Here is a 57,475-nt window from a genome sequence, read left to right on the forward strand (position 1 = left end):
CTGCTGCACCCCGCGCCGGGGGCGCCGAGGAGCACGATCCCGCCCTCCGCTGCGGCCGGTGCCGCGGGGACCGGGGCGCCGGCCGCAGCGCTGTCAGGACCGGCCGGGCCGCCGGGCTCCGCTGGGCTGAGCGTGCTCACGGCTCCTGCCGCCCCTCGCCGGTGACGGCCGCGTGCGCGGCCCGCAGGAGCGCCTCGTCCGGCTCGACGCCCCGCACGGGCCGGGCGAGGCCGTCGAGCAGGACCATGCGGATGCGCCCGGAGCGGACCTTCTTGTCCGAGAGCATGACCTGCGCCAGCTCCTCGTAGCGGCCGGCGCCCTCGGGGAAGGAGACCGGCAGGCCCGCCGCGGCCAGGGCCCGGCGGTGGGTCTCGAGCAGGTCGGCGCCGATGCGTCCGCCGCGGTGCGCGACCTCGGCGGCGAAGACGCAGCCGACGGCCACCGCCTCACCGTGGCGCCAGGCGTAGCCGGTGACGGTCTCGACGGCGTGGGCGTAGGTGTGCCCGTAGTTGAGGACCTCCCGCAGCCCCGCCTCGGTGAGGTCCTCGCCGACGACCCTCGCCTTGACGGACACAGAGCGCGCGACGAGCTCGGCCAGCACGGCGGAGCCCGGGCTCAGGAGGTCGGCGCCCGGCGAGCCGAGCACGAGATCGAGGATCGCGGGGTCGGCGATGAGACCGCACTTGACGACCTCGCCGAGCCCCGCGCGCAGGTCCTCGGTGCCCAGGGTGGCCAGGGCCTCCAGGTCGCACACGACGGCGGCGGGCGGGTGGAAGGCGCCCACGAGGTTCTTCCCAGCGGCCGTGTCGATGCCCGTCTTGCCGCCGACGGCGGCGTCCACCATGGCCAGCAGCGTCGTGGGGACCTGGACGACGCTCACGCCCCGCAGCCAGGTGGCGGCCGCGAAGCCGGCGAGGTCCGTGGTGGCGCCGCCTCCCAGGGCGACGACGCAGCCGTCGCGCCCCATGCGGAAGGCCCCCAGGGCCTGCCACACCCGGTCGAGGACGGCGGTGCGCTTGGCGGCCTCCCCCCCGGGCACCGTGACGCGGGTGACCCGTGTCCCGTCGGCCGCCAGGGCCGCCTCGAGGGCGCGGGCCCGCTCGTCCAGCACGTCGGCGTGGACGATCGCGACCCCTCCGGCGCCGTGCCCGGGTGAGGCGTCCACGGCCCGGGTGACGCAGCGGGCCAGGTCCCGGCCGATGACGACGTCGTAGGGGCGCGCGCCGCCCACGCTCACGGTGACGAGGCCGTCGGGACCGGCCGCGGGGGCGGTCGGGGCGTCTGCGGGGGCGGTCGGGTGCCCCAGCCGGCGCAGGACCTCCTCGGCCACAGCCTCGGGCGTGAGGTCGTCGGCGACGACGGTGAGGGTGGCGACCTGCTCGTACAGGGCCGAGCGCTCGGCGGCCAGCCGCTCCATCCGGCTGAGCACGGCCCCGGCGCGGTCACCGCCGTCCTGCGGCCCGGGTGCCTGCGGACCCGCCATGAGGGGACGGCCGCTGCCGTCACCGACCCGGGCGGCCGCGGTGGCGGGCGTGACGGACAGGTGCACGACCGTGCGGCCGGAGAGCATGTCCCGGTTGGCCCGGCGCAGCACGGCCCCTCCGCCCAGGGCGATGACGCTGGCCGTCGTGGCCGCCCCGCCCAGCAGTGAGCGCAGGGCCGCCGTCTCCCGGTCGCGGAAGCCCTCCTCCCCCTCGGCCTCGAAGATCTCGGGCACGCTCATGCGCGAGCGGCGGCGGACCTCGGCGTCGAGGTCCACCGAGGCGGCCCGCAGGGCGCGGGCGAGCAGGCGGGAGACGGTGGTCTTGCCCGCGCCGGGCAGGCCGATGAGGACGAGCGGCAGGTGCTCTCGCAGCGCGGTCGCGGGTGCGGTGGTGCTCATGCTCGTGCCCCTCTCACCAGCGGGTCCGCTCGGCCACGCGGGCGAGGTAGGCGTCGAGGTTGCGGCGGCACTCGGCGACGCTGTCGCCCCCGGTCTTCTCCAGCAGGGCGTCGGCGAGCACGAGTGCCACCATCGCCTGGGCGATGACGGCCGCGGGCACGACGGCCGTCGTGTCGGAGCGCTGGTGCAGGCCGGTGGCCTCCTGGCCCGTGGCGAGGTCCACGGTGCGCAGGGCGCGCGGGACAGTCGAGATGGGCTTGAGGGCAGCGCGCACGACGACGGCCGAGCCGTTGGAGATGCCGCCCTCGATGCCGCCGGCGCGGTTGGTGGCGCGCTCGACCCGCCCGCTGCTGACGGACAGGATCTCGTCGTGCGCCTGGGAGCCCCGGCGGGCCGCCTCGGCGAAGCCGTCCCCGATCTCGACTCCCTTGACGGACTGGATGCCCATGACGGCGGCGGCCAGACGGGCGTCGAGGCGGCGCGAGGAGTCCACGTGGGTCCCCAGGCCGATGGGCACCCCGGTGGCGATGACCTCGACGACGCCGCCGAGGGTGTCACCGGCCTTGCGGGCGGCGTCGATCTCGGCGACCATGGCGGCGCTCACGGCGGGGTCGGCGCAGCGCACGGGGTCGGCGCTCAGGCGCTGCTCGTCCTGGGGGCCCGGCCGGGGGGCGTCGTCGGGCAGGGCGACGGAGCCGACGCGCAGGACGTGGCTGACCAGGCGGGTGCCGGCGACCTGCTCGAGCAGGGCCTCGGCCACCGCGCCGAGGGCGACCCTGGCGGCGGTCTCGCGGGCGGAGGCGCGCTCGAGGACGGGACGCGCGTCGGCCAGGTCGTACTTGAGCAGGCCCGGCAGGTCCGCGTGGCCCGGCCGGGGGCGGGTGAGCGGCCGGTTGCGGGCGACCTCCCGCTCGTCACCGGTGCCGGCGTCGATGAGCAGGGCGGCCGGGTCGACGGGGTCCGCGCTCATGACGGTGGACCACTTGGGCCACTCGGAGTTGCCGATCCTCATGGCGATGGGGCTACCGATGGTGCGCCCGTGGCGCACACCGCCCAGGAGGGTGAGCTCGTCGCGCTCGAAGACCTGGCGCGCTCCGCGCCCGTGGCCCAGGCGACGTCGGGCGAGGGCGGCGCTGACGTCCTCGCTGGTGATCTCCACGCCCGCGGGCACCCCCTCGATGAGGGCGGTCAGGGCCTCGCCGTGCGACTCGCCGGCGGTCATCCATCGAAGCATGGCGCCGATCATCCCACACGGCCGTGGGCCTGGCCCGTGGCGCTCCGGCCCGTGAGAGGGTGCCTGGGGCTCAGCGGCGGGCCAGGGCCCGGAGCAGGGCGGTGCGCATGGCGTCGACATCGGGCGTCATGCCTGTCATGAGGCGCACCTGCGGCACGGCCTGGTGCAGGAGCATGAGCCAGCCGGGGACGATGAGGCCACCGGCCTCCTGCCAGGCGGCGGCCAGGGCCGTCGGCCAGGGCTCGTAGGTGACGTCGAGCAGGGGCGCGCCGGGACGCACCCGGCGGACCAGGGGTGCGAGGAGGTCGGGGCCGTGCGCGGGCAGTGTCGAGACCGCGAGGTCGGCCCCGCTCATGGCTCCGGCCACGGCGGCGTCGGAGGCGGGGTCCCCGGGGCGCCAGGTGACGGCCTCGACCTCCAGCCCCATGCGGTGGGCGGCGGCCAGTGCCCGTCCCGGCCCGGCGTGGCTGCGCGCGGCGACGACGATGCGTCCGGCGCCGAGCTCGGTGAGCGCGGCCAGCGCCGAGCAGGCGGTCGCGCCCGAGCCCAGGACGAGCGCCGTGGCGTCGGCGAGGTCGGCGGGGTCCGGGAGCCGGTACCTGCCGGCCTCGCGCAGGGCGCCGACGATCCCGGCGACGTCGGTGTTGAAGCCGGTGAGCAGGGCGGGGCCGCGGCCGGAGCGCTGGGCGACGACGGTGTTGGCGGCGCCGACGGTCTGCGCGAGCGGATCGAGTGCGTCGAGGCGGGTGAGCAGCGCCTGCTTGTGCGGCATGGTGACGCTCAGTCCCGCCCAGACGGGACCGGGCCCGGCGGGTGCGGCGAGCTCGGCCAGCAGGGGGCCCAGCTGCTCGGGGCGCGTCTCACGGCGCTCGTACTGCCAGCCGTCCAGGCCGAGCGCGCTGTAGGCAGCACGGTGCAGGACCGGGGAGAGCGAGTGGGCGACGGGAAGGCCGATGACGGCGGCCCTCTGGCGGGCGCTCATGACCCGGACCCCGTGGAGCACATGGCCTCGTGCTCCTCGCAGTAGGCCATGAGCCGCTCGGTGTTGGCCTGCTGCTCCTCGGGGGTGGAGGCGAAGAGCGTCTCGCCCGTCTCGGGGTTGACGGTGACGAAGTAGAGCCACTGTCCCTGGGGCGGGTCGACGACGGCGGCGAGAGCCGCCTCGCCGGGGCTGGAGATGGGGGTCGGGGGCAGGCCCGCGTGCTCGTAGGTGTTGTACGGGTTGCTCTTGTCCAGCATCTCGTCGCTCGTGAGGATGCCTCCGGTGCGGCCCAGGCCGTACAGGGCGGTGGAGTCCATCTGGAGCCGGCCCGCGGTCTCGCCGTCGGTGTCCGCCAGGCGGTTCTCGATGACGCGGGCGACCTGCCCGTAGTAGGTGCTGGAGGCGACCTCGTGCTCGACGACCGAGGCCTTGGTGAGGACCTGCTGGTAGTCGGCCGGCTCCACGCCCAGGCGGGTCAGACGGCTCAGGGTGAGCGAGACCATGGTGGCGACGACGTCGGTGGCGGTGGCGTCCTCGGCGATGTCGTAGGTGGAGGGGGCGAGCCAGCCCTCGACCTGGCCGCCGGCGGTCTCGGGCAGGCCGATGGCCTGGGCGTCGGCGAAGGCGGTCTCGACCTCGGCCTCGCTGAAGCCGCCCACGCTCATGAGGCGCTCCTTGACCTGGTCGCGTGTGCTGCCCTCGGGGATGGTGAGGGTGTGGTCGGCGCGGGAGGCCGGGTCGAGCAGGGCGGCGACGGCGTTGGCGGCGGACATGCCCAGGCGCAGCGTGTAGGTGCCGGCCTGGATGCTGGAGGCGTTGACGTTGGCCGCGTAGGCCTGTGTGAAGGCGTCCGCGGTGGCGACGACGCCGGCCTGCGTGAGGATCCGGGCGATCTCGTCGCCGGAGGCGTCCTCCGGGATGGTGACGACGACGCTGCCGTGGCCGGTGCCGCTGTAGTCGGAGACGGCCGTCTGCCCGGGGCGGGCGTCCTGCGCGCTGCGCAGGGCCTTGACGCTGAGCAGGCCGGCGGCGGCGAGCACGATGATGAGCAGGGCGGCGAGCACGGCCCGGCGCAGGCGGCGGCGTCGGGTGCCGGAGGGCGGCGGCGCCGACGGGCCGATGATCTCGGTGTAGAAGTCGTCGCGGCTCATGGGCGTCCTGCCCGGGTCGGCACGACGAGCTCGCCCGCGGGTGAGCCGGTGCGGCGCTCGGTCTCGAGCGCGTGCTCGAGGATGACGACGGCGGCGGCCTGGTCGACGACGGCGCGGAAGTCCTTCGCGTGGCGTCCTGAGGCGTGCAGCGCCTGCTGCGCGGTGACGGTGGTCATCCGCTCGTCCACGAGCCGCACGGGCACGGGGGTGATGAGCGAGGCGAGCCGGCGGGCCCAGCGGCGCGCGTCCCTGGTGGAGGAGGAGGAGCCTCCGGCCAGCTGCCGGGGCAGGCCGACGACGGCCTCGACGGCCGCGTGCTCCTCGACGAGGTCGGCGGCCTCGTCGAGGTCGGCGCCGTAGCGGTCCCGGCTCAGGGTGCTGACAGGGACGGCGAGGATCGCGTCGGCGTCGCAGCGGGCGACGCCGACGCGGGCCGTGCCGACGTCGAAGGCGAGCCTCGCGCCGGAGCGCATGGTGGGCTGTCGGCTCACGCGCCCAGCGCGCGGGTGACGGCGGCCATCGCCTCGGGCAGGCGGGTGGCGTCCTGGCCACCGCCCTGGGCGAGGTCGGGCCGGCCTCCTCCGCCGCCGCCAAGGGCCGTGGCGGCGGCCTTGACGAGGTCCCCGGCCCTGGCGCCGGCGTCGCGGGCGGCCTGGTTGGTGGCGATAACGACGAGCGGGCGCTCGCCGACGACCCCCATGGCGGCGACGACGACGGGCTCGGCCTCGCCCAGGCGCTCGCGCACGTCGAGGACGAGGCTGCGCAGGGCGTCGCCGGAGCCGACGGTGCCGAGGTTCGCGGCGGCGAGGCGGTACTGCCCGACCTTCGCGACACCGCCGAGGACCTCGGCGGCCTTGGCGACCATGGCGGCCTGCTCGGCCTGGGCGAGCCTCTTCTCGGCGTCCTTCAGGCGGCTCATGAGGGACTCGATGCGCTCGGGCAGGTCCTCGGCGCGGCTGCCGACGAGGGTGGACAGGCGCGAGACGAGGGCGTGCTCCTTGGCCTGGTAGCCGTAGGCGCCGTCGCCGACGAGGGCGTCGATGCGCCGCACGCCGGAGCCGATGGAGGACTCGCCCAGCAGGGCGACACGGCCAATGCGTCCGGTGGTGGCCACGTGGGTGCCACCGCACAGCTCGCGGTCGAAGCCGTCTCCGATGGTGACCACGCGCACCAGCTGGCCGTACTTCTCGCCGAAGAGGGCGATGGCGCCCTGGGCGCGGGCCTCGTCGAGGCTCATGACGTCGGTGCGGACCTCGAGGTCCTGGGCGAGCGTGGTGTTGACCAGCTCCTCGATGTCGTTGAGCTGGGCGCTGGACAGGGCCGCCCCGTGGCGGAAGTCGAAGCGCAGGCGCGAGGGCGAGTTCTCGCTGCCGGCCTGGTCGGCGTGCTCGTTGACGACGCGGCGCAGTCCCGCGTAGACCATGTGGGTGGCGGTGTGGGCGCGGGCGATGGCGAGGCGGCGGGCGGTGTCGATCTCGGCGTAGGCCTTCTCCCCGACGGCGAGGGTGCCCTCGGTGAGGGTGCCGCGGTGCACCGTCAGGCCCTTGATGGGGGCCTGGACGTCGGTGACCTCGACGACGCCGCCGTCGGCCAGGCGGATGGCGCCGTGGTCGGCGAGCTGGCCACCCATCTCGGCGTAGAAGGGGGTGCGGTCGAGAATGACCTCGACCTCGGCGGGGGCGGTGGCGGCGGGCTGGGGCACGCCGTCGACAAGCAGGCCGGTGACGACGGCGTCGGCCGCGGACTCGGTGTAGCCCAGGAAGGTGGAGCCGCCCCCCATGGCCTTCTCGATGTCCTGGAAGGCGCGGATGTCGGCGTGCCCGGTCTTCTTGGCGCGGGCGTCGGCGCGGGCGCGCTCCTTCTGCTCGGTCATGAGGGCGCGGAAGGCGTCCTCGTCGACGGCGACGCCCTGCTCGGCGGCCATCTCGAGGGTGAGGTCGATGGGGAAGCCGGAGGTGTCGTGCAGCTCGAAGGCGACCGATCCGGGCACGACGGCCCTGCCCCCCGTGGTGGAGGCGGCGGCCTTGGCCCGGGCGACCGCGGTGTCGAGGATGGTGGTGCCGGCGGCCAGGGTGCGGCGGAAGGCGTCCTCCTCGGCGTAGGCGACCTCGGAGATCTGCGACCAGCGCTCCTCGAGCTCGGGGTAGGACAGCCGCATGACGTCCTTGGAGGCGGTCAGGAGGGTCGGCATGGCGGCCTCCTCCACACCGAGCAGGCGCATGGAGCGCACAGCCCGGCGGATGAGGCGGCGCAGGACGTAGCCGCGCCCGTCGTTGCCGGGGCGCACGCCGTCGCCGATGAGCATGAGGGCGCTGCGCACGTGGTCGGCGACGACGCGCATGCGCACGTCGTTCTCGTAGTCGGCGCCGGCGCTGGGGCCCGCGGCCCCGCGGCCGTAGGTCTTGGCGCTCATGACCTCGGCGGCCGCGATGACGGGGTGGACCTCGTCGATCTCGTACATGTTGGGCTTGTCCTGCAGGACGAAGGCCAGGCGCTCAAGACCGGCGCCGGTGTCGATGGCGGTCTGGTCGAGCTTGCCGACGAGCTCGAAGTCGTGGCCCTGGCCCTCGCCGCGGATGAACTCGTCGAAGACGAGGTTCCAGATCTCGAGGAAGCGGTCGCCCTGGGTGTCGGCCAGGGGCCCGCCGTCGGGCCCGTACTGGGGGCCGCGGTCGTAGTGGATCTCGCAGCAGGCGCCGGCGGGGCCGGGCTGGCCGGTGGACCAGGAGATCTCCTCGAAGGGGAGCTTCTGGACGTGGGCGGGGTCCACGCCGAGGGTGCGGGTGAGGTAGTCCCAGGAGACGTCGTCCTTCTCCCAGATGGTCATCCACAGGCGGTCGCCGTCGAGGCCGTAGCGGCCCTCGCCCACGGGGCCGGTCAGCAGGTCCCAGGCGTGCTGGATGGCCCCCTCCTTGAAGTAGTCCCCGAAGGAGAAGTTGCCGTTCATCTGGAAGAACGTGCCGTGGCGGGTGGTGCGGCCGACGTTGTCGATGTCGTTGGTGCGGATGCACTTCTGCACGCTGGCGGCTGTGGGCCAGGGGGCCGGCTCGGTGCCGAGGATGTAGGGGATGAAGGGGACCATCCCGGCGACGGTGAACAGGATGGAGGGCTCCGGGGAGACGAGGGAGACCGAGGGGCGGATCTCGTGACCGTTCGCCGCGAAGTAGTCGAGCCAGCGGGAGCGGATCTCTGAGGTGCGCATGTGCTGTTCTTGCTCCTGAGTCGGGTGCGTGGGTGAGTGCGCGGGCAGGGCGGTGCCCGCACGGGCCGCGTCGCTGGCGCCCACGCGGCAGGACCGGGGCGAGACTACCCCGCTCGGCCTGGTAAGCGGGACGCCCCCCACCGGCGTGCGGTGCGGGGCGTCCCGGCGGCTGTCTCCTGGGAGGGTCAGCGCGAGTAGTACTCGACGACCATCTGGACGTCGCAGGTCACGGGGACCTCGTCGCGCTTGGGACGGCGCACCAGGGTGGCGGTGAGCTTCTCGATCTCGACGGTGAGGTAGTCCGGCACGGGCGGCAGGACGTCGCGGTGGGCGCCGGTGGCGGCGATCTGGAAGGGGACCATCACCTGGGAGCGCGGGCGGACCTGGATGGTCTGGCCGGGCCTCACACGGTAGGAGGGGCGGTCGACGACCTTGCCGTCCACGAGGATGTGGCGGTGGACGACGTCCTGACGGGCCTGGGCGATGGTGCGGGCGAAGCCGGAGCGCAGGACGAGGGCGTCCAGGCGCATCTCGAGCAGCTCGACCAGGGACTCACCGGTCAGGCCCTTCTCGCGGCGGGCCTCCTCGAAGACGCGCTGGAGCTGGGCCTCGCGGATGCCGTACTGGGCGCGCAGGCGCTGCTTCTCCTTGAGGCGCACGGCGTAGTCGGACTCGGTGCGGCGGCGGGCGCGGCCGTGCTCGCCGGGGCCGTAGGGGCGCTTCTCGAAGTAGCGCACGGCCTTGGGGGTCAGCGGGATGCCGAGGGCGCGCGAGAGGCGCACCTGGCGGCGGGAGCGGGAGGAGCTCATGCTCGTCTCTTCTTCCTGTCGGAGTGATCGCACGCCCCGTGCGGGTGCCCGGGGCGCGGGGTCAGCCACGTGGACGGGCCAGGACCCCAGGGGTGCCGTGCACGGGTGGGTGCCCGCACGGCGGCAACTCGGGAACACTAGCGGCTGACCGCCCCGTCCGGCGAGCCGCGACCGGCCCGTGTGACCGGTTCCTCAGGCCCCGGTGGGGCCGTCGTCGAGGGCGTCGCGCACCTGCTGGCGCTGGCGGGCGCGCTCCGTGGCGAGCACGTTGAGCACGACGCACACGAGGAAGACGTTGAACAGCGCGTTGCCGGCGGCGGGGCTCAGGGCGGCGGCCGCCCGGGTGCCCAGCGGTGCGGCCACGACGGCGGCCGCGCCGACGAGCAGGCCGGCGCGCAGGTCCACGGCGCCGTGGCGCAGGTTGGACCAGGTACCGGCCGCCGCGGTGGGGATCATGACGAGCAGGGAGGTCCCGCGGGCCATGAGGTCGCCGACGCCGGTGACGACCTGCAGGCCGGGCACGACGACCAGCCCGGCCAGGACCCCCGCCACCACCCCGACGGCGACGAGGCCGGTGCCGCGCAGCGGGTCGAGGACGAGCCCGGTCTCGCGCACCGGCGCCTGCAGCTGCTGGGAGGCGATGACGACGAGGGTGAAGCCGACGAAGACCCACGGCAGGACCCGGTGAGGCAGGCTGCGCAGCAGCCAGGTCCCCAGTGGCGCCCCGGCGAGGGAGCCCGCGCAGACGATGGCGAAGGCCGCCGGGGACACCTGCCCGCGCTGGGCGTAGGAGACGGTGCCGACGGCGGCGGTGACGACGATGGCGGCCAATGAGGTGGCGGCGGCCCGCCGCTGGTCCATGCCGAGCACGCTCATGAGCGCGGGGACGATGACGAGGCCTCCGCCGACGCCGAACAGGCCGGCGAGGAGGCCGGCCGCCAGGCCCGTGGCGAGCACGAGCAGGGTGGTGCGCCCCGCTGGGCGCCCGGCGGGTGCTCGGGTGCTCATCGGGCGGGCCCGCCCTCCAGGATCCGGCGCACGGCCTCAAGGCGGGTGGCGACCTGCTTCTCGAAGCCGTTGGAGGTGGGCTCGTAGTAGCGCCGCCCGGCGAGCTCGTCGGGCAGGTACTGCTGGGCGACGACGCTGTGCGGGTGGTCGTGGGGGTAGCGGTAGCCGACGCCGTGCCCCAGGCGCTGGGCGCCGGCGTAGTGGGAGTCGCGCAGGTGCGCGGGCACCTGTCCCGCCCTGCCGGCGGCGACGTCGGCGGCGGCGCGTGAGATGCCGAGGGTCACCGCGTTGGACTTCGGTGCGGTGGCGACGGCGAGGGCCGCCTGGGCCAGGACGAGCTGGGCCTCGGGCATGCCGATGAGGGCGACGGCCTGCTGGGCGGCGACCGCGGTGGACAGGACGGTGGGGTCGGCCAGGCCCACGTCCTCGGCGGCGTGGATGGTGATGCGGCGGGCGATGTAGCGGGGGTCCTCCCCGGCGGCGAGCATCCGGGCGAGGTAGTGCAGGGTGGCGTCGGGGTCGGAGCCGCGCATGGACTTGATGAAGGCGCTGATGACGTCGTAGTGCTGGTCGCCCTGGCGGTCGTAGCGCACGGCGGCGACGTCGGCGGCCTGCTCGACGTCGACCAGGGTGATGGCCGGGGCCGGCGGCACGGCCGCGTCGGCCGGGCGGTCGGCGGCCTCCGCCCGGTGCGGGGCGGAGGCGAGGACGGCGCCGGCCGCGGCCTCCAGGACGGTGAGGGACTTGCGGGCGTCGGAGCCGGCCATGCGCACGATCTGCTCGCGGGCGTCGTCCTCGAGGCTCACGCGCCCTCCCAGCCCCCGCGGGTCGGCGACGGCCCGGTCGACCAGCGCGCGCACGTCGTCGGCCCCCAGCGGGTGGAGCGTGAGCAGCAGGGAGCGCGACAGCAGCGGGGAGACGACCGAGAAGCTGGGGTTCTCGGTCGTGGCGGCCATGAGCGTGACCCAGCGGTTCTCGACGCTGGGCAGCAGGGCGTCCTGCTGGGAGCGGGAGAAGCGGTGGACCTCGTCGACGAAGAGGACGGTCTCCTCCCCGGAGCCGGTCAGCCGCCGTCGTGCCTCCTCGACGACGGCGCGCACGTCCTTGACCCCGGCGGTGACCGCCGAGAGCTCGACGAAGCGCCGGCCGCTGCCGCGGGCGACGAGGTAGGCGAGGGTCGTCTTGCCGGTGCCGGGCGGCCCCCACAGGATGACGGAGGAGACCCCGGCGCCCTGCCCGGAGCCGGGGTCGCCGGGTGAGACGAGACGCTGGAGGGGGGAGCCCGGCGTGAGCAGGTGGTCCTGGCCCAGCACCTCGGAGAGGCTGCGTGGGCGCATGCGCACCGCCAGGGGCGCGTGCGCGTCCACGGGCAGGCCGACGTCATCCGTGCCGACGCTGTCGAAGAGGTCCACGCGCGGATCCTAGCGCGGCCGGGCACCCGGCCCACCGGCCCGGCGACGGCGCCCTGCCGCCCGCGCGCCGGGGCCGGGCGCCCACGGCGGGGTCTGCAACAATGGCCGGGTGCTCCACTGGCTCTCCCGACGCGTCGTCAAGGACGCCTCCGTCGTCGTCGCCTCGTGGGTGCTCGTCGCGCTCGTGGCGCTGGCGGTCGCCGCCTCGGGCCTGGGGGCCGGCTCGCTCACGAGCCGCCTGGTCGGCGGCACCGGCGCGCCGGGGTGGAGCGAGTCGAAGGAGGGTGAGGAGATCATCGCGGCCCTGTCGGGCGACGGCCGGACCGTGACCCTGCTCGTCACCGGGGTCGACATCTCCACGCCCGCGCGTCAGGAGGCGGTGGCCGCCGCCCTCGAGGACGCGCACAAGGACCTCGTGGCCGTCGCCGGCGAGACGAACGTGCTCGACCCCTTCGTCGTGCCCGGCATGCTCGAGGAGCCGGCCGCCCAGGTGCTGGCCTCCAAGGACCGCGACGGGTTCCTCATGGTGGTGACCGTGGACCCCAACGGCACCGAGGTGGCCGACGAGGACGACAAGGAGTACGCGCGGGACCTCGCCGAGGCGGTCGCGCGCGTCCAGGCCAGGCTCGAGCAGGTCCCCGGCGAGCTGGCCGCGGTGAGCCCGGGCGCCTCGGGCATCGTCTCCCACGAGGGGCTGCGCGAGCGGGCCGTCATCGACCAGGCCTGGCGGGACGTGCTCGTCGGCCTGCTCATCGCGCTGCCCCTCGTCCTGCTCCTCATGGTCCTCGTCTTCGGGGCCGTCCTGCCGGCGCTGGTGCCCGTGGCCACGGCGGTGACGACCCTCATGGTGAGCCTGGGCGCCCTGTGGGTGCTGAGCCTGCTCGTCGAGCTGCCGGCCTTCGTCCTGTCGGTGACGGCGATCATCGCCCTGGCGCTGGCCACGGACTACGGCTTCGTCCTCACCACGCGTTTCCGCGAGGAGCTGGCCCGCCTGCGCGAGGGCGAGGGGGCGGACTCGCCCGTGGCGCGGGGCCGGGCGGGGCGAGCGGAGCGTCGTCGGCGCCGCCGCTCCTCCCCCGTGACGCAGGCGGTGGCGCTGACGCTCATGAGCACGGGCCGCACGATCCTGTTCGCGTCGCTGACGATGGTCGTGGCCCTGCTGGGGCTGCTACTCATCGGCACCGACGTCCTGGGCGCCATCGCGCGGGCGGGGATCGCCGCCGTCGTCATCGCCACCGCCGTGTGCCTGTCCCTGGCGCCGGCGCTGGTGGCGCTGGTCGGCCGGCGCCTGCACCGCCCCTCCCCCCTGCGGCGCGTGGAGGCCCTGCGGCGCCTGCGCTCGTGGGCCGGGGACGCCGCGCGGGAGCGGGGCGTGTTCTCCCGCGCGGTCGGGCTCGTCCAGCGGGTGCCCTGGGTGGCGCTGGCGGTCTCCCTCGTCATCCTGGTGGTGCTGGCCTCCCCGGCCCGTCACCTGCACGTGCTCGTCTCCGACGAGGAGCTCCTGCCGGCCTCCTCCGACCAGGCCGTCTACCTCGACACGCTGGCAAGCTCCTACCCGGCGGCGCAGGACGCGGACGCGACCGTGGTGCTGGCGCAGGCCGGGGAGCGCGTCACCGCCTTCATCAACAGCCAGGTGGCCCACGCCGAGGGCGTGACCTCGATCCTGCGCACCGCGACGGCGGGCGAGTACACGGTGGTCTACCTCGAGCTGGAGGGCGAGGGCGCCACCACCGGGGCGGAGGCGGCCGTGCGGGCGGTGCGGGCCCTGGCGGCCCCGGCGGACATGTGGGTCACGGGCCAGGCGGCGGCCCAGGTGGACCTGCAGGACGCGATCACGGGCGCGCTGCCCTGGGTGGTCGTCGTCTTCTCCCTCGTGCTCATCGTCCTCATGCTGTTGACGACGGCCTCGCTCGTGGTGCCGGTCAAGACGCTGCTGGTCAACACGATGTCGGTGCTGGCGAGCTACGGGGTGGTGACGTGGGTGTTCCAGGAGGGGCACCTGGCGGGGCTCCTGGGGGTCGAGCCGCTGGGCGGTGTGGAGGCCTACGCCGTCGCGGTGGTCATCGGCATCGGGCTGGGGCTGGTGACGGACGACGACCTCTTCCTGCTGGACCGGGTGGCGGCCCACCGTGGGCGCTCGGGCGACGACGTCGGGGCCGTTGAGGCCGGGATGCAGCACACGGGCCGTCTGACGAGCACGACGGCGGCCGTCCTCATCGTCGTGTTCCTCAGCTTCATCAGTGCCGACCTGCTCATCGTCGCCCAGGTGGCGCTGGCTCTGGCGGTGCTCATGGCGGTGGACGCGACGGTGGTGCGCCTGCTGCTCATGCCGGCGGCCATGTCCCTCCTGGGCGAGTGGAACTGGTGGCTGCCGAGGTGGCTTGTGCCCTTCGTCGAGCGCTACGGGCTGGCCGAGCCGCTGGTGTCGGTGCCGCGTGCCGGCGCCAGCGCCGAGGAGGAGCCCGGGGAGGTGTCCTCCCGGGCCTGAGGCCTCCCTCACAGGAGGCTGGTGTCCCCCGCGCCCTCGCGGGCGACCTCGGGCACGTCCTGGGTGAGGTCGAGGACGGTGGTGGGCTCGGTGGAGCCGACGGGGCCCTCGATGACGACGTCGATGAGGTGCCCGAGGGCGTCCTCGATCTCCCAGCCGCTGGTCTCGGGGACCTCGTTGCCGGGGCGGATGAAGGTGGAGGACAGCAGGGGCGTGCCGTAGGCGGCGACGAGCGCCTGGGTGATGGCGTGGTCCGGGATGCGCACGCCGAGGGTGTGCTTCCTCGGGTTGAGGGTCATGCGCGGGACCTCCTTGGTGCCCTTGAGGATGAAGGTCCAGGGGCCGGGGGTCAGTCGCTTGATGAGGCGGAAGGCGTTGTTGCCGACGATGGCCAGGGGGCCCGCCTGGGCGAAGTCGGCGCAGACGAAGGTGAAGTTGTGCTTGTCGGAGAGCTGGCGGATCTGGCGGATGCGGTCCAGGCCCTCCTTGTTGCCGGGGGCGCAGGCCAGCGCGTAGCCCGAGTCGGTGGGGTAGGCGATGAGGCCGTCGTCCTTGATGACGTCGACGACCTTGTCGACGAGACGGGCCTGGGGGTTGGCGGGGTGGAGCTCGATGTAGCGCGACATGGGCACATTGTGCCCCGGGCGCGGGCCGTGCGCACCCGTGTGCGGATGACTCCGGTTCTCATTTCCGCACCATTATTGAGCAAGAATGGTTTTCGTTGCGGAAATGGAGATGGAATCATTTTCATCTTTGTATTCCTGCGGCATTCCTCTCTATTCTTGTGGCAATTCCGCTGACGGAGGCCGCCCCGCCGGGACGAGCACCACGCAGCACCCGTTCACACCCACACGGAGGCACCCATGACCGCGACCCTCACGCACCACCCCGCCGAGGCCCACGCCCACACCCACGGCCCCAGCTGCGGGCACCTGGCCGTCATCCACGGAGACCACGTCGACTACCTCCACGACGGCCACGCCCACCGCGAGGACGGCGGCCACTACGACGAGTGCACCGTGTGCGAGTGCGCCGACTGCACCGACGTCTGCGCGGCCTGCGACTGCGCCGACTGCACCTGCCCCACCTGCAACCACGCCACGTGCTCCTGCGAGCACTGCACGGACTCCTGCTCGTCCTGCGTGTGCGAGGACTGCACCTGCGCGACCTGCACCCACGCGGCCTGACGCAGGGTCCTGACCGAGCTCTGCCCGCCCTCACGCACGTGGTGCCCCGGCTGCCGGTGACGGCCGCCGGGGCACCACCATGTCTGGGGGCTGGGACCGGGCCTCAGCCCGCCTGGGAGGCGGCCTCCTCGCCGACGACCGCGTCCACGCCGGCCTCCTTGCGCTGCTCCGCCGTGATCGGGGCGGGCGCCTCGGTCAGGGGGTCGTAGCCGCCACCGGACTTGGGGAAGGCGATGACGTCGCGGATGGAGTCCGCGTGCGTGAGCAGGCTGACGATGCGGTCCCAGCCGAAGGCGATGCCGCCGTGCGGCGGGGCACCGTACTTGAAGGCGTCGAGCAGGAAGCCGAACTTCTCCTGGGCCCCCTCCTCCCCGATCCCCATGACGTCGAAGACGCGCTTCTGGACGTCGGAGCGGTGGATGCGGATCGAGCCGCCACCGATCTCGTTGCCGTTGCACACGATGTCGTAGGCGTAGGCCAGGGCGTGCCCCGGGTCCTGGTCGAAGGTGTCGAGCCACTCGGGCTTCGGGGAGGTGAAGGCGTGGTGCACGGCTGTCCAGGGCGACTTGCCCAGCGCCACGTCGCCCTCCTCCTTCGCCGCCGCTGAGGGCTTGAACAGGGGCGCGTCGACGACCCACACGAAGGACCAGGCGTCCTCGTCGATGAGGCCGCAGCGCCTGCCGATCTCCAGGCGCGCCGCGCCCAGAAGGGCCCGCGCGGCGTCGGTGGCGCCGGCGGCGAAGAAGATGGCGTCACCGGGCTGGGCGCCCGTGGCCCCGGCCAGGCCCGCGCGCTCGGCGTCGGTGATGTTCTTGGCCACGGGGCCGCCGAGCTCGCCGGTCTCGGAGACGGTGACGTAGGCCAGGCCCTTGGCGCCGCGCTGCTTGGCCCAGTCCTGCCAGGCGTCGAAGGTGCGGCGCGACTGCGAGGCGCCACCGGGCATGACGACGGCGCCGACGTACTCGCTGTGGAAGACCCTGAAGGTCGTGTCCTTGAAGTAGTCGGTGAGCTCGACGAGCTCGAGGCCGAAGCGCAGGTCCGGCTTGTCCGTGCCGTAGCGCTCCATGGCGTCCTTGTACGTCATGTGCGGGATGGGGGTGGCGAGGTCGTGGCCGATGAGGGCCCACACCTCCTTGAGGACGTCCTCCGCGACCTGCATGACGTCCTCCTGCTCGACGAAGGACATCTCGATGTCGAGCTGGGTGAACTCGGGCTGGCGGTCCGCCCGGAAGTCCTCGTCGCGGTAGCAGCGCGCGATCTGGTAGTAGCGCTCCATGCCGGCGACCATGAGCAGCTGCTTGAAGAGCTGGGGGCTCTGCGGCAGGGCGTACCAGGAACCGGGGGCCAGGCGTGCCGGGACGAGGAAGTCACGGGCGCCCTCGGGGGTCGAGCGGGTGAGTGTGGGGGTCTCGACCTCGACGAAGTCGTGCTGGGCCAGGACCCTGCGCGCGGCCTGCGAGACCTTCGAGCGCAGGCGGATGGCGTGCTGCATGGGCGAGCGGCGCAGGTCGAGGTAGCGGTAGCGCAGGCGCGCCTCCTCACCCACCTGGCCCGAGTCCTCGGCGTGGTCGGAGACCTGGAAGGGCAGCGCGGCCGCCGTGTTGAGGATCTCGATGTCGCTGACGACGACCTCCACCTCGCCGGTGGGCAGCTGGGGGTTCGCGTTGCCCTCGGGGCGCTGGGTGACCTCGCCGGTCACGCGCAGCACGTACTCCGAGCGCAGGTCGTGGGCGACCTCCTCACGGATGACGACCTGGGCGATGCCGGAGGCGTCACGCAGGTCGATGAAGGCGACGCCTCCGTGGTCGCGGCGGCGGTCCACCCAGCCGGTGAGGGTGACGGTCGAGCCGATGTCGGCGACGCGCAGGGATCCTGCGTGGCGGGTGCGCAGCATGGGTGCTGTGGTCCTTCCGTTGGGGGCGCGTGGTCCCGGCGCCCGGCGGGGCGCACCGCGAGACGGGCGGGCGCCGCCGCCGATAGTACGCGCGCCCGGGTGACGAGCCGCCAGGAGAGCGGGATCACGTGTGACCTGCGACGTCACGCCGGGTCGGCCGCCTCGAGGCACAGGCACGGCCGATATAGTGGGACCAGGAGCGATCCGTGCTGTGAACCCCGTTCGGGGCTGCGCCGCCACCGGCGGCCCGGCAGTCCCCGTGAGTCTGTGCGTGAAGCCCGTCAGCCGCCGTCGACCACCGTGTCGAGCCAGGTGCAGGGCGAGTGTGGTGGGTGCGGTACGGCAAGAGGTGGGCCGACCGAGCCTCCCCCACACTCCGCGACAGGTCCTCACCGGACCGGATACGGGAACAACACCAATGAGCACTGAGACCACTGGCAGCACTGCGTCCTCTGACGGGCCCCTGAGCCTCGACGCCCTCTTCGAGGCCGAGGTCGGCCACGGCGAGGAGGTCGCCTCTCCCGCCGACGCGGCCCCGGCCGCCTCCGCCGGGTCCTTCGAGTCCGCCTCCTCCTTCGAGACCCCGGCCTCCTCCGACTCCCCCGAGGACCCGGAGGACGTCGACCACGAGGACGAGGAGGACGACGTCGACACCGCCGCCGCCCTCGCCCTGGAGGAGAACGACCCCGAGGACGAGGAGGACGTCGAGGAGGACGACGGCTCCGAGGACCTGGACGAGGAGGAGGTCGATGGCCACGCCCCCTTCGTCGACGACGGCGAGGACGAGGACGACGAGGCCGCGCCCCACAAGGCCCCGGAGGAGGCCACCTTCAGCGACCTCGGCCTGCCCGCCGACCTGCTCAAGGCCGTCACGGACATGGGCTTCACCACCCCCACCCCCATCCAGCGCGAGGCCATCCCCGTGCTGCTCGGTGGGCGCGACGTCGTCGGTGTCGCCCAGACCGGCACCGGCAAGACCGCCGCCTTCGGCCTGCCCCTGCTCGACGCCATCGACTCGCGCGACGGCAGGGTCCAGGCGCTCGTCCTGGCGCCCACCCGTGAGCTCGCCATCCAGAGCGCCGACGCCATCACCGACATGGCCCAGCGCTCACGCGGCCTCGACGTCGTCGCCGTCTACGGCGGCGCCCCCTACGGCCCGCAGATCGGTGCCCTCAAGGGCGGCGCGCAAGTCGTCGTCGGCACCCCGGGCCGCGTCATCGACCTCATCGAGAAGGGCGCCCTGCGCCTGGAGGACGTGCGCTTCTTCGTCCTGGACGAGGCCGACGAGATGCTGCGCATGGGCTTCGCCGAGGACGTGGAGACCATCGCCTCCTCCCTGCCGGCCGAGCGGCGCACCGCCCTGTTCTCCGCGACGATGCCGCCGGCCATCCAGGCCGTCGCCCGCCAGCACCTCACCGACCCCCAGCGCATCGAGGTCTCGCGCCAGTCCTCCACCGTGGACACCGTCCACCAGACCTACGCGGTCGTGCCCTTCCGTCACAAGATCGGGGCCGTCTCGCGCGTCCTGGCCGTCACCGACGCGGCCGCCGCCATCGTCTTCGTGCGCACCAAGTCCACGGCCGAGGACGTCGCCATCGAGCTCGCCGGCCGGGGCATCCAGGCCGCGGCCATCAGCGGTGACGTGCCCCAGCGCGAGCGCGAGCGCCTGGTCGAGCGCCTGCGCCAGGGCACCCTCGACGTCCTCGTCGCCACCGACGTCGCCGCCCGCGGCCTCGACGTCGAGCGCATCGGGCTCGTCGTCAACTTCGACGTGCCCCGTGAGGCCGAGGCCTACGTGCACCGCATCGGTCGCACCGGCCGCGCCGGCCGCCACGGTGAGGCCGTCACCTTCCTCACCCCCAAGGAGAAGGGCAAGCTCCGCCAGATCGAGCGTCTGACCGGCACCCGCCTGGAGGAGATCACCCTGCCATCCCCGGCCGACGTCTCGCGCCACCGCGCGGGCCGGCTGCTGGACAAGGCCGCGGCGAGGCTCGAGCGCGGCCGCCTCGAGATGTACACCGAGCTCGTCACCGGCCGGGCCGCCGAGCTCGAGATCGAGGTCGAGGACCTGGCCGCGACCCTGCTGGCCCTCGCCGTGGGCGATGAGGGGCCCAGGACCTGGAAGGAGCGCAAGGACGAGCCGCGTCAGCGCGTGCGCCGTGAGGAGACCGTGGACTCCGAGGGCACCTTCGTCTCGGCCTCCTTCGAGGGCGGGCGGGACCGCGATGACCGCCGCGGGCGCGGTGAGCGTCCTGACGGCAAGCCCGGCGCCGCCCGTGGTGGCCGCCGTCGGCACGAGGACGGCACCGGCACCGTCTACCGGGTCGAGGTCGGTCACCGTGACCGTGTCCTGCCCGGTGCCATCGTCGGCGCTCTGGCCAACGAGGGCGGGATCTCCGGCTCCGACATCGGCAAGATCGACATCCTCCAGTCCTTCTCCCTCGTGGAGATCCACACGCCCCTGTCCGCGGAGCAGCTCGAGGCCATGGGCCACGCGACCTTCGGCGGGCGCGAGATGCGCATCCACCTCGACGAGGGCCCGGGCCACGGCTGGGACGGCTCCGACAACCCGTCCTCCGAGCGCCAGCAGCGCCGTACCGAGCGTCCTCGCTTCGATCGTGACGGTGAGCGTGGCGGTTTCCGCGGCGGGCGCGACGGCGGGCGCGGTGGCTTCCGCCGCGACAACGACCGTGGCGGTTTCCGCGGCGGGCGCGACGGCGGGCGCGGTGGCTTCCGCCGCGACAACGACCGTGGCGGCTTCCGCGGCGGGCGCGACGGCGGGCGCGGTGGCTTCCGCCGCGACAACGACCGTGGCGGTTTCCGCGGCGGGCGCGACGGCGGGCGCGGTGGCTTCCGCCGCGACAACGACCGCTGGTGAGACGAGCGCGCAGAGCGTGACCTGAGGGTGTGGGCCGGTACCTGGAGGCGCCGGCCCACACCCGTACTGGCCCCGTGCCCACCGCCCGGGAGCAGGACGCCGCAGGGCAGCGGCAGGAGCACCTGGGAGCACGGGGGAATAACAGCGACGCCCTTCGTGTTGCACCGGCCGGACACCATGCACGACTGACGCCGGCCCGGCACGAGAGGCACACCCGTGACCCCAGCCCTCTACCTCCTCGCCGTCGTCGTCCTGGGCTTCGCCGCCACCCTCCTGCACCTGCCTCCCCTCGTCGGCTTCCTCATCGCAGGATTCGTCATCGGCTCCTCGAACCTGCCGGCCCTGCCCGTCGTGGAGGTCATGGGCGACGTCGGCGTCGCCATCCTCCTGTTCATGATCGGCCTCAAGCTGGACCTGCGCATCCTCATGCGACGCGAGGTCTTCGGCACCGCCGTCACCACGATGGTCCTGCTCACCGGCCTCGGCTCCGTCGTCATCGGCGGGCTGCTCCTGCTGGGTCTCCAGGTGGACACGGTCACTCCCACGGGGGTCCTGCTGCTGGGCTTCGCCCTGTCCTTCTCCTCAACCGTCGTCGTCATCAAGCTCCTGGAGGAGCGCGACGACACCGGTTCTCTGTACGGGCGCATCGCCATCGGCGCCCTCGTCGTCCAGGACATCGCCGCCGTCGTCTACATGACCTTCGCCTCGGAGCGCACCCCGAGCCCCTGGGGGCTGGCGCTCGTCCTGCTGTGGCCCGGGGCCAAGCTCCTGGGCCTGGTCCTCAACCGCATCGACCACCGCGAGATGCGCACCCTGTTCGGCATCGCCGTCGCGCTCCTGCCCGGCTACCTCCTCTTCGACGCCCTCGGCATCGACGGCGGCCTCGGAGCCCTGGTCATGGGCGCCCTCATGGCCTCCCACCCTGCCGCCAAGGAGCTCTCCAGCTCCCTGTTCACCATCAAGGAGCTGCTCCTCGTCGGCTTCTTCCTGTCCATCGGCATGGACGGCGTCCCCGGCGCCGGCGCCTTCGTCCTCGCCGGCGTCCTGCTCGTCCTCGTCCCCCTGCGGGCCGTCGTCTACACGGCAACCGTGCGCGCGCTGCGCATGCGACGGCGCACGAGCGCCCTCACAGGCCTGGCCATGACCGCCTACTCCGAGTTCGCGCTCATTGTCGTCGCCGTCGCCGTGGACCACGAGGTCCTCGGTCACGAGTGGACCGCCGTGGTCTCGCTCGCCCTGGCCCTGTCCTTCGTGCTCTCAGCCGTCGTCAACCGCCGTCCCGCCGCCCTCATCACCTGGATCACCCACCTCATCCCCCGACGCCCCACCAGCACCCTCCACCCCGAGGAGCGCACCCTCGACCTCACCGGCGTCCAGACCGTCATCTTCGGCATGGGCCGCATCGGCCGCGCCACCTACGCGCGCCTGTACGCCAACGGCGCCCACGGGGTCCTCGGCATCGACAACGACGCCAGCAAGGTGGACCAGCTCGCCGCCAAGGGTTACAACGTCCTCGAGGCCGACGCCACCGACCAGGAGTTCTGGGAGCGCCTGGACGCCGTGCACGCCACCAAGGCCGTCCTCGCCATGCCGGACCCGGGCGCCAACCTCCACGTCGTCGAGTGGCTGGGCCGCACGAGCTTCGCCGGCCGCGTCCTCGCCATCGCCCGCTACGACGACGAGGCCGAGCAGCTGCGCGCCCGGGGCGTCGACGTCGTCATCAACGTCTACGACGGGCTGGGCACCTCCCTCGCCGAGGCCGTCGAGGCCCTCGACCCCGACACCCACGACCAGCCCGTCCCGCCTGCCGGCCCCCCTCACGTGCACCAGCCCGCCCCTGAGCCAGCCACCGGCTGAGCCACCCAGACCGCGCCACGGCAACCAGCCCCTCGGAAGGACCCATGACCGCAGCCGCCTACCTCCTCACCGTCATCCTGCTCGGCTTCGCCGCCGCGCTTCTGCGCCTGCCCCCGCTCGTGGGCTACATCGCCGCGGGCTTCGTCCTGGGCGCGGCCGGCGTGCCCGAGCTCACCTGGATCAGCACCGTCGGGGACCTCGGCGCGGCGCTCCTGCTGTTCTCCATCGGCCTGGATCTCGACCCCCGTGCCCTGTCACGACGGGTCGTCTCCGGCACCGCAGCCGTCACCATGGTCGCCCTCACCGCCCTCACCACCCTCGCCGTCGGGATCCTCGCCCTCGTCGTCGGCGTCAACGTCGGCCACACCGCCGGCTGGGGCGCCGCCCTCGTCATCGGCTTCGCCCTCGCCTCCTCCTCCACCATCGTCATCATGAAGATCCTCGAGGAGCGCGACGACGGGTCCGCCCACTACGGGCGCATCGCGGTGGGCACCTCGATCCTGCAGGATACGGCCTCCATCGTCCTGCTCATCTTCATCTCCGGCCAGGCCCCCAGCCCCTGGGCGCTGCTGCTCGTGCTCCTGTGGCCGGGCCGCTACCTCGCCGGCTGGGTGCTCTCACGTATCTCCCACCGCGAGATGTACACCCTGTTCGGCATCACGGTCGCCCTCCTGCCCGGCTACGAGCTCTTCGAGATCGTCGGCCTGCCTGGTACCCTCGGCTCCCTCGTCGTCGGCGCTCTGCTCGCCTCCCACCCCAGCTCGCGGAACCTGGCCGAGTCCTTCCGCCCGGTCCAAGAGCTCTTCCTCGTCGCCTTCTTCGTCTCCATCGGCACCGCCGGCCTGCCCGGCACGGGGGCCCTGCTCATGGGGCTCGCCCTCATCGCCATGGTCCCCCTGCGCTCAGCGGTCTACACGGGCGTGCTGTGGGCCATGCGCCTGCGCCACCGCAGCGCCGTCCTCACCGGTCTGGCCGTCGGCTCCTACTCCGAGCTCGCGCTCGTCGTCGCCGGCGTGGGCGTCACCCAGGGCCTGCTGGGCAGCGAGTGGCTCCAGGCCCTGTCCCTGGCCGTCGCCGGCTCCTTCATCCTCGCCAGCGTCGTCAACAACCGCCCCGGGCGCCTCGTGCGGCTGTTCTCCCACGCCCTGCCGGACCACGCCCCCGACGACCTGCACCCCGCCGAGGCGCCCGTGGACCTCACCGGCGTGGAGGTCGTCGTCTTCGGCATGGGGCGCGTGGGGCGCAGCACCTACCACCGGCTCGTCTCCCAGATCCCCCGCCACGGCGAGGACGCCCCGCTGCCCGTCCTGGCCGTCGACTCCGACACGGACAAGGTCCAGGACCTCGCGGCCCTCGGCCTCAACATCATCGAGGGCGACGCCACCGACACCGACTTCTGGCTGCGGCTGGGGGCCGGGGAGGTGCGCACCGCGGTCCTGGCCATGCCGGAGCCGGGGGCGAACCTGCAGGTCCTCGACTGGATCGAGCGCCACGGCTTCGCCGGTGAGGTGGTCGCCGTCGCACGCTTCGACGACGAGGCGCTGGAGATGCACGAGCGCGGTGTCGACACCGTCATCAACGTCTACCAGGGCGTCGGCAGCGCCCTCGCGGACGCCGTCACGGTCCCGCGCGGGCCCGTCAGCGCAGGCGCGCCAGCAGGGCTCTGACCTCCTCGAGACGCGCCAGGTCCTCCTCCAGCGGCCCGACCAGCGTGAGCCCCACCACCTGCGCCACCGTCTCGCGCAGACGCCGGTGCACGCGCGCACGGCGCCTGGCGGCGCCCACGCGCGCCAGGAGCGCGCCCGCCCAGCCCACCACGAGCCCAGCGGCCAGGCCGGCCAGCAGCAACAGGGGTGGCCAGGGCACGAGGCCCCAGCGCGGCGGGTCCACCTCCAGCAGCAGGTAGCGGCTCATGACGTGCAGGGCCACGAGCCACGCCCCGCCGACGAGCGCCGCCAGCGCCAGGAGCACCTGGAGGCCGTGGGCGAGCGCCCACCAGCGCGGGTGCCGCCCCTGCTCCAGGTCCGTGCGCGCGACCGCGGCGTCGAGCCGGTCCGCCATCTCCTCCACCCGGGTGCCGCAGCGCTCGACGGCCCGGTCCCGGGCCTCCTGGGGCAGGGCGCGTGAGCGGCGCGCCACGTAGCCGTGGGCGGCCGCTCGCAGGGCGGGGTCCCCGGCCGCCGTCGGCAGGCCGGTCCGGGCCACCGGGGTCTGCTCTCCCGCGGGCAGGGGTCGCTGCGTCACCGAGCCGTCGAGGTGCAGCCGGCGCAGCGGGTCAGCGCGCAGGCGCGCCGCCCAGCGCACCGGCAGCCAGCCGACACGGCGGGTGGCCTCCAGGCGCATCGACTCCTCCACGGCCCGGGCGACGCGCTGGGTGCCCACGGCACGGCAGGCCGCCTCCTCCAGCACGGCGAGAGCATCGCCGTCGGCGGGTCCCTGCGCTCCGGGACCTGCCCTTCGAGGTAGTCGCGCGCCCTGGCCGCCAGGGTGCGGGTGTCGGCGGTCAGGCGCCGGGCACTGACGTCCTCGGACCCGGCGACCTGCCGGATGCGTGAGCGCAGCTCCTGCACACCCTCACCGGTGCGGGCGCTGACCTCGACCACGTCGACGCCGTCCAGCCCCTCCGCAGCGAGCAGGCGGGTGAGGTCGCGCACGGCCTGGCGCCGCTCGTGGGCGTCCAGGCGGTCCACCTGGTTGAGGGCGACGACGGCGACCGTCGCGTGCTCGGCCATGGGGGCGATGAAGTCGTGGTGGATGACGGCGTCGGCGTACTTCTCGGGGTCCAGGACCCACACGAGGACGTCGACGAGAGCGGCCAGGCGCTGCGCCACCAGGGCGGTGCCGCCCGCGACCCCCACCTCCAGGCCGGTGAGGCCGCCGGTGTGGGCGAAGACGATGACCATGAGGGCGACACCGACGCCGTTGACGCCCAGGGACAGCAGGCGCGCGCCCAGGCGCTTGTCCGCCCCCTCGGCCCGGACCATGTCGAGGACGTCGCCCTGCCAGCAGCGCACCAGGTCCTCGGCCCGCCGGGCGCGCTCGGCCTCGGGCGGCAGCGCGGACAGGGCGGCCGACAGCGGCCGGGCAGCGCTGCCGGCCCGTCTCCAGGCCCGCTCGGTCTCCAGGGCCGCCCGCTGGGCCTCGCTGAGCAGCAGGCCCGCCAGGCAGGACTCGATGGCCTCCTCGACGCGCTCGGCCGGGGCCGGTCGCCCCAGGACGGCGGAGACCAAGCGGTCGCGCAAGCGACCGACCTGCGACTCGAGCCCGCGCAGGAGCTCCCCCCGTCCCGATGAGCTCCTGCCAGCGGGCCAGCACCTCGCCGCGCAGCAGGGAGCCGTCCGCCGTGGCCGCGGTGGCCCGCTCAAGCGCCTCGGCGTGGGCCGCGGTGGCGGCCGCGGCCAGGCGGTCGCGCTCGGCGTCCTGGGCGCGCACCGCCTCCAGGAGACCGTCCACCCCGTCCAGGACCGAGCCGAGGGCCCCGGTGAGGGTCCGGCGAGCGACCTCGCCCCGGGCGGAGGCGTCGGCCGCCAGGGCTCCCAGCCAGTGGCGCAGCGGCGCCACGTGCTCGTCCGGCAGGAGACCGCTGGGCTTGAGCGCGGTCTCGGGGACGACGAAGACGGGCGAGGAGGCCAGGCCCGCGGCGTCGAGCCGGCGACGCAGGTCCGCCACGACCGCCTCGGCGGCGCCCGCGGGCACGCGGTCGAGGACGATGGCGGTGGCGACCTCGCGTGCGGCGGCCGCGCGCAGGTGCTCCCAGGGGACGGCGTCGGCGTAGCGGGAGGCGGTGGTGACGAAGACCCACAGGTCGGCGGCCGCCAGGAGCGTGGCAGCGAGCTCGCGGTTGTCGTCGACGACGGAGTCGACGTCGGGCGCGTCCAGCAGGGCCAGGCCCTGCGGCACGGTGGAGCAGGCGCGCAGCTCGAGCCCGCGGGACGTACGGGCGCCCGCGGAGGTGGGTGGGGCCGTCTCGGCGACGCACGTGCGGGCGAGCGAGCCGAGCACGCGCCCGTCCTCGAACCAGGGCCCGTCGCCGGTGGCGTGCAGCAGCAGGGGGCGGCACGTCGTCGGACGGATGGCGGAGGACACGGCCACGTGGCGGCGCACGAGCGAGGACACGAGGGTGGACTTGCCCGCACCCGTGGAGCCGCCGACGACGGCGAGCAGGGGCGCGTCCATCGCCCGCAGGCGCGGCAGCACGTAGTCGCCGAGCTGGTCGCCCAGGAGGCGGGCCGTGCGGGCGGCGGCCTCCGCCCCCGTGAGCGCGTAGGGCAGGCTGAGGCCGGACAGGTCCTCCTGGAGCCGTCGCAGGGCGGCCTCGGCGCCGGTGGCACCGGCGCGGCCGGGGCGTGCGCGGCGCCCGCCTCAGCGCCCACCTCTCAGCCCTGTCCGCCCGTCCGGTGCTCCGTCTGCTCGACGGGCCGCAGCCGGGGCGCGAGGTCGGTCTCGTCGGCCGGCCGCCAGGTAGCGGCCTCGGCCGGGCACTGCTCGCCCGAGCGGATGTCCTTGACGGAGTCGCCCTCGCCATCGGAGCCCGGGAACCAGACGAAGGGGATGCCGCGCTTGTCCGCGAACTTGATCTGCTTGCCGAACTTGGCGGCCGTGGGGGCCACGTCCGCCGCGATGCCACGCAGACGCAGCGTGTCGGCGACGGCGTCGGAGGCCGCCCGGTGCTCCTCGTCGGTGACGGCCACGAGCACCGCGGTGGGCACCGCCCGGCTGACCTCGACGAGGCCGTCGGCGAGCACGCGCGACAGCAGCCGGGACAGGCCGATGGAGATGCCCACGCCCGGGAAGGTGCGCTTGCCGTTGGTGGCGAGGTTGTCGAAGCGGCCGCCGGAGCACACGGACCCCAGGTCCTCGGCGCCGGCCATGAAGGACTCGTAGACCGTGCCCGTGTAGTAGTCCAGGCCGCGGGCGATCTTGAGGTCCGCGACGATGGCGCCCGGGCGCCGGCGCCGAGCGGCCTCGAGCAGGCCGGTGAGCTCGTCCAGGCCCGTGAGCAGCAGCTCGTGCGGCTGCGCGCCCTCGAGGGCGGACAGGACGGCCTCGCGCACGGCCCCGGGCTCCTGCCCCGTGATCGTCGCCAGCCTCAGGGCCGCGGCGGCCTGCTCCGCGGTGGTGCCGACGGTGCTGACGAGCTCGGCGGCGACGGCCTCGGCACCGATCTTGTCGAGCTTGTCGACCACGCGCAGCACCTCGACGAGCTGGTCCTGGCCGATGCCGACGGACTGGTAGAAGCCCTGGGCGACCTTGCGGTTGGACACGTGGATCGTCACCGGCGGGACGGGCAGGGCGGCCAGGGCCTCGCTCATGATGAGGGGCACCTCGACGTCGTAGTGCAGGGGCAGGGTCCCGTCCCCGACGACGTCGATGTCCACCTGGTAGAACTCGCGGAAGCGGCCCTCCTGGGGGCGCTCACCGCGCCAGACCTTCTGGATCTGGTAGCGCTTGAAGGGGAAGGTGAGCAGCCCCGCGTTGTCCACCACGTAGCGGGTGAAGGGCACGGTGAGGTCGAAGTGCAGGCCCAGCTGCTTGGACGGGTCGGCGGCGTCCCTGTCCTGCGGGTCCGCCTGCAGGCGCGAGAGCAGGTAGACCTCCTTGGAGGTCTCGCCCTTCTTCGTCAGCTGGGCCAGCGGCTCGACCGCGCGCGTCTCGATCCCGCAGAAGCCGTGCAGCTCGAAGGTGCGGCGCAGCTGGTCGATGAAGGCCTGCTCGACGACGCGGCCCGCGGGGAGCCACTCGGGGAAGCCGGAGAGGGAGGACTGCGCTGGGCGCGCCTGTGCTGATGACATGCGCGCATTGTGTCACGCGGCCGAGAGGTCGCTCCTGCCACCTCGGCCGCGCCCCGGCGTGACGGTCACCGCAGCCCGGCCCGGCCTGGCTCCGCTCAGGCCCGCCGGTCCCCTCCGCGGACCTTGGCCTCGGCCAGGTACGGGTTGCCGTGGTGCTCGTGCTCCATCGTCGTCACCGCGCCGTGACCGGGCAGCAGCACCGTGTCCGGGCTGACCGCCGAGGCCAGAAAGCGCAGCGTCGCCCACATCTGCACCTGGTCACCGCCGGGCAGGTCCGTACGTCCCACACTGCCCTTGAAGATGACGTCCCCGGACAGGGCCACGAGGTAGTCCCGCTCCTCCACCGTCGAGGGGTCGTCCAGGACCTCGGCCTCGAAGAGGAGCTGGTTGTCGCCCAGGCGGGCGTTGAGGAAGAACATCGAGGAGCCCTCCGAGTGGCCGGGCGCCGCCACCGCCTGCAGCCCCACACCGGGGACGACCTCGAAGGCCCGGGTGAAGCCCTCGGCGGGGAAGACCCGCAGGTCCGTCGGCGCCAGCCAGGACGAGCCCGCCATCTCGGCGAAGCCCATCCCGCCCGCCCGGATGCCCGTCGTCGCGTCCGGGTCGTCAAGACGGTAGCGGTCCGGCTCGGGCACGTACACAGGCGCCGTGACGGCGTCGTGAGAGGACAGCAGGCCCTCGGTGTGGGCGGTGTCGATGAGCCGCTGGGCGTCCCACACGTGGTCGGCGTGGCCGTGGGTGAGCAGCACCGCGCCGAGCGTGAGGCGGTTGGAGCGCAGCAGCGCCAGGGCCCCGCGGGACGCCCCCGCCCCGGGGTCGACGACGACGGCCGGCCGGCCGGGCCCCTCCGCCAGGACGTAGCAGTTGGCTCCGAAGACGGCGGCGAGGGTGCGCTCGAGGATCATGCGCCCAGCCTATCGGGGCCGTCGCGCCCCACCACCCTGGCCGCACGTGCGCCGCGACGTCCACGCGGTGCAGCATGGTGCCCATGAGCACGAGTGCGTCCTCCCCCTTCCGGCGCCCGGGAGCCAACCTCCTGGGCCGCCTCACCCTGCTGTCCATGAACCTCACTCACGCACCCCTGCACCGGTGGGGTCTTGCCGCGGCCCGGGTCGGTGAGCGCGAGCGCGCACTGGACATCGGCTGCGGGGGCGGGGGCGTCGCCCGCCGCCTGCTGCGGGCCACCAGGTGCGAGGTCGGCGCCATCGACCACTCCCCCACCGCCGTCGCCCACACGCGGCGGCTGTGCGCCGAGTCCGTGGCCTCCGGCCGGCTGCGCGCCGTCGAGGCCAGCGTGCAGGACATGCCCTTCCGCGACGGCGTCTTCGACGTCGCCACCGCCTTCGAGACCGTCTACTTCTGGCCGGACCTCGAGGCCGGGCTCGCTGAGGCGCGTCGTGTCCTGCGCCCCGGTGGCCGTCTCGTCATCGTCAACGAGGTCAGGAACCGGCAGGCCGCGGGCGTGTGGGCCGAGCTCATCAACATGGACGTGCCCGACCGGCCAGACCCTGCGCGCCGCGTGCGAGCGGACCGGTTTCGACCGGGTCGAGGTCGACCACCACCCCCTGTGGCCCTGGCTGCGGGTGACCGCCTACGCCTGACGAGGCTCACGCACCAGCCTCAGCACCGCACCGGCCAGGGCCAGCGACACGGTCCCGACGAGGACGAGGACGGCTGCCTGCCCCATCCAGGTGACGGGCTCGGCCGCCGTCGAGCGGCCCAGCAGGATCCCGCCGAGGGCCAGCGTGCCGATGGGGAAGGTGGCGCCGAACCACCCCGGGGTGAAGGGCATGCGGCGCCAGAGCCCACGGGCGTAGACCAGCCCTCCCCAGGCGGCCATCGGCACGCCGAGGACCAGCATGAGCCAGCCCCAGGCGTGGGCGGCGGCCAGCGCGAGCCGGGCGACGCCGTCGGGAAGCAGGTCCTGGGCCTGGGTGCTGATGGCCACGGCGCCCGCCACGGACTGCCCGACGACGCCCAGCGGGATGACCGCCGAGGCGCTGCCCGCCAGGGGCAGGGGCACGCGCCGCAGGGTGCGGGAGTAGGCGGGCAGGAAGATGAGCCACCCGAGCACGAGGGACACGAGCCAGCACAGTGCCGAGGTCACCAGGACCGCGGCCCGCCACGGGCCGGGCAGGTGCTCGCTGACGACGGCGCCCACGGTGGAGGACACCATGGGGGCGAGCACCGCCAGGCAGGAGACGAAGGACGGTGCCTGCTCGGTGCCGTGGGCCCGGCGCCACAGGTAGCCGGCCTCGGCCGTCAGCCCCAGGGCCGTGCCGGCCACCCACAGGGCCAGGTCCACGCCCCAGGCGGTGCCGGCGGCCCGGGGCCAGTGCGCCGCCGTGACGACGCCGGTGGCTGAGCCCACCGACATCCAGCCCATGGCCACGGTGCCCCAGAACGGGGAGGACAGCTCACGGCCCAGGAGGCCGGGGTCGCGGGCCAGCCGCAGCAGGTAGCCGACGACGAGCCCCACCAGCAGGCACCAGGCCAGGGCGAGAACCGCGACCGCCGCGGTGGCGGCGCCCGACAGGCGCCCCTGGCTCAGCTGCAGGACGTTGGCGAGGATGCCGGTGCCCATGACGGCCGGGAACCAGGTGGGGCCCGCGGGCGTGAGCGACGCACGGCCCGCGCGGTCGAGGGGGTCGGGGCTCACGAGGAGGCCGAGGCGTCGCGTGGTGGGGCTGGGCACGGTGCCCCATGCTGCCACGCGCGGGCCTGGCTGTCGTGACACCGCCCTGGGGACCACGGGGCCCGGGCTAGCCCACAGCCCCGACGGCGGGCCGGGCGGGCAGCATCTCGAGGCGCTGCCCAGCCCAGTGCCGGGTCAGCCAGCGGTCGTGGCTGGCGACGAGCAGCGTGCCCGTCCACCGTGCCAGCGCCTGCTCCAGCGCCTCGAGCGTGTCCAGGTCGAGGTAGTTGGTCGGCTCGTCGATGACAAGGACCTCAGGGGCCGCCGCGACTGCCAGGGCGAGCTGGACGCGCCGCTGGTTGCCCGCGGACAGCTCGCCCACGCACCGGTGCCAGTAGGCGGGGTGGAGGACCCCCGCGCCGAGCTCACCGATGCCCGAGGCCCAGGTCCGCTCGTCCAGGCCCGGGTCGCCGGGCCGTGGCAGCCGCTGCGGCACGACGGCGAGGGCCCCGTCGAGGGTGAGCGTCCCCGTGGTCCGCGCCACCGGGGCCCGGCCGGTGGCGGCCCAGCGCAGCAGGGTGCTCTTGCCGCAGCCGTTGGGGCCGGTGAGCAGCAGGTGCTCGCCGACCCGCAGGTCGAGGGTGACGGGGGCAAGCCGTCCGGGCACGGCGGCCCGGCGGGCGGTGAGGGCCAGGCCCCCGCGCGCGGCGACCGGCGGCAGGTCGAGGTGGAGGCGGTACTCCCGGGGCCTGCGCACCTCACGGGCGGTCAGGGCCTCCATCTGACGGTCGTCGTTGTGGGCGCGACGCATGAAGGTCTTCGAGGCCCGGTCGGCGAAGAACTTCCTCTCCTTCCTGGCCGCCTCCTTCAACCGCACCCCGCCGCGGGCGATGTCCTCGCTGGCGCGCCGGTGGTCGCGGATGCCCTTCTTCTCCCCCTGCTGGGCGGCGTGCAGGGCCGCGTGGCCGGCGCGGGCCGCCGCCTTGAGCACGAGGTAGTCCGTGTAGGTGCCGGCGCAGCGCTGCACGCCCGGAAGGGCGCCGGCCCCCTCGGCGGTCGCCAGCGCCTGCCAGGGGGCGGTGTCGAGGTCGAGCAGGACCGTGGCGACGTCGTCGAGGAAGGCGCGGTCGTGGCTGGCGAGCAGCACCGGGCCGCTGAACCCGGTGAGGAAGGCGGCCAGGTAGGCGATGGCCTCGTCGTCGAGGTGGTTGGTGGGCTCGTCCAGGACGAGGGCCGACGGCGAGGCCAGCAGTGTCGCGGCCAGCTCCAGGCGCCCGCGCTGGCCCGGGGAGAGGGTGGCGAGGTCGCGGCCCCGGCCGTCCGGCCCGGTGAGCGCCCCCAGGCCGAGGCCGGTGAGGGTCTGCTCGACGCGCGCGTCCAGCCCCCACACGTCGGCGGCACTCATGGCGGCCAGCAGGTGGTCGTACTCGCGGGCCAGGCGCGTCTGGTCGGCTGCCGACGGCGAGCGGGCCAGGGCGGTGGCGACCTCGTCGAAGCGAGCGGGCAGAGCGCGCAGGGCCGCGGTGGCGGCGTCGAGGTAGCTGCCGATACTGCCCGTCATGGTGAGCACGTCCAGGGCGGGGCGCAGCCCGCAGCGGCCGTCGTCCAGGCCGGTGACGACGGCGCTGCCGGAGTCGGGGACCAGGGTGCCGGTGACGAGCCGCAGCAGGGTGGTCTTGCCGCAGCCGTTGGGGCCCACGAGGCAGGCGCGCTCGCCGTCGACGACGGTGAGGGACACGTCCTCGAGCAGCGGCTCGGCGGAGTAGGAGAAGGTGAGGTCGGTGAGGGTGATCGCGGGCACGGGGGCTCCTGGGCGCGGCGTTGCGGGCGGGGGGCGTGGCCCGTCTCCGGCGCAAGGGGCCGGAGGGGCGGGGGCTCAAACGATCACGGGCTGAGACTACCAGGCCTGTTCGCGGCCCCGGGCTGGCGCCGGGGCACCGGTGAGCACGTAGACTTCAGGGTGCTGCCTCCTGCCGAGGCGGCACCCACCACCCGGCCGCGTGCCGGGCGCGAACGGAACGGACCCCGTGTCCCACCCCGTCAACCCACGAAGGAGCACACCGTGACCGAGCAGACCCAGCCGGACGCCGAGGGCGTTGTGGACCTGGAGCCCACCGCCACGAACGGGCAGACGGCCCTCGAGGCCGCCACCGCCCCCGCCGAGCAGGACGCCACCGCGTCCACCGAGCCGGCCTCTGAGCCCGCCACCGTGGCCGGAACCCCCGCCGAGCAGACCCACGACGAGCACGAGGTCGCCGAGGCGGCCAGGGAGGCCGCTGAGGCGCCTGCCGAGGCCGCCACGCCCCCGGCCGTCGACGCCGACACACCTGAGGCTGCTGAGGCCGCCGCCGAGGATGCCGAGGCGACCGGGGCTGGGAGCACCGAGGACACTGGGAGTGCCAAGAGCACTGAGGGCACCGAGGCTGTCGAGGCCCCGGCCGCCGTCCCCACCCCGAGCGCGCCCGCCGCCCCCGCCGAGCCGGAGGTCGACCCCCAGGAGGCCATGGACGCCGCCAAGTGGGGCCGCGTCGACGGCGAGGGCCGGGTCTACGTCCAGGACGCCGACTCCGAGCGCGAGGTCGGCCAGTTCCCCAACGCCCCCATCGCCGAGGCCATGGCCTTCTACGTGCGCCGGTTCCTCGACCTCAAGGCCACCGTGGACCTCTTCGCCACGCGCCTGCCCCAGCTGTCGGTGCGCGAGATCGACTCCACGGTCTCCTCCCTGGAGGAGTCGCTCAAGGAGCCGGCCGCCGTCGGCGACCTCGAGGGTCTGCGCGCGCGCTTCACCGCCCTCAAGGACGTCGCCGCCGAGCGGCGCGCCGCGGTCAACGCCGAGCGCGCCGCCGCCCGCGAGCAGGCGCTCAAGGAGCGCACGGCGCTGGTCGAGCGCGCCGAGGCCATCGCCGCCCAGGACCCGGGCCGCACGCAGTGGAAGAGCTCGGGCGCCGAGCTGCGCGAGCTGCTCGAGCAGTGGAAGGGCGCCCAGCGCCGTGGCCCGCGCCTGGACCGTCCCACCGAGGACGGCCTGTGGAAGCGCTTCAGCCACGCCCGCACCACCTTCGACCGCCACCGCCGCCAGTACTTCTCCGAGCTCGACGCCAAGCAGTCCGCGGTCAAGGCCGCCAAGGAGGCGCTCATCAAGCGCGCCGAGGAGCTCTCCGGCTCCACGGACTGGGCGGGCACCTCCGCCAAGTACCGGGGCCTCATGGAGGAGTGGAAGAAGGCCGGGCGCGCCTCCCGCAAGGAGGACGACGCCCTGTGGGCCCGCTTCCGCGCCGCCCAGCAGGTCTTCTTCGACGCCCGCCGCGCCAAGGACGAGGCCACCGACACCGAGTACGCCGAGAACCTCAAGGTCAAGGAGGCGCTCGTCGCCAAGGCCGAGGCCCTGCTGCCGATCAAGGACGTCAAGGCCGCCAAGAGGGCCCTGCGCCCGATCCAGGACGCCTGGGAGGAGGCCGGCCGCGTGCCCAGGGCGGCGGTGCGCCGCATCGAGGGCCGCATGCGCGCCGTCGAGGACGCCATCCGCGACGCGGAGAACGCCGAGTGGCGCCGCAGCGACCCGGAGACCAAGGCCCGCGCCGAGGGCCTGGCCGGCCAGCTCGAGGACTCCATCGCCGAGCTCGAGCGCGACCTCGAGGCCGCCCGCAGCGCCGGGGACACGAAGAAGGTCGCCGAGGCCGAGGCCGCTCTCACGGCCCGGCGCGCCTGGCTGGAGCAGGTGCGCCTGTCCAGCCGCGCCTGAGGCGCCGGGCCGGCAGCGGTGCTCCCGGCTGACAGGTCGGGCCCTGACACCCCACTGGGTGTCAGGGCCCGACCTATCGGTCCGCCACGCCGCCGCGCTGGAACCCTGTCCACAGGACCGGCGGCCCGCCCCACCGGTCCACAGGACCGGTGAGCCGCCTCCCCGCACCTGTCCACAGCCCCGGCGCCCACCTCGTGCCGGCCGCGCCCGCCGGTGCACGATGCGCTCATGACACACCGCCTCGGCTCCCCCACCGGCCCCGCCACCGGAACGGGCCGCCGGGCCTCGGCCCTGGCCGCCCTGCGCGCCCCGGTCCTACGCCCCACACGACCCGCCCTCGGGCCGTTGGCGCCCCACGAGCGCGTCATCCTGCGCGACGCCCGGCTCGACGCCAGGGTCCTCACCGACGTCCTCGGCACGGCCGTGCCCGCGGACCTGCTGCGCACCCCCGTCCAGCGGGCGCGCGCCCTGGCCCCGCTCGTACCGCCCGGCGCCGTCGTCGGCGGAGAGGCCGCCCTGTGGGTGCACGCCGGCGGGCGCCCGCCCTCGCGCCTGGCCCTCATCATCCCCTCGCGCCGAGGCCGAGGACCGGGCACGGTCGTCTACCGCGGCACGGTACCGGCCTGCGACATCGTCACGCTCGACGGCCTGCGGTGCCTGGGGCCCGCCCGGGCGGTGGCGGACCTCGCGCGCACGGCCGCCCCGGCCCGCGCCGCCCTGGCGGTCCTGACTGCCAGGGCCCTCGGGCTGGGCAGCACCGAGCTGCACCTGGCGCTCGCCCGCTGCCGGGGCGCCGCCTGCCGGGGCCGGCCGCGCGCCCGCAGGCTCATCGACGCTCTCGTGGCCTCTGCTCAGCCCTGACGGCGCGAGGCGGAGGTGGAGCGGCGGGCCTCGAAGACGCCGTCGATGCGGCGCAGGGAGGACAGCGTGTGGTCCAGGTGGCTGGCGGCGGCCAGCTCCACGACGAATCGTCCCGTCACCACCCGGTCACGGCTGGTCGAGATGTTCGCGCTCATGAGGTTGACGTGGTTGTCCGCCAGCACCCGCGTGATGTCGGCCAGGAGCCCGCCGCGGTCCAGGGCCTCGACGTCGATCTGCACGAGGTAGGCGGACTGGGCGTGGTCCGCCCAGCGCACCGCCACGATCCGCTCGGGCTCGCGCTGGAGCTGGTCGACGTTCTGGCAGTCCGCCCGGTGGACGGAGATCCCGGACCCCCGCGTGATGAAGCCGACGATGGGGTCCCCGGGCATGGGGGTGCAGCAGCGCGCGAGCTTGACGTACACGTCGCCCTCGTCCATGCCCTCGACGACGACACCGGAGTCGGAGCGGGGGCGCTGGTGGGCGCGGGCGGCCTTCGTCGGCAGGACGCCCTCGGCCAGGGTCTCCTCCGTGCCCGCCTCACCGCCCAGCGCCGCCACGAGCGTGTCGACGACGTGCTGGGCGGAGACGTGCCCCTCCCCGACCGCCGCGTACAGGCCGTCGATGTCACCCTTGTCGAGCGTCTTGGCGACGTCCGTGAGGGACTCGTGGTTCATGAGCCGCTGGATCGGCAGGTCCTTCTTGCGCAGGGCTCGCGCGATGAGGGACTTGCCCTCCTCGATGGCCTCCTCGCGCCGCTCCTTGGAGAACCAGGAGCGGATCTTGTTGCGGGCCCGCGTGGAGCCGACGAAGCTGAGCCAGTCGCGGCTGGGACCGGCCCCCTGGGCCTTGGAGGTGAAGACCTCGACGTTGTCGCCGTTCTCCAGGCGCGTGTCCAGTGGGACGAGGCGGCCGTTGACCCTCGCGCCGACCGTGCGGTGGCCGACCTCCGTGTGCACGGCGTAGGCGAAGTCCACGGGCGTCGAGCCGCCGGGCAGGGCGAGCACGTCGCCCTTCGGGGTGAAGACGTAGACCTGGGTGCCGGCCATCTCGTAGCGCAGGGAGTCCAGGAACTCGGCGGGGTCCTGCGTCTCCTTCTGCCAGTCGACGAGCTGGCGCAGCCACGCCATCTCGCCGGCGTCCTCCTCGCCCTTGCCCCGCACCGGCGCCGGGCCGGAGGCGTTGGGGTCCTCCTTGTACTTCCAGTGGGCCGCGACACCGTACTCCGCCATGCGGTGCATCTCGTGGGTGCGGATCTGGATCTCCACGGGCTTGCCGTCGGGGCCGACCACCGTCGTGTGCAGGGACTGGTAGAGGTTGAACTTGGGGACCGCGATGTAGTCCTTGAAGCGGCCGGACATCGGGGTCCAGCGCGAGTGCAGGGCGCCGAGGACCGCGTAGCAGTCCTGGATGGTGTCGACGATGACGCGCACGGCCACGAGGTCGTAGATGTCGTCGAAGTCCTTGCCCCGCACGATCATCTTCTGGTAGATCGAGTAGTAGTGCTTCGGCCGCCCCGTGACGGTGCCCTTGATCTTGTTGAGCCGCAGGTCCTCCTCGATCTGCAGGCGCACCTGGCGCAGGTACTCCTCGCGGGCGGGCGCGCGCTCGGCGACCATGCGCTCGATCTCGTCGTACACGCCCGGGTAGAGGGCCTTGAAGGAGCGGTCCTCGAGCTCCCACTTGATCGTGTTCATGCCCAGGCGGTGCGCCAGCGGGGCGTAGATCTCCAGGGTCTCCTTGGCCTTGCGGGCCGCGTTCTCCTTGGACACGTGCTTCCAGGTGCGGGCGTTGTGCAGCCGGTCCCCGAGCTTGATGAGCAGCACGCGGATGTCCTTGGACATCGCGATGATCATCTTGCGCACCGTCTCGGCCTGGGCGGCCTCACCGTACTGGAGCTTGTCGAGCTTGGTGACGCCGTCGACGAGCAGGGCGATCTCGTCACCGAAGTCGGCGCGCAGGTGCTCGAGCGTGTAGTCGGTGTCCTCGACGGTGTCGTGCAGCAGGGCGGCGGCGAGGGTCTGCGGCGTCATGCCGAGCTCGCCGAGGATGGTGGCCACCGCCACCGGGTGGGTGATGTACGGCTCGCCGGACTTGCGCTTCTGGCCCTCGTGGGCCTTCTCGGCGACCTGGTAGGCGCGCACGATGAGGCTCGTGTCCGCCTTGGGGTGGTTGGCGCGCAGGGCGCGCAGCAGCGGCTCGATGGCGGCGGGCGTGGAGTGCCCGCGGGAGCCGAACCAGGCCAGACGGCTGCGCACCCGGGAGCCGGGGACGATGGTGTCGTCGCCTGCGTCTGTGCTGCTGCGCGTGTCCGTCATAGCCGGATCATAGAGCCACGCGCTGCACCGGTGGCGTCAGGAGGAGGGGAAGACGACGACGGAGTCGACCTTCCTGCCGGGCAGCTGCTCGCGGCCGCCGAGCCCGGCGAGCTCGAGCAGCATGCAGACGGCGACGACCTCGGCGCCGGACCGCTCCAGGAGGTCGATCGAGGCCGCCGCGGTGCCACCGGTGGCGAGCACGTCGTCGATGACGAGCACGCGCTGGCCCGGCTGGACGGTCTCGGGGCGCAGCTCCATGCGGGCCGAGCCGTACTCGAGGTCGTAGTCGACGCCGAGGACGGGTCCGGGGAGCTTGCCACCCTTGCGGACGGTGAGCATGCCGATGCCCAGGGTGTAGGCCAGCGGGGCGGCGAGGATGAAGCCGCGCGACTCGAGGCCGGCGACGGCGTCGATGTGACCCCGGTAGTGCTCGGCGAGGTCGCTGATGAAGGTGGAGAAGGCCTCGCCGTTGGCCAGCAGGGGGGTGATGTCGCGGAACAGGACGCCGGGCTCGGGGAAGTCCGGCACCTCGCGGACGTTGTCCAGGACGAGGTGGGTGAGCTCGGTGGGCAGGGAGTCGGGGAATGTCATGACCGCTTCTTCTTCCTCTTGGGCTGGGCGGCGGCTCCCAGGTGGTGGCCGGGGATGAGGGGGGATGCTGTGGGGGCGCTGGTGAGGGCGGCGAGGGCCTCCGGGTCGTCGCCGGCCTCGGCCAGGCGGCGGGCGCGGGCCTCGGTGACCTTCTGCGTGTGCTCGACGACGGCCTTCTCGCGGCGGCGCAGGTCCACCAGCAGCGGGGTCGCGAGGAACACCGAGGACAGGGTCCCGGCGATCATGCCGATGAACAGGGTGAGGGCGATGTCCCGCAGGGTGCCGGCCCCGAGGATGAAGGCGCCGACGACGAGCAGGGAGGCCACGGGAAGCACGCCGACGACGGAGGTGTTGACCGAGCGCACGAAGGTCTGGTTGACGGCGAGGTTGGCCAGCTCGGCGTAGGTCGAGCGGGTCTGGGCCTGCCAGGAGTCGGTGTTCTCGCGGATCTTGTCGAAGACGACCACCGTGTCGTAGAGGGAGTAGCCGAGGATCGTGAGCACGCCGATGATGGTGGCGGGCGTGACCTCGAAGCCGGTGGCGGCGTAGACACCGACGGTCACGAGGATGTCGTGGCACAGGGCGAGCAGCGCGGCCACCGCCATCTTCCAGGTGCGGAAGTAGGCCCAGATGAGGGCGCCGACGAGCAGGAAGAACAGGATGAGCCCGCGCAGCGCCTTGGAGGTGACGTCCGAGGACCAGGTGGGGCCGATGGTCGTGGCGGAGACGTTGGCGGCCTCGACATCGTAGGCCTCGGCCAGGGCCGTGCTGAGCGCGTCGCTCTGGGCCGAGCTCAGCTCGGTGGTCTGGACCCTCACGGAGGAGGTGCCCATGGTGGTCACTGAGGTGGAGGCGGGCAGGCCCTGCTGGGCGACGACGGCGCTGGCCGGTGCCTCGCTGGGGGACTCGATGCCCGTGACGGTGACCTCGGTGCCGCCCTTGAAGTCGATGCCCGGGTTGAGCCCGACGGTGGCGAGCAGGACGAGGGCGACGGCGATGACGCCGAGGGCGGTGGAGTACCAGACCTTGCGCCTGGCGATGAAGGGGATGGAGGTCTTGCCGGAGTAGAGCTCGTTGCCGAGCTGGGCCAGGTTCTTCACTTGTCCTCGCCCTCCTTTCGGCTAGCGGCGGGTGCGGCGACGGCGTCGGTGCTCCCGCTCTGCCCGGCGGCGGCCTTGCGCCTGGCCAGGGAGGTGACGGCGGCGTCGGCCAGGGCCTGGCGGCCGCGGCCGTAGACGGACTGGGAGCGGGCGCCCAGGTGCTCGGGGTCGAGCCCGGACAGGCGGTGCCCCTGGCCGAAGAACGGCAGGCGCAGGATCCACACCATCATGGGGTGGGTGAACAGGATGATGACGCCGAGGTCGACGACGGTGGTGACGCCGAGGGTGAAGGCGAAGCCCTGGACGCCTCCGACGGCGAGGAAGTAGAGCACGACGGCGGCCACGAGGTTGACGGCGTCGGAGACGATGATGGTGCGCCGGGCGTGCACCCATCCCTCGTTGACGGCGGCGGTGAGCGTGCGCCCGGTGCGGACCTCGTCGCGCACGCGCTCGAAGTAGATGATGAAGGAGTCCATCGTGATGCCGATGGAGATGATGAGGCCGGCGACGCCCGCCAGGGACAGGCGGTAGCCGATCGTCCACGACAGCAGCGTGATCGCCAGGTAGGTGACGGCGGCGGCCACGATGAGCGAGGCGACGGCGATGACCGACAGCCCGCGGTACTGCCAGGCGAGGTAGACGATGATGAGCAGGAAGCCGATGAGGCCGGCGACCAGGCCGTTGCGCAGCTGCTCGGTGCCCAGGGTGGCGGAGACGGCCTGCTCGGACTGGACGGTGAAGGTCAGCGGCAGGGAGCCGAAGGAGAGCTGGTTGGCCAGCGTGCTCGAGCTCTCCTGGGTGAAGCCTCCCGAGATCTGCACCTTGCCGTCGGTGATGGCGGTGGTGACCGACTGGTTGAAGCCGGAGGCCATGAGGGTCAGGCCGTCGAGGACGATGGCGAACTGGGCCTTGGCCGTGGCCGAGCTGGTGCTGCTGGCGCCGTTGGTCGTGGCCGTGCCCGAGGAGGTGCTCGAGGCGGCGTCGCGGTAGGCGATGAGGCGCGAGGAGACCTCGGCGAAGGCCTGGGTGCCCTCACTGTTGAACTCGAGGTTGACGACCCAGTTGTTGGTCGTCACGCCCTGGCTGGTGACCTCCAGGGCGGAGTCCGCGCTGGCGATGTCGGTGCCGGCGATGTCGGCGGGCCCCAGGATGTAGGTGGCGCCCTGGCCGTCGCGGGCGCAGGAGATGACGGCGGTGGCCGGGTCCTGGACGGTCCCGGTGAGGTTGGCCGGGTCCTTGCAGTCGGTCATGTAGGCGTCGTAGATCAGCTGCTCGCTGATCCAGGAGTCGGAGGAGTTGTCCTCGGAGGTGGAGGGCAGGGGGTCGGAGGAGATGGTGCCGTCCCCGTCGACGTCGGCGTTGCGCCGGGCGACCTCCTCCGGCGTGGTGGTGGCCAGGGCGCTAGGGGCCGGGGTGGGCACGCCGCCGGAGACGAGCCACTCGCGCCCGGTCCTGAGGGCCGCGGGGTCCTGCGTGGGCTCGGCCTGGGGCTCGGCGGGCTCGGCAGTGGCCTGGGCGAGCGCGGAGGCGGAGGCCGCGGCGGAGGCCTGGGCCTGGGCGACGTACTGGTTCTGCGCCTCGGCCAGGGCGGTGGCGGAGCTCTGGATGACGCGGATGACGGGGCGGAAGTAGAGCACCGCGGAGGTGCGTACGAGCTCGAGGGTCTCCTCCGAGGGCGTGCCGGGCAGGGACACGACGATGTTCTGGCCGCCCTGGCGCGAGATCTGGGCCTCGGAGACGCCTGAGGCGTCCACGCGCTGACGGATGATCCCGATGGCCTGCTCGATGTCCTCGTCGGAGATGTCCGAGCCGTCGGTGGTGGTCGGCGTGAGGATGATCTGGGTGCCGCCCTCAAGGTCGAGGGCGAGGCCCGGCGTCATCGTCGTGCGTCCGGTGGCGGTGCCGACGGCGAGCGCGCCAAAGCCGAGCGCGATGAGGAGGAGCAGCACCAGGAGCTGTCGCCCCGGGTGCCTGAGCTGTTTGGTGGACACGCGGTTGTTCCTCGTGGGGGTTGTCGTGGTGCGGGCTCGGCGTCGTGCGGTCGGCCTCGGGGGGGGGGGGGGGGGGGGGGGGGGGGGGGGGGGGGGGGGGGCGGTGGCGCGCGCCGGCTCAGGGCTGGTAGGTGGGGCTCAGGCCCGTCCGGCCTGCTCGTCGGAGCCGGTGGCCTCCTCGACGGCGGGCTGCGGCTCCCCGGTCAGGGCCTCGGGGGCGGTGTCCTCGGTGACGTCCTCGTCGTCCTCCTCCTCGTGGAGGGAGGCGAAGGGGGGCTCCTCGGCGCCGACGATGGCGCTCTTGGCCCACAGGGACTCGTCGCCGAGCGGGGTGGCGAGGGTGACGACGTCGCCGTCGACCTCGACGACCGTGCCGTAGAAGCCGGCGCGGGTACGCACCCACGTGCCGGGAACGGCGAGGGCGTCGTCGGTACGCGCCTGCTGCTGGGCCTGGAGCTTCTTCTGCTGCTTGTTGGCGAAGTGCGACATGGCCCAGAAGGCCAGCAGCATGGCGAGGATCATCCAGAGCATGGAGGGTTCTCCGTTCGGTCGTGTCAGCCGCGCCAGGACGTGGTGCGGCCTCCGCGAGTCTAGGTCACGGCCCGGGCCCTGCAGCGCGAGCCGCGTCACTCTGCCGTGTGACGCGCGCCCCGGTCCCGGTGCGCCCGCGGCCGCCCGCTCAGCCGAAGAGGGTGCCGTCGGCGGGGACCTCGAGGCCCAGGTGCTCGTAGGCGGCCCGGGTGGCGGCCCGGCCCTGGCGGGTGCGCACCATGAGCCCCTCGCGCACGAGGTAGGGCTCCGCGACGGTCTCGACGGTCTCGGGCTCCTCGCCGACGCTCACGGCCAGCGTGGCCAGGCCCACGGGGCCTCCGCCGAAGCGGGTGCACAGGGCCCGCAGGACCGAGCGGTCGAGCCGGTCCAGGCCGAGGGCGTCGACCTCGAAGACCTTGAGCGCGGCGCGGGCGGCCGCCAGGTCGAGGCGTCCGGGCGTGCCGTGGACCTCGGCCCAGTCCTGCACGCGCCGCAGGAGCCGGTTGGCGATGCGGGGGGTGCCGCGTGAGCGGCGGGCGAGCTCGGTGCCGGCCTCGGGCTCCAGGCTCACGCCGAGCAGGCCGGCGGAGCGGGTGACGATGCGGCTGAGCTCGGCGGGCCCGTAGTAGTCCAGGTGCCCGGTGAAGCCGAAGCGGTCGCGCAGCGGGGCGGGCAGCAGGCCCGCGCGGGTGGTGGCGCCGACGACGGTGAAGGGCGGCAGGGTCAGCGGGATGGAGGTGGCCCCGGGCCCCTTGCCGACGACGACGTCGACCCGGTAGTCCTCCATCGCCAGGTAGAGCATCTCCTCGGCGGTGCGCGCCAGGCGGTGGATCTCGTCGATGAAGAGCACGTCGCCCTCCTCCAGGGAGGACAGGATGGCGGCGAGGTCACCGGCGTGCTGGACGGCGGGTCCGCTCGTCAGGCGCAGGGAGCCCTCGACCTCCGCGGCGATGATCATCGCGAGGGTGGTCTTGCCCAGGCCGGGGGGGCCGGAGAGCAGGACGTGGTCCGGGGTGGTGCCGCGGGCCAGGGCGGCGCGCAGGACGACGGAGAGCTGTCCGCGCACGACCTCCTGTCCGACGAAGTCCTCCAGCCGCTTGGGGCGCAGCGCGGCCTCGGCGGCGCGCTCGGTCTCGTCGGCACCGCCGGTGACGAAGCGGTCGTGCTCAGCCACGGTGTCCTCCGCCCAGCCACCTGAGGGAGGCGCGCAGGAGCTCGGGCACGGGCATGGGGTCGGCCTCCTGCCCGTGGGCGGCCATGTGGGCGGCCTCGACGGCGGTCACGGCCTCCCCGGCCGTCGCCTCGTTCCAGCCGAGCTGGACGAGGGCGGCGACGACGTCGGGGCTGGGGGCGGGGCCCTCCTCCTGGGCGGCTCCCACCTGGGTGCCGGGACCGGGGTCCTCGCCCTGGACGGGGCCGAGCCTGTCGCCGACGTCGATGATGACCCGCTGGGCGCCCTTGGGGCCCAGGCCCGGCACCCGGGTGAGGGCGGCGACGTCCCCACCGGCGACGGCGCGGCGCAGGGAGTCGGGGGTGTGCACGCTCAGGACAGCCAGAGCGAGCCGCGCTCCCACGCCCTTGGCGCCCATGAGGACGCGGAAGCAGTGGCGCTCGTCGGCGTCGGCGAAGCCGAAGAGGGTGAGGGAGTCCTCGCGGACGACGAGCTCGGTGTGGACCAGGGCCTCCCGGCCCGGGCGCAGGCCGGCGAGGGTCGCGGGGGTGGCCTGGAAGGTCATGCCGACGCCGCCGACCTCGATGGTCGCGCTGTTGAGCGAGGTCTCGAGCACGGCGCCGCGCAAGGAGGCGATCATCGGGGCTTCTCCTAGGGTGAGGGTGACGGCAGCGCCGTCGAACGTCTGTACAGACCGTACCAGGTGCTGCGGGCCTCAGCGCCTCAGGCGGCGCGGGTCCACCGCACCGGTGCGGCGGGCGGCCGCCTGGGCCTGGGCCCACTGGCGCTGGGCGGGCGTGCGGGCGCTGGCCCGCACCGCTCCCCCGGCCGAGACCATCTCGGTGGCGCCGTCCGCGCCGGTGCCGCCGCCGCGCCACCCGTGGCAGATCGCCTGGGCGAGGGCGTCGGCGGCGTCCGCAGGGCTGGGAGGCTCGGCCAGCCCGAGGATGCGCGCGACCATGGCCTGGACCTGAGGCTTGTCCGCGGTGCCGGAGCCGGTGACGGCGGCCTTGGCCTCGCTGGGCGTGTGCTGGGCGACCTCGAGGCCGTGGCGGGCGCCGGCGAGCATCGCCACGCCCATGACCTGGGCCACCCCGATGACGGAGCGCAGGTTGTCCTGGGCGAAGACGCGCTCGACGGACACGCTCGTGGGCCCCAGGCGGGCGATCCAGTCGTCCAGGGCCTCGGCGATGGCCAGCAGGCGCAGCTCGGGGCTCTGCGAGGGGGGCGTGCGCACGACCCCCACCTCCACGAGACGCACGCGGCGGCGGGGGTCGATGTCCACGCAGCCCAGGCCGCAGCGGGTCAGCCCGGGGTCGACCCCGAGGACCCGCTGCTGCGCGACGACGGCGCTGCGCGAGCGGGCGGTGCCCATGGCCCGGGTGCTCAGTCCTCGTCCTCGAGCTGGGCGGCGACCTCGGCGAGGACCTCGACGGAGGTGAAGACGTTCTGGACGTCGTCGAGGTCCTCGAGCGCGTCGATGAGGCGCATGACCTTGCGGGCGCCCTCGAGGTCCACCTCGACCTTGGTGGCGGCGACGAACTGGGACTCGGCGGACTCGTACTCCATGCCGGCGCCGGTGACGGCGTCGCGCACGGCGATGAGGTCCTGCGGCTCGGAGATGATCTCGAAGGACTCGGCGCCCTCGACGACCTCCTCGACGTCCGCGCCGGCGTCGAGCACGGCCATGAGGATGGAGTCCTCGTCCACGCCCTCGGCCTTGGCGACCTCGACGACGCCCTTGCGCGAGAAGTTGTAGGCCACGGAGCCGGGGTCCGCGAGGTTGCCGCCGGTGCGGCTGAAGGCGACGCGCACGTCGGAGGCGGCGCGGTTGCGGTTGTCGGTGAGGCACTCGACGAGGAAGGCGACGCCGGCCGGGCCGTAGCCCTCGTACATGATCGTCTGCCAGTCGGCGCCGCCGGCCTCCTCGCCGGAGCCGCGCTTGACGGCGCGGGTGATGTTGTCGGCGGGCACCGAGTTGCGCTTGGCCTTCTGGATGGCGTCGAAGAGGGTCGGGTTGCCGGCAGGGTCACCGCCGCCGGTGCGGGCCGCGACCTCGATGTTCTTGATGAGGCGGGCGAAGAGCTTGCCGCGCTTGGCGTCGATGGCCGCCTTCTTGTGCTTGGTGGTTGCCCACTTGGAGTGTCCCGACATGTGTCCTCCTGGGAGTCGAGGGTGGCGCGCTGCCCGGGCCGGACGGCTGGCAGCGGTGGCGAGAAGAGCCCGTGCGCCGCCGGGCACGGCCCACGGCGCACGGAAAGACCTGGGCAAGCCTAACGCCGCGCGGGCGGCCCCGTCGGGAGGGATCCTGCTGCGCGCTCGGCCCAGTCGTGAGGCGATCGTCACGGCCGCGGGCGCGTCGAGGGCCCCGTGCCCACCGGGGCGTGGCGCCCGTGGGGACCGGTGCTCAGTCGTCCTCGATGATGCGACGGGTCACGCCGTCCCAGCCGGCCAGCAGCTCGCGCGCCAGCCGGGGCAGCGTGTGCGGGTAGACGGTCATCCCGGCCTCCACCGCGGCGTCGAGCTCGTCCAGGCCCCACCAGCGCAGGGAGTCCAGGACCTGCTTCTCCAGGTCGGTCCACCCGGCGCGGTCGATCGGTCCCGTCGTGCCGGGGCGGGCGAGGAAGATCTCCTCCTCCTGCCGGCAGGTGACGAGGTTGAAGCGGAACCGGGAGCTGCGCCGGGCCACCGGGCCGGTGAGGTCGGCGTCGTCCAGGACGATCCCGGTCTCCTCGGCGAGCTCTCGCCGGGCGCCGGAGCGGGCGTCCTCGCCGTCGAGGATCCCGCCGCCGGGGGTGAAGGCCCACCAGTGCCCGGCGTCGGCGAAGTCGTGGCCGACGACGAGCAGGATCTCGGGGTGGGGGCTCTCGCGCAGGGCGACGACGCGGGCGGCGCGCCGGGCGGGAAGCCCCTCCTCGTTGAGGCGCCACTCGGCCGGGTCGAGCAGCTCGGTCCAGTTCTCCGGCACCTGGACCGGGTCGCGCCCGTCCGGCGCGAGCCGGGGCCCGCCGGCGCTCATGACTGCCCCAGGAAGACCTGCTTGCAGCGGCGCACGACGCCCAGCAGCTCGGTCTGCCTGGCCGTGTAGTCGGCGCCGGCGTGACCGCTCAGCGCCTGCTGGCGCAGGGAGGCCAGCTGCAGCGAGGCGGTCAGGAAGTCCCTCATGGCCAGCTCGGCCGCCGGCCCGCGGGCCTTGGCCCAGCGGCGGGCGGTCGCGCGCCCGGCGGAGGTGGTGAGCATCGTGATCTCGGCGGGGGCGTACCAGCCGGAGCGGGCGTAGTCCGCCAGGCGGTGGCGCAGGGTGCGCCGCTCGCTCGCCCTGAGGGCGATGACGATGCCGATGCAGGCGAGGAAGAAGGGGACCTCCGTGAACAGGTACATCTCGGGGCGCACGGAGACCACGCCGTTCCAGAAGGCGTGCAGGGCGATCGCCCCGGCCAGCCCGATGGGCGTCATCCACACCCAGGCCCAGCGCGAGCGGCGGCGGGCGCTGAGCCCCACGGCCAGGCCGGTGCAGGCCGTGAAGGTCACGTGGGCGAAGGGGGAGGCGAGCCCGCGCATGACGAAGACGCCGAGGATCTGGTCCCAGAAGCGCGCGAAGTAGAGGATGTTCTCGGCGAAGGCGAAGCCGGCGGCGATGACGGAGGCGTAGACGATGCCGTCCACGGGCCCGTTGAAGGAGCGGCGCCAGATGAGGAAGACGAGCAGGACCCCGAGGCCCTTGGTGGCCTCCTCGATGAGGGGGGCGGTGACGACGGCGGAGACCAGCTCGGCACCGTCCACGTCGCCCGTCGTCGCCATCACCAGCAGTGAGGCGGAGGTGTTGACGACCATCGACACGACGGTGGCCACGCCCGCGCCCCACAGGAAGGCGGTGACGAGCACGCCCAGGGGCTCCGGCTCCCAGCGGTCGATCCAGCGCACGCAGACCAGGACGATGCCGAGCGGGACGAGGGCGAGCAGGAAGGGCAGGATGAGGGCGCGGGCCTGGCCGGCCTCGGTGTAGACGGCGTAGAGGACGACGGCGAGGCCGGCCCCGCCGAGCAGCGCGAGCACGTAGGCGGCGATGTCACTGGCGCGGCGCCGCCGGAGCGCGGGGGGCTGGGCCCAGCCTCCCGCTGCGACGGGTGCTCCTGCGGTGGGGGCCGAGGCGGGAGGGCGTCCACCGGCCGGCGCGGTGTAGGGGGTGCGGTGGTAGCCGGTGCGAGGGCTCCAGCCGCTGTGCGGGTGCTGGGTCACTGGTGGTCCTCGTCGTGCGGAGCGGCCGGCCTCTCGGGGCCGAGGTCGTCGTCCATGTCGAAGGTGCCCGGCAGCGGCGCCCGGCCGGCGAGCCGGAGCAGGCGCACGGCCCAGCCGCGGCGCAGGCGCCGGGCCTCGGAGACATGGGTGTCGTGGAAGCGTCGGGCGAGGACGAGCCGGTAGCCGGCCCGGTCGAGCCGGGACAGGCACCCGGCCGCCAGCTCGTCCTCCATGAGCTCGCTGCGGGTCTGCGGGTCCAGGACGGCGCGGGTCACGCGCGACAGGTCCGACTCGACGGCGGCGCGGGTGCGCTGGCGCCCGTCCGGGGCGGGCGCGTCGGAGGCGGGGTCGAGCCCGTCCTCGACGAGCGGGGCCTCGCACTCGAGGGCGTCGTGCGCGGCGCGTGAGAGCAGCAGGGCGGAGGCGGCGTCGAGGCAGCCGGAGGCGGCGAGCTCGGCCGCGGCCTGGGCCCGGTGGACGAGCTGGGTCTCCAGGGTGGCGCGCGAGCCGAGCACCTGGCGGTGCAGGCGGTCCACCCGCAGCGCCCGGGCGTACAGGGCCCAGCCGGCGGCGACGGCCACGAGCAGCAGCAGGAGGCCGGCCAGCGCCCCGGTCCAGCCGCCGCTCACTTCTCGCCCCCGTCGAGGACGCCGCGCAGGCGCGCGACCATGGTGCGGGCCCCGGGAGCGGGGTCGACGCGCACGTGGGCGGTGGACAGGGCCATGTCGTAGACGTCGAGGACGGCGTCCGTCACCGTCGTCCAGTCGTAGCGGCCGACCACCTCCTGGGCGGCCCGGCGCCGCTGCTCGGCGGCCTCGGGGCGGGTGAGCGTGTCGATGACGACCCGGGCGAGGTCCTCGCTGTCCTCGTTGCGGAAGAGGGCGCCGTAGCGCCCGGCGCCCAGGACGTCGGAGAAGGCGGTCAGGTCCGAGGCGATGACGCGGGTGCCGGCGGCCATGGCCTCGACGAGCACGATGCCGAAGGACTCCCCCCCGGTCTGCGGGGCCACGTAGCAGGTGGCGGAGGCGAGCATCGCGGCCTTGTCCTCGTCGCTGACGCCGCCGAGGAACTGCACGTGCTCGCCGTGGCGCGCCAGGGCCCGGCGCTGCTCCTCGGCCTCACCGCGCCCGGCGATGAGGAAGCGGGCGCCGGGGGCGGCCGCGAGCACGGGGCCGATGGCACCGGCGAGCACCTGCAGCCCCTTGCGGGGCTCGTCGAGGCGTCCCAGGAAGGCGATCGTGGGGGCCTCGGGCGTGCCGGCGAAGCGGGGGTCGTCCGTGGGGGCGGCGGCGAAGGGGGCGACGTTGACGCCGTTGGGGATGACGACGGCGTCGCCCCCGTGGAAGTGGACGAGGGTGCGCCGTGCCTCCTCGGAGACGGCGATGCGAGCGGCGATGCGCTCGATGAGCGGGACGGTGGCCGGCGACAGGAGCTCGCGGGCCAGGGAGCGGTCCATGGCGGCGTGGAAGGTCGCCACGACCGGCGCCTGCGCGGCCTGCAGGACGAGCATGCCGACGCTCGGGGTGATCGGCTCGTGGATGTGCAGGAGGTCGTAGCGGCCCTCGTCGAGCCAGCGGCGTGCGCGCCGGGCGACCACCGGCCCGAAGTTGAGCCGGGCGACGGAGCCGTTGTAGGGGATGGCGACGCAGTCCCCGGCGCTGGTGACGCCCTCGGGCAGCACGGTGCCCTCGGAGGCGGGGGCGAGGACGCCCACCTCGTGGCCCCGTCGCCTCAGCTCGGCGGCGAGCTCGAGCACGTGGACCTGCACGCCGCCGTGGGCGTCGAGTGAGTAGGGGCAGACGAGGCCGACTCTCATGATGGCTCCTCCCCCGCCGTCGCGGCGTCGTGCGGGCTCTGGTCGTTCTCACGGGCGTGGGCGCGGGCGAGGCGCTCGGGGTCCAGGTCGGCGTCGAAGACGGGCTGGAGCATGTGCCAGTCGGTGGCGTGGGCCGCGAGATCGGGGGCCAGGGCGCTGACCCAGGCCCGGGTCCAGGCCTTGACGCGCCGGCGTGCGGTCGCCCCGACGTCGGGCTCGGGCTCCTCGACCTTGCGCAGGCGCAGGACGACGCCCCAGGGGCCACCGGCGGCGCGGCGGCGCCGGCCCGTGAGCCTCTCGTAGGAGATGGTGCCGTAGTACAGGGGCAGGTCCAGGCGCACGGCGAGGGCGGCCGGTCCTGCCGCCGCCCTCATGGCGTGCCCGCCGAGCTCTGCCTGGACCCCGGCGGAGGACAGGTCGCGGTCGGCGAGCAGGGCGATGACGTGGTGGCCCTCCTGCGCGGCGGCGAGGAGGCTGTCGAAGACCCTCTCGCCGCGGCGCTGGCCGATGACGCGCATGCCCAGGTCCTCGCGGAAGGCCACGAACTGCTGGAAGAGGTCGTCGGGCTCCAGGTGCTCGGCGACGGTGAGGACCTGCGCGAGCTGGGAGGAGGCCCAGGCTCCCACGAGGTCCCAGTTGCCCATGTGGGGCAGGGCGACGACGATCGAGCCTGCGGCCAGGTCCTCGTGGGCCCGGGGGTCGATGTCGGGGCGCACGCGCGCCAGGCGCTGGTCGGGGCTGGTGCCGGGCAGGGCGAAGGCCTCGTAGAAGTAGCGCATGTAGGAGCGCATGCCCTGCCTGGTGGCGCGGCGCAGCCCGGCCGCGGTGGCGTCGGGCAGCAGGCGGGCGAGGTTGCGCTGGAGCTGGCCGGCGCCCGTGCGCCGGCCCTGGAGGGAGTGGAGGAGCCAGGCGGCGTCGGCGCCCAGGTGGCACAGGGCGTAGCCCAGGCGCGGGGGCAGGCGGTGGGCGTGCCGCCAGGCGAGGCGGTAGAGGTCCTCGACGGCGGGGCTCACGGGGTCCTGACCTCGTCCGGGGCCTGCTCGCGCTGGCGCAGCTGGCCGCGCACGGTCAGGACCCGCTGGACGACCGTGACGAGGGAGCCGACGGCGACGATCCCCAGGGCGGCGGTGAGCACCCACTGCGGGGCGCCGAGGCCGACGGCGAGGGCGCCGGCCCCGGCGACGACGAGCCGGTCGGTGCGCTCGGCGACGCCCACGCTGGCACTGGTGCCGATCGACTCGGCCTTGGCCCGCGCGTAGGAGACGACCTCGGCGAGGACGACGACGGCCAGGCCGCAGGCGATGGTCGTCGTGCGCAGGGCGCCCGCCTCGAGGCGCAGCGCGGCCCAGGCGACCAGGGAGCCGAAGACGGCGCCGTCGGCGACGCGGTCCATGGTGGAGTCGAGGAAGGCGCCGAAGACGGAGGTGGTGCCGGTGGCGCGTGCGAGGATGCCGTCGAAGGAGTCGCCGACGACCACGAGGGCCAGCAGCGCCACGCCGAGCAGGAAGCGCCCCTGGGGCAGGGTGGTGACCGCGACGAGGACGGTCAGCAGCGTGCCGGTGACGGTGAGCATGTTGGGCGTGACGCCGAGGCGGGCGAGTGCGAGCGCCGGCCGGGTGAACAGGGCCTTGGTCAGGCCGCGTCCGTGCTGTCCGAGCATGGTGTCCTCGTGTGTCGTGGGCGGGTGGGGGCGGGCTAGCGCCGGGAGCCCGCGGTGGTCGGGGCGGCGAGCCAGGCGGCGGCGAGCATGTCGCGCTGCTCTCCCAGGAGCTGGGGCACGGGCTTGGTCCTGCCGATGATGGGCATGAAGTTGGCGTCGCCCGTCCAGCGCGGCACGACGTGCTGGTGCAGGTGGGCGGCGATCCCCGCGCCGGCGACCTCGCCCTGGTTCATGCCCAGGTTGAAGCCGTGCGGGTGGGAGACGTGGCGCAGGACCTGCATGGCGCGGGCCGTCAGCCGCCCGATCTCGACGCGCTCGGCGTCGTCCGCCTCGGTCCAGTCGGAGACATGGCGGTAGGGGCACACGAGCAGGTGGCCGGTGTTGTAGGGGTAGAGGTTCATGAGCACGTAGGCGTGCTCGCCCCGGTGCACGATGAGGGCGTCCTCGTCCTGGCGGTCGGGGGCCGTGCAGAAGGGGCACTGGGCCTCGGTGGCGTCCGCGGGCTTGTCCTGGCCGCCGATGTAGACCATCCGGTGCGGGGTCCACAGGCGTCCGAAGGGCTCGGGCGCATCCGGGTGCTGGAAGGGCTGCTCGACGGTGACGGGCCCGAGCGGCCCGGCGACGACGGTCCCCTCGATCTCGTCGAGGGAGCCTGGACCGCCGCCGGGCGCCTGCTCGGGCTGGGCCGTCATCGCTCGATCTTCTCCCCCGCCGGGTCGTTGACGCGCTCGGCGATGACCCGGGTGATGTGGTCGACGGCCTCGGCGACGGGCACGCCGTTGGTCTGGGAGCCGTCGCGGAATCGGAAGGACACGGCGCCCGCCTCGGCGTCGTCGCCGCCGGCGATGAGGATGAAGGGCACCTTCTCCTTGGAGGCGTTGCGGATCTTCTTGCCGAAGCGGTCGTCGGACAGGTCGGTCTCGACGCGCACGCCTCGCGCGCGCAGGCGGTCGGCGACGTCGCTGACGTAGTCGTCGAAGGCCTCGGCGACGGGCACCAGGCGCACCTGGACGGGTGCGAGCCAGGCGGGGAAGGCGCCGGCGTAGTGCTCGGTGAGCACGCCCATGAAGCGCTCGACGCTGCCGAGCTTGGCCGAGTGCAGCATGATCGGGCGCTGGTGGGTGCCGTCCGGGGCGGTGTACTGCAGGTCGAAGCGCTCGGGCTGGTTGAAGTCGTACTGGATGGTGGACATCTGCCAGGTGCGGCCGATGGCGTCCTTGGCCTGGACGGAGACCTTGGGCCCGTAGAAGGCGGCACCGCCCGGGTCCGGCACGAGGTCGAGGCCGGTGGAGGCGCAGACCTCCTCAAGGGTGCGGGTGGCGCTGCGCCAGTCCTCGTCGGAGCCGATGAACTTGTCCTTCTTGGCGCCGTCCTCGTCGCGGGTGGACAGCTCGAGGTAGAAGTCGGTCAGGCCGAAGTCCTTGAGGATGGAGGTGAAGAACTCGAGCAGGTTCTTGATCTCCGTGGGCGCCTGCTCGCGGGTGCAGTAGGTGTGCGAGTCGTCCTGGGTGAAGCCGCGCGTGCGGGTCAGGCCGTGGACGACGCCGGACTTCTCGTAGCGGTAGACGTTGCCCATCTCGAACAGCCGCAGCGGCAGGTCGCGGTAGGAGCGTCCGCGTGAGCGGAAGATGAGGTTGTGCATGGGGCAGTTCATGGCCTTGAGGTAGTACTCCTGGCCGGCCTTGGTGACCGTGCCCTCGGCGTCGGTCTCCTCGTCCGCGAGCATGGGCGGGAACATCGTGTCCGCGTAGTAGGGCAGGTGCCCGGAGGTGTGGAACAGCCCTCCCTTGGAGAGCACCGGCGTGTGGACGAAGTCGAAGCCGGCCTCCTCGTGGCGCCTGATGACGTGCTGCTCGATCTGGTGGCGCAGCATGCCGCCCTTGGGGTGGAAGACGACGAGGCCGGGGCCGATCTCCTCGGGGAAGGAGTAGAGGTCGAGCTCGGCGCCGAGCTTGCGGTGGTCGCGGCGGGCGGCCTCGGCCATGCGCTCCTGGTAGGCCCTCAGGTCCTCCTTGGAGGCCCAGGCGGTGCCGTAGATGCGCTGGAGGGAGTCGCCGTTCTGGTCGCCCTTCCAGTAGGCGGCCGAGGAGCGGGTGAGGGCGAAGCCCTGGCCGATGAGCCGGGTGGAGGGCAGGTGGGGGCCGCGGCACAGGTCGGTCCAGGCGACCTCGCCGTCGCGGCGGACGTTGTCGTACATGGTCAGGCCGCCGGAGCCGACCTCGACGCTGGCGGTGGACTCGGCGCCCTGGCCCTTGGTGGTGATGAGCTCGAGCTTGTAGGGCTGGTCGGCGAGCTCGGCGCGGCCCTGCTCCTCGGTGATGTCGCGGCGCCGGAAGGTCTGGCCCTCCTTGACGATGCGCTTCATCCTCTTCTCGATCTCCTTGAGGAGCTCGGGGGTGACGGCGTCGATGTTGCCGAAGTCGTAGTAGAAGCCGTCGGTGATGAAGGGGCCGATGCCGAGGTTGACGTCGGGGAAGAGCTCCTGGACGGCCTGGGCCATGACGTGGGTGGCGGAGTGGCGCAGGATGTTGAGGCCGTCCTCGCTGTCGAGGGTGATGGCCTCGACGGCGGCCCCGGCGGGCACGACGCGCTCGAGGTCCCAGGGCTCGCCGTCGACCCTCATGGCGATGACGCCGTCGGCACCGGCCAGGAGCGTCGTGCCGGTGGTGCCCTCCTCGATGCTGCGCGGGACGCCGTCAAGGGTGATGTCGATGCTGGGCTGCGTGGTCACGGGGGTGCTCCTGGAGTTGGGGACGGCGGCCGCTGTACGGGTGCGCCCGCTCGTGCCGGATCATACCGACCGCGCGGTGGGCTCAGGCTCCCAGGCGGTGACGCAGGGCGTGACGCGCGCGACGCGCCTGGACGAGGGCGCGGTAGACCACGGGGCGCACGAGCACGTCCCAGGCGCCGTCGACCTCGGTGGGGTGCTGGGCGAAGCGCCTCTTGTAGCGTCCGACGGAGTACAGCTCGGGCACCCGGGTGGACTCGGCGCCCATGAGGTCCAGACCGGTGCGGCCCTCGGCGGCCATGGCGCAGGCGACGGCCCAGTCGAGGGCCTCGGCGCCGCGGAAGCCGCGCGAGGCGTTGGAGGAGGCGCCGTAGTAGGCGGTGGCCGTCTTGCCGGAGACGGTCACGAGGTCCCAGCAGTGGGGGGCGCCGTCCTTGCGCAGGACGAAGACGCGGGCGTGCTCGGGGCCCAGGGTGGTGAGCATGTCCCAGTAGACCTGGCTGGGGTGGGGGCGGAAGCCGTCGCGCTGGGCGGTCTCCTCCAGGACGGCGTAGAGCTCCTCGAAGGCGGCGCGGTCCAGGCCGGTCTCCTCCGCGATGGTGCAGCCGGCCTCGCGGGCGGTGCGCTCGGCGCGGCGCACACCGCGGCGCCCGTCCTTGGGCATCGCCTCGCTGATCGCCTCGGGGGTGCCCGGGCGCAGGTCGATGACGTAGGTGCGGTCGTAGGTGATGGTGGAGATGAGCTCGTGGGTGTCGGGGGCGTGGAAGCGGGCGTGCATGCGGATGAAGACGACGCGCGGGTCGCGGGCGCGCACGGCGGCGATGAGCCTGCGGCGCAGGTCGGCCTCGCGCTCGGGGGTCTGCTCCTTGAGCCAGACGGGGCCGTGCTTGGCCCACAGGAAGGGCCGTCCGCCGATGGTGTAGCGGTAGAGGCTGATGACGGCGGTGGGCTTGCCCTCGCACTCGTAGAGGTAGCGTCCGAAGAGCTCGTGGCCCTGGCTGGCCTCGAAGGCTTGCCAGACCTCGAGCTGCTCGAGGGGGCAGGGGGTGCAGCCCACCGCGATGCGTGCGTCCCGGGCGTTGACGGGGCGCAGGACTGCGGTGGGCTCACCGCTTCTCGAGGCCTCGGTGGAGGCGGGACGCATGGCGGCTCCTTGGGTGGGGTAGGCGGCTCGTGGACGAGTGACTCCGGGAGCCTAGCGGCCTGGGAGCCCGCTGTGGGTCATCCTCGGGGATGACCCGGACCGCGCCCGGGGTCGCTCGGTGCTCTTCCGCCGGCGGCGGTGCCTCAGCGGCGGCGCAGCAGCCGGCGCGGGTGGTGGCGGTGGAACTTGAGGTCGTGGTTGAGCTTCTGGGCGCTGACGAGGACCCGACGGCGCAGGGAGCGCTCGCGAGGGTCGATGAGGGGGTCGACGGCGGTGGGGGCCAGGCGCAGCACGCGGCGGCGCAGCCCGGTGTCATCGAGCTGGTGCAGGACGAGGTGGAGGGGCACGAGGCTGTAGAGGACCTCCTTGCGGGCCTCGCGGCGCCGGCCGGGGCGCCCGTCAACGAGGTCGGAGATCATGACGACCATCGGGTTGACGCCCGCGGCGCTCATGTAGAAGGAGTTGCGCCCGATGCGGGGGTTGAGCTCGAAGAAGACGGCCTCGCCGGTGCGCGGGTCCACCTTGACGTCGAAGTTGGCGAAGCCCCGGTACCCCGCGCTGGTCAGCAGCCGCTCGGCGGCGTCCCACAGCTCGGGGCAGGGCTCGGTGATCATGGCGACGGGGTTGCCGATGAGCGAGGGGGCGTGGTCCTCCAGCAGGACGCGGGCGGAGCCGATCATCGTCATCTCGCCGTTGGAGGCGATGTAGGCGGTGATGGAGCGCATGGCGTCGTCCTCGCCGGGCACGCGCTCCTGGATGAGGAAGGTGGAGGTGTAGCCGGCGCGCCGCAGGTCCTGCCAGAGGGAGGCGAGGTGGTCGGGGGTGTCGATGACGTAGATCTTGCGCTTGCCCTCGAAGGAGACGTTGTCCCAGTCGGAGCCGACGGCGGCCTTGCCGATGAGTGGGAAGGGGATGTCGATGCCGGGGTCGCCCTCGGAGAGCCGGGAGCAGTCGACGACGACCTGGCGGGGGGTGCGCACGCCCTGCGAGGCGCAGGCCTCGGCGAAGGAGATCTTGTCGCTCAGGCGCTCCATGGGCTCGGCGTCGGGGAAGGGCACGACGTAGCGGGGCTCGAGCTCGTCACGGTGGTGGACGAGGAAGGCCGCGGTGGAGTCGCGGTTGCCGATGACGACGGCGGAGCGCTCGGCGCGGCCGTCGACGAGCTCGAGCAGGCGGGACAGGAGGGCGTCCTCGTCCTCGGCGCCCTGGTGGACGACGTCGATGTAGGAGGAGAGGTTGATGGCCTCGATGGGGCTGGCCGACAGGAGGGTGACGCGCTGGCCGGTGGCGTCGTGCAGCTGGCGGGCGAGGGCGTAGGCGCCGATGTCGCCGCCGATGACGACGGGCAGGAGGTCGGGCCGGGAGGGCTCGTGCGGGGTGCTCTGGGGCATGGTCGTCGTTTCCTCTCCCGACCCGGGGCGACTGCGGGCCGACGGCGGTCACGGTACCGCACGCCGGTGGGGGCGCCGGGGACGGCCAAGGGCCCGGAGACGGTGTCTCCGGGCCCTTGGGGTGGTGGGCGATACTGGGATCGAACCAGTGACCTCTTCCGTGTCAGGGAAGCGCGCTCCCGCTGCGCCAATCGCCCGAGCGGATGACGGGACTCGAACCCGCGACCCTCACCTTGGCAAGGTGATGCTCTACCAACTGAGCCACATCCGCATGGCCGCCCGTGAGCGGCGCGAGAAGAAAGTTAGCAGAGCACTCACCCGGGCGCCAACTCGGCGTCGCGTGTCACTCGCCACGTTCGCCGCCGCGGCGCCCGACCGTGTCCCGGAGCCTGTCCACCAGGGCGCGCTTGAGGCGGGCGGCGCGCACGAGGGCGGCGTGCAGGCGCGGTCGCACGGGCACGTCCCAGGCTCCGGGCACGTCCACCGGACCGTCCTGGACGAACTTGCTCTTGAACTCCCGCACGCCGGCGAGCTCGGGCACGCGCGGCGAGTCCACTCCCATGAGGTCGTAGCGGCGCACGCCCTCGGAGCGCAGCCAGCAGGCCTCGCGGTAGACCAGGGCGTCGGCGGCGCGCAGGCGCCGCCCCTCCTGGGTGGATCCCGCGTAGTAGCGCATGGCCTCGCCGTCGTGGACGGTGACGAGGGACCAGGCCAGGGCGCGGCCGCCGTGGTGCCGTGCGACGTACAGCCGGGCGTGGCGGGGCCCCAGGGCGTGGAGCATGGCGAGGTAGCTGCTCTTGGGGGCGGGACGGAAGCCGTCCCTGTCCCCGGTCTCGGTGAGGACCTCGTAGAGCTCGTCGAAGACCTCGTCCGCGCGCCCGGTCTCGTCGTGGTGGGTGATCTCCTGGTTGCGCAGCGCCTTGCGCACGTCGCGGCGCCCGCGCGCCTTGAAGGAGGCGAGCAGGGCCTCGTCGTCGGGCACGTCGAGGTCGAGGACCACCGTGCGGTCGTAGGTCATGGTCTGGAGCAGCTCGTGCAGGTCCTCGGCCGGGTGGGTGGCGTGCACGCGGACGAAGACGACGTGGGGTGCGTGCAGCCGCAGGCCCGCCACCAGCAGGCGGCGCAGCTCGCGCTCCTGCTCGGGGGCCGGCTCCCCCGTCAGCCACACCGGTCCGTGCCTGGCCCACAGGTAGGTGAGGCCCCGTACCCGCATCTCGGTGAGGGACAGCAGGGCGAGCGGCCGGCCCTGGGCCGAGAGGTAGAGGAGCCTGCCCCAGGGGGCCCTGCCCTCGACGGCCTCGTCGAAGGCCTGCCAGACGGGGCTCTGCTCGATGGGCAGCACGCGGCCGGCCGAGCGGGCGGCCGCCTGGAAGGTGTCCCAGTCGACCCGCTGCACGGATCCCTGGTCCCTGGTCGCGTTGTCGGTCATGTCTCTCCCCTGGGTCGCTCGTCGCCGCGGGGCCCGTCCGGACGCCGTGGACGCGGCGGGCACGGTGGGCACGGTGGGCACGCCCCTGGAACGGTAGGCGAGGGACCTGTGCTGAGCCTGTGTGACCGGGGCGATGGCGGTACCGGGCGCCGGCCCCACCTCCTCCTCCCCGGCCCGCCGGGGCACGGTGCCCCGGCGTGGGAGACCGCCGTCGCCGGGCGTGTCGGTAGCCTGACCCGGTGACCGACAGCCGTGCGCACACACCAGACCAGGCGGGGACGGACCTGCCCGAGCGCTTCGAGGAGGCGCTGCTCAGCCTGAGGGCGGCTGCCAGGCCCCGCGGGCTCGTCCTGGA

45 protein-coding genes, 2 tRNA genes and 2 pseudogenes (1 of these 49 cut by a window edge) are annotated in these 57,475 nt (G+C 73.9%); 9 read left to right on the top strand and 40 right to left on the bottom strand.

Annotation, left to right across the window (positions count from 1 at the left end; all coding sequences use genetic code 11):
- Nucleotides 1–136 precede the first annotated feature (136 nt).
- The 9 genes from aroB to H6X67_RS09405 all read right to left on the bottom strand — a co-directional run bounded on the left by aroB (nt 137) and on the right by H6X67_RS09405 (nt 11,680).
- A complete protein-coding gene (gene aroB, locus H6X67_RS09365; protein WP_249367532.1) occupies nt 137–1,882 on the bottom strand; it encodes a 3-dehydroquinate synthase in 1,746 nt (581 codons plus the stop codon).
- A 13-nt stretch (nt 1,883–1,895) separates the two neighbouring features.
- Nucleotides 1,896–3,116: a chorismate synthase gene (gene aroC, locus H6X67_RS09370; protein ID WP_249367533.1), complete on the bottom strand. Its 1,221-nt coding sequence runs from the start codon at nt 3,114–3,116 to the stop codon at nt 1,896–1,898.
- A gap of 70 nt (nt 3,117–3,186) precedes the next feature.
- Nucleotides 3,187–4,098: a shikimate dehydrogenase gene (locus H6X67_RS09375; protein WP_249367534.1), complete on the bottom strand. Its 912-nt coding sequence runs from the start codon at nt 4,096–4,098 to the stop codon at nt 3,187–3,189.
- Complete coding sequence (gene mltG, locus H6X67_RS09380) at nt 4,095–5,249, bottom strand: endolytic transglycosylase MltG (RefSeq protein WP_249367535.1); 1,155 nt, start codon at nt 5,247–5,249, stop codon at nt 4,095–4,097. The genes H6X67_RS09375 and mltG overlap by 4 nt, the downstream gene beginning before the upstream one ends.
- Nucleotides 5,246–5,722, bottom strand: a complete 477-nt coding sequence (gene ruvX, locus H6X67_RS09385) for a Holliday junction resolvase RuvX (RefSeq protein ID WP_249367552.1) — start codon at nt 5,720–5,722, stop codon at nt 5,246–5,248. The genes mltG and ruvX overlap by 4 nt, the downstream gene beginning before the upstream one ends.
- A 14-nt stretch (nt 5,723–5,736) precedes the next feature.
- Nucleotides 5,737–8,451, bottom strand: a complete 2,715-nt coding sequence (alaS, locus tag H6X67_RS09390) for an alanine--tRNA ligase (RefSeq protein ID WP_249367536.1) — start codon at nt 8,449–8,451, stop codon at nt 5,737–5,739.
- A gap of 185 nt (nt 8,452–8,636) precedes the next feature.
- Nucleotides 8,637–9,260: a 30S ribosomal protein S4 gene (gene rpsD, locus H6X67_RS09395; RefSeq protein WP_249367537.1), complete on the bottom strand. Its 624-nt coding sequence runs from the start codon at nt 9,258–9,260 to the stop codon at nt 8,637–8,639.
- Nucleotides 9,261–9,452: 192 nt separating this feature from the next.
- Nucleotides 9,453–10,268, bottom strand: a complete 816-nt coding sequence (locus H6X67_RS09400) for a sulfite exporter TauE/SafE family protein (RefSeq protein ID WP_249367538.1) — start codon at nt 10,266–10,268, stop codon at nt 9,453–9,455.
- Nucleotides 10,265–11,680: a replication-associated recombination protein A gene (locus H6X67_RS09405; protein ID WP_249367539.1), complete on the bottom strand. Its 1,416-nt coding sequence runs from the start codon at nt 11,678–11,680 to the stop codon at nt 10,265–10,267. The genes H6X67_RS09400 and H6X67_RS09405 overlap by 4 nt, the downstream gene beginning before the upstream one ends.
- A 109-nt stretch (nt 11,681–11,789) precedes the next feature.
- Between H6X67_RS09405 and H6X67_RS09410 the strand changes: the two genes are divergently transcribed.
- Nucleotides 11,790–14,168, top strand: coding sequence for an MMPL family transporter (locus tag H6X67_RS09410; protein ID WP_249367540.1), 2,379 nt, complete (start codon nt 11,790–11,792; stop codon nt 14,166–14,168).
- Nucleotides 14,169–14,176: 8 nt separating this feature from the next.
- Here H6X67_RS09410 and H6X67_RS09415 read toward each other — a convergent pair whose 3' ends face one another.
- Nucleotides 14,177–14,794: an L-threonylcarbamoyladenylate synthase gene (locus H6X67_RS09415; protein WP_249367541.1), complete on the bottom strand. Its 618-nt coding sequence runs from the start codon at nt 14,792–14,794 to the stop codon at nt 14,177–14,179.
- A 237-nt stretch (nt 14,795–15,031) separates the two neighbouring features.
- Between H6X67_RS09415 and H6X67_RS09420 the strand changes: the two genes are divergently transcribed.
- Nucleotides 15,032–15,355 (top strand): hypothetical protein, encoded by a 324-nt coding sequence (locus tag H6X67_RS09420; RefSeq protein ID WP_249367542.1) that lies wholly within the window; start codon nt 15,032–15,034, stop codon nt 15,353–15,355.
- A 103-nt stretch (nt 15,356–15,458) separates the two neighbouring features.
- On the opposite strand, the gene aspS is transcribed toward H6X67_RS09420, so the two are convergent.
- On the bottom strand, nt 15,459–17,249 hold the full coding sequence (gene aspS, locus H6X67_RS09425; RefSeq protein ID WP_249367543.1) for an aspartate--tRNA ligase: 1,791 nt from the start codon (nt 17,247–17,249) through the stop codon (nt 15,459–15,461).
- A 418-nt stretch (nt 17,250–17,667) separates the two neighbouring features.
- Between aspS and H6X67_RS09430 the strand changes: the two genes are divergently transcribed.
- The 3 genes from H6X67_RS09430 to H6X67_RS09440 all read left to right on the top strand — a co-directional run bounded on the left by H6X67_RS09430 (nt 17,668) and on the right by H6X67_RS09440 (nt 23,651).
- A complete protein-coding gene (locus tag H6X67_RS09430; RefSeq protein ID WP_249375277.1) occupies nt 17,668–20,127 on the top strand; it encodes a DEAD/DEAH box helicase in 2,460 nt (819 codons plus the stop codon).
- Between the two features lie 216 nt (nt 20,128–20,343).
- Nucleotides 20,344–21,984, top strand: coding sequence for a cation:proton antiporter domain-containing protein (locus H6X67_RS12020; protein WP_249367545.1), 1,641 nt, complete (start codon nt 20,344–20,346; stop codon nt 21,982–21,984).
- Nucleotides 21,985–22,028: 44 nt separating this feature from the next.
- Nucleotides 22,029–23,651, top strand: a complete 1,623-nt coding sequence (locus tag H6X67_RS09440) for a cation:proton antiporter domain-containing protein (RefSeq protein ID WP_249367546.1) — start codon at nt 22,029–22,031, stop codon at nt 23,649–23,651.
- On the opposite strand, the gene H6X67_RS09445 is transcribed toward H6X67_RS09440, so the two are convergent.
- The 5 genes and pseudogenes from H6X67_RS09445 to H6X67_RS09460 all read right to left on the bottom strand — a co-directional run bounded on the left by H6X67_RS09445 (nt 23,623) and on the right by H6X67_RS09460 (nt 28,681).
- Nucleotides 23,623–24,327, bottom strand: coding sequence for a hypothetical protein (locus H6X67_RS09445; RefSeq protein ID WP_249367547.1), 705 nt, complete (start codon nt 24,325–24,327; stop codon nt 23,623–23,625). The genes H6X67_RS09440 and H6X67_RS09445 overlap by 29 nt on opposite strands.
- Nucleotides 24,225–25,226 (bottom strand): P-loop NTPase family protein, encoded by a 1,002-nt coding sequence (locus H6X67_RS12025; RefSeq protein ID WP_306468442.1) that lies wholly within the window; start codon nt 25,224–25,226, stop codon nt 24,225–24,227. Before H6X67_RS12025 ends, H6X67_RS09445 begins: the two co-directional genes overlap by 103 nt.
- A gap of 562 nt (nt 25,227–25,788) precedes the next feature.
- Nucleotides 25,789–26,160: pseudogene (locus H6X67_RS12030) on the bottom strand (GTPase family protein); the annotation flags it as partial.
- 200 nt (nt 26,161–26,360) lie between these two features.
- A complete protein-coding gene (gene hisS / locus H6X67_RS09455; RefSeq protein ID WP_249367548.1) occupies nt 26,361–27,776 on the bottom strand; it encodes a histidine--tRNA ligase in 1,416 nt (471 codons plus the stop codon).
- A 95-nt stretch (nt 27,777–27,871) separates the two neighbouring features.
- Nucleotides 27,872–28,681, bottom strand: a complete 810-nt coding sequence (locus H6X67_RS09460) for an MBL fold metallo-hydrolase (protein WP_249367549.1) — start codon at nt 28,679–28,681, stop codon at nt 27,872–27,874.
- A 155-nt stretch (nt 28,682–28,836) separates the two neighbouring features.
- Here H6X67_RS09460 and H6X67_RS09465 point away from each other — a divergent pair.
- Nucleotides 28,837–29,193: pseudogene (locus H6X67_RS09465) on the top strand (class I SAM-dependent methyltransferase); the annotation flags it as partial.
- A 174-nt stretch (nt 29,194–29,367) separates the two neighbouring features.
- Here the strand turns inward: H6X67_RS09465 and H6X67_RS09470 are convergent.
- A complete protein-coding gene (locus tag H6X67_RS09470) occupies nt 29,368–30,471 on the bottom strand; it encodes an SLAC1 family transporter (RefSeq protein WP_249367550.1) in 1,104 nt (367 codons plus the stop codon).
- 67 nt (nt 30,472–30,538) lie between these two features.
- Nucleotides 30,539–32,212: an ABC-F family ATP-binding cassette domain-containing protein gene (locus H6X67_RS09475; protein WP_249367553.1), complete on the bottom strand. Its 1,674-nt coding sequence runs from the start codon at nt 32,210–32,212 to the stop codon at nt 30,539–30,541.
- A 261-nt stretch (nt 32,213–32,473) separates the two neighbouring features.
- On the opposite strand from H6X67_RS09475, the gene H6X67_RS09480 reads away from it, so the two are divergent.
- On the top strand, nt 32,474–34,153 hold the full coding sequence (locus tag H6X67_RS09480; protein ID WP_249376341.1) for a DUF349 domain-containing protein: 1,680 nt from the start codon (nt 32,474–32,476) through the stop codon (nt 34,151–34,153).
- 228 nt (nt 34,154–34,381) lie between these two features.
- Complete coding sequence (locus H6X67_RS09485) at nt 34,382–35,014, top strand: hypothetical protein (RefSeq protein ID WP_249368861.1); 633 nt, start codon at nt 34,382–34,384, stop codon at nt 35,012–35,014.
- Here H6X67_RS09485 and H6X67_RS09490 read toward each other — a convergent pair.
- From H6X67_RS09490 to H6X67_RS09595, 22 genes are all read right to left on the bottom strand, one after another.
- On the bottom strand, nt 35,005–37,329 hold the full coding sequence (locus tag H6X67_RS09490; protein WP_249368862.1) for a RelA/SpoT family protein: 2,325 nt from the start codon (nt 37,327–37,329) through the stop codon (nt 35,005–35,007). The genes H6X67_RS09485 and H6X67_RS09490 overlap by 10 nt on opposite strands.
- Nucleotides 37,330–37,365: 36 nt before the next feature.
- Complete coding sequence (locus H6X67_RS09495; protein WP_249368863.1) at nt 37,366–37,920, bottom strand: adenine phosphoribosyltransferase; 555 nt, start codon at nt 37,918–37,920, stop codon at nt 37,366–37,368.
- Nucleotides 37,917–39,020, bottom strand: a complete 1,104-nt coding sequence (gene secF, locus H6X67_RS09500; protein ID WP_249368864.1) for a protein translocase subunit SecF — start codon at nt 39,018–39,020, stop codon at nt 37,917–37,919. The genes H6X67_RS09495 and secF overlap by 4 nt, the downstream gene beginning before the upstream one ends.
- Nucleotides 39,017–41,011 (bottom strand): protein translocase subunit SecD, encoded by a 1,995-nt coding sequence (gene secD / locus H6X67_RS09505; protein WP_249368865.1) that lies wholly within the window; start codon nt 41,009–41,011, stop codon nt 39,017–39,019. Before secD ends, secF begins: the two co-directional genes overlap by 4 nt.
- Before the next feature lie 138 nt (nt 41,012–41,149).
- Nucleotides 41,150–41,542 (bottom strand): preprotein translocase subunit YajC, encoded by a 393-nt coding sequence (locus H6X67_RS09510; RefSeq protein WP_249368866.1) that lies wholly within the window; start codon nt 41,540–41,542, stop codon nt 41,150–41,152.
- Between the two features lie 148 nt (nt 41,543–41,690).
- Nucleotides 41,691–42,716, bottom strand: a complete 1,026-nt coding sequence (gene ruvB, locus H6X67_RS09515; protein ID WP_249368867.1) for a Holliday junction branch migration DNA helicase RuvB — start codon at nt 42,714–42,716, stop codon at nt 41,691–41,693.
- A complete protein-coding gene (ruvA, locus tag H6X67_RS09520; protein ID WP_249368868.1) occupies nt 42,709–43,353 on the bottom strand; it encodes a Holliday junction branch migration protein RuvA in 645 nt (214 codons plus the stop codon). Before ruvA ends, ruvB begins: the two co-directional genes overlap by 8 nt.
- 75 nt (nt 43,354–43,428) lie before the next feature.
- On the bottom strand, nt 43,429–44,088 hold the full coding sequence (locus H6X67_RS09525) for a crossover junction endodeoxyribonuclease RuvC (protein ID WP_249368869.1): 660 nt from the start codon (nt 44,086–44,088) through the stop codon (nt 43,429–43,431).
- An 11-nt stretch (nt 44,089–44,099) separates the two neighbouring features.
- Entirely contained in the window at nt 44,100–44,867 is a 768-nt protein-coding gene (locus H6X67_RS09530; protein WP_249368870.1) for a YebC/PmpR family DNA-binding transcriptional regulator, read from the bottom strand.
- 253 nt (nt 44,868–45,120) lie between these two features.
- A complete protein-coding gene (locus H6X67_RS09535) occupies nt 45,121–45,732 on the bottom strand; it encodes an NUDIX hydrolase (protein WP_249368871.1) in 612 nt (203 codons plus the stop codon).
- Nucleotides 45,729–46,952, bottom strand: coding sequence for a PrsW family intramembrane metalloprotease (locus tag H6X67_RS09540; RefSeq protein WP_249368872.1), 1,224 nt, complete (start codon nt 46,950–46,952; stop codon nt 45,729–45,731). The genes H6X67_RS09535 and H6X67_RS09540 overlap by 4 nt, the downstream gene beginning before the upstream one ends.
- Nucleotides 46,949–47,581 carry a hypothetical protein gene (locus H6X67_RS09545; protein WP_249368873.1) on the bottom strand — a complete coding sequence of 211 codons (633 nt, stop codon included), beginning with the start codon at nt 47,579–47,581 and terminating at the stop codon, nt 46,949–46,951. The genes H6X67_RS09540 and H6X67_RS09545 overlap by 4 nt, the downstream gene beginning before the upstream one ends.
- Nucleotides 47,578–48,768 carry a glycosyltransferase family 4 protein gene (locus H6X67_RS09550; RefSeq protein ID WP_249368874.1) on the bottom strand — a complete coding sequence of 397 codons (1,191 nt, stop codon included), beginning with the start codon at nt 48,766–48,768 and terminating at the stop codon, nt 47,578–47,580. Before H6X67_RS09550 ends, H6X67_RS09545 begins: the two co-directional genes overlap by 4 nt.
- Nucleotides 48,765–49,781, bottom strand: coding sequence for a phosphatidylinositol mannoside acyltransferase (locus H6X67_RS09555; RefSeq protein ID WP_249368875.1), 1,017 nt, complete (start codon nt 49,779–49,781; stop codon nt 48,765–48,767). The genes H6X67_RS09550 and H6X67_RS09555 overlap by 4 nt, the downstream gene beginning before the upstream one ends.
- Nucleotides 49,778–50,428: a phosphatidylinositol phosphate synthase gene (gene pgsA, locus H6X67_RS09560; protein ID WP_249368877.1), complete on the bottom strand. Its 651-nt coding sequence runs from the start codon at nt 50,426–50,428 to the stop codon at nt 49,778–49,780. Before pgsA ends, H6X67_RS09555 begins: the two co-directional genes overlap by 4 nt.
- Nucleotides 50,429–50,463: 35 nt before the next feature.
- Complete coding sequence (locus H6X67_RS09565) at nt 50,464–51,120, bottom strand: HIT family protein (RefSeq protein WP_249368563.1); 657 nt, start codon at nt 51,118–51,120, stop codon at nt 50,464–50,466.
- Nucleotides 51,117–53,159: a threonine--tRNA ligase gene (thrS, locus tag H6X67_RS09570; protein WP_249368562.1), complete on the bottom strand. Its 2,043-nt coding sequence runs from the start codon at nt 53,157–53,159 to the stop codon at nt 51,117–51,119. The genes H6X67_RS09565 and thrS overlap by 4 nt, the downstream gene beginning before the upstream one ends.
- Before the next feature lie 82 nt (nt 53,160–53,241).
- Nucleotides 53,242–54,300: a lipid II:glycine glycyltransferase FemX gene (locus H6X67_RS09575; RefSeq protein ID WP_249368561.1), complete on the bottom strand. Its 1,059-nt coding sequence runs from the start codon at nt 54,298–54,300 to the stop codon at nt 53,242–53,244.
- A 143-nt stretch (nt 54,301–54,443) separates the two neighbouring features.
- Nucleotides 54,444–55,691 carry a carboxylate--amine ligase gene (locus H6X67_RS09580; RefSeq protein ID WP_249368560.1) on the bottom strand — a complete coding sequence of 416 codons (1,248 nt, stop codon included), beginning with the start codon at nt 55,689–55,691 and terminating at the stop codon, nt 54,444–54,446.
- Between the two features lie 122 nt (nt 55,692–55,813).
- Nucleotides 55,814–55,888 (bottom strand) — tRNA-Val (locus H6X67_RS09585).
- A 1-nt stretch (nt 55,889) separates the two neighbouring features.
- Nucleotides 55,890–55,962 (bottom strand) — tRNA-Gly (locus H6X67_RS09590).
- Nucleotides 55,963–56,034: 72 nt separating this feature from the next.
- Nucleotides 56,035–57,120, bottom strand: coding sequence for a lipid II:glycine glycyltransferase FemX (locus tag H6X67_RS09595; RefSeq protein WP_249368559.1), 1,086 nt, complete (start codon nt 57,118–57,120; stop codon nt 56,035–56,037).
- A 239-nt stretch (nt 57,121–57,359) separates the two neighbouring features.
- Here H6X67_RS09595 and H6X67_RS09600 point away from each other — a divergent pair, with 239 nt between their 5' ends.
- Nucleotides 57,360–57,475: the beginning of a DUF3000 domain-containing protein gene (locus H6X67_RS09600; RefSeq protein WP_249368558.1), read on the top strand. The gene runs 484 nt beyond the window's last position; 116 of the gene's 600 nt are visible here — the first part of the coding sequence; its start codon is at nt 57,360–57,362; its stop codon lies off the right edge, out of view.

This window comes from Actinomyces sp. AC-20-1 (genome assembly GCF_023369555.1).
Lineage (GTDB): Bacteria > Actinomycetota > Actinomycetes > Actinomycetales > Actinomycetaceae > Actinomyces.

Excerpts from the sequence above, each read along its gene's own strand:
- H6X67_RS09460 (WP_249367549.1), bottom strand. The coding sequence starts at position 28,681 with ATGATCCTCGAGCGCACCCTCGCCGCCGTCTTCGGAGCCAACTGCTAC.
- H6X67_RS09525 (WP_249368869.1), bottom strand. The coding sequence starts at position 44,088 with ATGGGCACCGCCCGCTCGCGCAGCGCCGTCGTCGCGCAGCAGCGGGTC.
- H6X67_RS09575 (WP_249368561.1), bottom strand. The coding sequence starts at position 54,300 with ATGCGTCCCGCCTCCACCGAGGCCTCGAGAAGCGGTGAGCCCACCGCA.
- H6X67_RS09510 (WP_249368866.1), bottom strand. The coding sequence starts at position 41,542 with ATGCTCTGGATGATCCTCGCCATGCTGCTGGCCTTCTGGGCCATGTCG.
- H6X67_RS09565 (WP_249368563.1), bottom strand. The coding sequence starts at position 51,120 with ATGACGGCCCAGCCCGAGCAGGCGCCCGGCGGCGGTCCAGGCTCCCTC.
- H6X67_RS09440 (WP_249367546.1), top strand. The coding sequence starts at position 22,029 with ATGACCGCAGCCGCCTACCTCCTCACCGTCATCCTGCTCGGCTTCGCC.
- H6X67_RS09530 (WP_249368870.1), bottom strand. The coding sequence starts at position 44,867 with ATGTCGGGACACTCCAAGTGGGCAACCACCAAGCACAAGAAGGCGGCC.
- rpsD (WP_249367537.1), bottom strand. The coding sequence starts at position 9,260 with ATGAGCTCCTCCCGCTCCCGCCGCCAGGTGCGCCTCTCGCGCGCCCTC.
- pgsA (WP_249368877.1), bottom strand. The coding sequence starts at position 50,428 with ATGCTCGGACAGCACGGACGCGGCCTGACCAAGGCCCTGTTCACCCGG.
- H6X67_RS09445 (WP_249367547.1), bottom strand. The coding sequence starts at position 24,327 with ATGCGCCTGGAGGCCACCCGCCGTGTCGGCTGGCTGCCGGTGCGCTGG.
- mltG (WP_249367535.1), bottom strand. The coding sequence starts at position 5,249 with ATGAGCCGCGACGACTTCTACACCGAGATCATCGGCCCGTCGGCGCCG.
- ruvA (WP_249368868.1), bottom strand. The coding sequence starts at position 43,353 with ATGATCGCCTCCTTGCGCGGCGCCGTGCTCGAGACCTCGCTCAACAGC.
- H6X67_RS09485 (WP_249368861.1), top strand. The coding sequence starts at position 34,382 with ATGACACACCGCCTCGGCTCCCCCACCGGCCCCGCCACCGGAACGGGC.
- H6X67_RS09415 (WP_249367541.1), bottom strand. The coding sequence starts at position 14,794 with ATGTCGCGCTACATCGAGCTCCACCCCGCCAACCCCCAGGCCCGTCTC.
- H6X67_RS09400 (WP_249367538.1), bottom strand. The coding sequence starts at position 10,268 with ATGAGCACCCGAGCACCCGCCGGGCGCCCAGCGGGGCGCACCACCCTG.
- H6X67_RS09430 (WP_249375277.1), top strand. The coding sequence starts at position 17,668 with ATGAGCACTGAGACCACTGGCAGCACTGCGTCCTCTGACGGGCCCCTG.
- H6X67_RS09580 (WP_249368560.1), bottom strand. The coding sequence starts at position 55,691 with ATGCCCCAGAGCACCCCGCACGAGCCCTCCCGGCCCGACCTCCTGCCC.
- alaS (WP_249367536.1), bottom strand. The coding sequence starts at position 8,451 with ATGCGCACCTCAGAGATCCGCTCCCGCTGGCTCGACTACTTCGCGGCG.
- H6X67_RS09535 (WP_249368871.1), bottom strand. The coding sequence starts at position 45,732 with ATGAGCGCCGGCGGGCCCCGGCTCGCGCCGGACGGGCGCGACCCGGTC.
- H6X67_RS09375 (WP_249367534.1), bottom strand. The coding sequence starts at position 4,098 with ATGAGCGCCCGCCAGAGGGCCGCCGTCATCGGCCTTCCCGTCGCCCAC.
- H6X67_RS09495 (WP_249368863.1), bottom strand. The coding sequence starts at position 37,920 with ATGACATTCCCCGACTCCCTGCCCACCGAGCTCACCCACCTCGTCCTG.
- H6X67_RS09490 (WP_249368862.1), bottom strand. The coding sequence starts at position 37,329 with ATGACGGACACGCGCAGCAGCACAGACGCAGGCGACGACACCATCGTC.
- aroC (WP_249367533.1), bottom strand. The coding sequence starts at position 3,116 with ATGCTTCGATGGATGACCGCCGGCGAGTCGCACGGCGAGGCCCTGACC.
- hisS (WP_249367548.1), bottom strand. The coding sequence starts at position 27,776 with ATGTCATCAGCACAGGCGCGCCCAGCGCAGTCCTCCCTCTCCGGCTTC.
- aspS (WP_249367543.1), bottom strand. The coding sequence starts at position 17,249 with ATGCTGCGCACCCGCCACGCAGGATCCCTGCGCGTCGCCGACATCGGC.
- H6X67_RS09595 (WP_249368559.1), bottom strand. The coding sequence starts at position 57,120 with ATGACCGACAACGCGACCAGGGACCAGGGATCCGTGCAGCGGGTCGAC.
- ruvX (WP_249367552.1), bottom strand. The coding sequence starts at position 5,722 with ATGCGCTCCGGCGCGAGGCTCGCCTTCGACGTCGGCACGGCCCGCGTC.
- H6X67_RS09420 (WP_249367542.1), top strand. The coding sequence starts at position 15,032 with ATGACCGCGACCCTCACGCACCACCCCGCCGAGGCCCACGCCCACACC.
- H6X67_RS09550 (WP_249368874.1), bottom strand. The coding sequence starts at position 48,768 with ATGAGAGTCGGCCTCGTCTGCCCCTACTCACTCGACGCCCACGGCGGC.
- aroB (WP_249367532.1), bottom strand. The coding sequence starts at position 1,882 with ATGAGCACCACCGCACCCGCGACCGCGCTGCGAGAGCACCTGCCGCTC.